General features: G+C 43.6%; 59 protein-coding genes, 1 other RNA gene and 2 other annotated features (2 of these 62 running past the window's edge). Of the genes, 51 read left to right on the top strand and 9 right to left on the bottom strand.

Annotated features, from left to right (window positions below; genetic code table 11):
* Positions 1 to 28, top strand: the end of a protein-coding gene (locus ACIGG7_RS06970) for a DUF421 domain-containing protein (protein WP_224940018.1). The gene continues 617 nt to the left of window position 1, outside the view; 28 of the gene's 645 nt are visible here — the last part of the coding sequence; the start codon falls outside the window, past its left edge; it ends in the stop codon at positions 26 to 28.
* A gap of 45 nt (positions 29 to 73) precedes the next feature.
* On the opposite strand, the gene spoVB is transcribed toward ACIGG7_RS06970, so the two are convergent.
* Positions 74 to 1,624: a stage V sporulation protein B gene (spoVB, locus tag ACIGG7_RS06965; protein ID WP_397549240.1), complete on the bottom strand. Its 1,551-nt coding sequence runs from the start codon at positions 1,622 to 1,624 to the stop codon at positions 74 to 76.
* Positions 1,625 to 1,749: 125 nt separating this feature from the next.
* On the opposite strand from spoVB, the gene ACIGG7_RS06960 reads away from it, so the two are divergent.
* The 8 genes from ACIGG7_RS06960 (at position 1,750) to dtd (ending at position 11,734) form a co-directional block, all read left to right on the top strand.
* A complete protein-coding gene (locus ACIGG7_RS06960) occupies positions 1,750 to 2,070 on the top strand; it encodes a post-transcriptional regulator (RefSeq protein ID WP_397549239.1) in 321 nt (106 codons plus the stop codon).
* A 129-nt stretch (positions 2,071 to 2,199) separates the two neighbouring features.
* Positions 2,200 to 4,464, top strand: coding sequence for a protein translocase subunit SecDF (secDF, locus tag ACIGG7_RS06955; protein WP_224940021.1), 2,265 nt, complete (start codon positions 2,200 to 2,202; stop codon positions 4,462 to 4,464).
* Between the two features lie 104 nt (positions 4,465 to 4,568).
* Complete coding sequence (locus ACIGG7_RS06950) at positions 4,569 to 5,495, top strand: cation diffusion facilitator family transporter (RefSeq protein ID WP_397549238.1); 927 nt, start codon at positions 4,569 to 4,571, stop codon at positions 5,493 to 5,495.
* A gap of 14 nt (positions 5,496 to 5,509) precedes the next feature.
* On the top strand, positions 5,510 to 5,845 hold the full coding sequence (locus ACIGG7_RS06945) for a LapA family protein (protein ID WP_224940023.1): 336 nt from the start codon (positions 5,510 to 5,512) through the stop codon (positions 5,843 to 5,845).
* A gap of 116 nt (positions 5,846 to 5,961) precedes the next feature.
* Positions 5,962 to 8,325, top strand: a complete 2,364-nt coding sequence (recJ, locus tag ACIGG7_RS06940) for a single-stranded-DNA-specific exonuclease RecJ (RefSeq protein WP_397549237.1) — start codon at positions 5,962 to 5,964, stop codon at positions 8,323 to 8,325.
* Complete coding sequence (locus ACIGG7_RS06935) at positions 8,316 to 8,828, top strand: adenine phosphoribosyltransferase (RefSeq protein ID WP_044339542.1); 513 nt, start codon at positions 8,316 to 8,318, stop codon at positions 8,826 to 8,828. Before recJ ends, ACIGG7_RS06935 begins: the two co-directional genes overlap by 10 nt.
* Positions 8,829 to 9,087: 259 nt before the next feature.
* On the top strand, positions 9,088 to 11,277 hold the full coding sequence (locus ACIGG7_RS06930; protein WP_224940025.1) for a RelA/SpoT family protein: 2,190 nt from the start codon (positions 9,088 to 9,090) through the stop codon (positions 11,275 to 11,277).
* Positions 11,278 to 11,290: 13 nt separating this feature from the next.
* Entirely contained in the window at positions 11,291 to 11,734 is a 444-nt protein-coding gene (gene dtd, locus ACIGG7_RS06925; RefSeq protein ID WP_224940026.1) for a D-aminoacyl-tRNA deacylase, read from the top strand.
* 59 nt (positions 11,735 to 11,793) lie between these two features.
* Here dtd and ACIGG7_RS06920 read toward each other — a convergent pair whose 3' ends face one another.
* Entirely contained in the window at positions 11,794 to 13,554 is a 1,761-nt protein-coding gene (locus ACIGG7_RS06920) for an N-acetylmuramoyl-L-alanine amidase family protein (protein ID WP_397549236.1), read from the bottom strand.
* A gap of 177 nt (positions 13,555 to 13,731) precedes the next feature.
* Between ACIGG7_RS06920 and ACIGG7_RS06915 the strand changes: the two genes are divergently transcribed.
* The 5 genes from ACIGG7_RS06915 to ACIGG7_RS06895 all read left to right on the top strand — a co-directional run bounded on the left by ACIGG7_RS06915 (position 13,732) and on the right by ACIGG7_RS06895 (position 18,568).
* Positions 13,732 to 13,908, top strand: coding sequence for an RNA polymerase subunit sigma-70 (locus ACIGG7_RS06915; protein ID WP_098353229.1), 177 nt, complete (start codon positions 13,732 to 13,734; stop codon positions 13,906 to 13,908).
* Positions 13,909 to 13,978: 70 nt separating this feature from the next.
* Positions 13,979 to 14,208 (top strand) — a binding site (T-box leader).
* Positions 14,209 to 14,273: 65 nt separating this feature from the next.
* Complete coding sequence (gene hisS, locus ACIGG7_RS06910) at positions 14,274 to 15,548, top strand: histidine--tRNA ligase (RefSeq protein WP_397549235.1); 1,275 nt, start codon at positions 14,274 to 14,276, stop codon at positions 15,546 to 15,548.
* A gap of 30 nt (positions 15,549 to 15,578) precedes the next feature.
* A complete protein-coding gene (gene aspS, locus ACIGG7_RS06905) occupies positions 15,579 to 17,345 on the top strand; it encodes an aspartate--tRNA ligase (protein WP_397549234.1) in 1,767 nt (588 codons plus the stop codon).
* 70 nt (positions 17,346 to 17,415) lie between these two features.
* Positions 17,416 to 17,605: non-coding RNA, 6S RNA (gene ssrS, locus ACIGG7_RS06900), on the top strand.
* Positions 17,606 to 17,803: 198 nt separating this feature from the next.
* Entirely contained in the window at positions 17,804 to 18,568 is a 765-nt protein-coding gene (locus ACIGG7_RS06895) for a tRNA threonylcarbamoyladenosine dehydratase (RefSeq protein WP_224940030.1), read from the top strand.
* A gap of 62 nt (positions 18,569 to 18,630) precedes the next feature.
* Here the strand turns inward: ACIGG7_RS06895 and ACIGG7_RS06890 are convergent, their stop codons facing one another.
* On the bottom strand, positions 18,631 to 18,993 hold the full coding sequence (locus tag ACIGG7_RS06890) for a hypothetical protein (protein WP_224940031.1): 363 nt from the start codon (positions 18,991 to 18,993) through the stop codon (positions 18,631 to 18,633).
* A gap of 140 nt (positions 18,994 to 19,133) precedes the next feature.
* Here ACIGG7_RS06890 and ACIGG7_RS06885 point away from each other — a divergent pair, with 140 nt between their 5' ends.
* Genes ACIGG7_RS06885 through ACIGG7_RS06865 form a run of 5 tightly spaced genes read left to right on the top strand, consistent with a single transcriptional unit; the run spans position 19,134 to position 22,872 of the window.
* Entirely contained in the window at positions 19,134 to 19,913 is a 780-nt protein-coding gene (locus ACIGG7_RS06885; RefSeq protein ID WP_397549233.1) for a hypothetical protein, read from the top strand.
* 2 nt (positions 19,914 to 19,915) lie between these two features.
* Positions 19,916 to 20,290, top strand: coding sequence for a GntR family transcriptional regulator (locus tag ACIGG7_RS06880; RefSeq protein WP_397549232.1), 375 nt, complete (start codon positions 19,916 to 19,918; stop codon positions 20,288 to 20,290).
* A 2-nt stretch (positions 20,291 to 20,292) separates the two neighbouring features.
* A complete protein-coding gene (locus ACIGG7_RS06875) occupies positions 20,293 to 21,006 on the top strand; it encodes an ABC transporter ATP-binding protein (protein ID WP_397549231.1) in 714 nt (237 codons plus the stop codon).
* Complete coding sequence (locus tag ACIGG7_RS06870; RefSeq protein WP_397549230.1) at positions 21,003 to 21,929, top strand: ABC transporter ATP-binding protein; 927 nt, start codon at positions 21,003 to 21,005, stop codon at positions 21,927 to 21,929. Before ACIGG7_RS06875 ends, ACIGG7_RS06870 begins: the two co-directional genes overlap by 4 nt.
* Complete coding sequence (locus ACIGG7_RS06865; RefSeq protein ID WP_397549229.1) at positions 21,922 to 22,872, top strand: ABC transporter permease; 951 nt, start codon at positions 21,922 to 21,924, stop codon at positions 22,870 to 22,872. The genes ACIGG7_RS06870 and ACIGG7_RS06865 overlap by 8 nt, the downstream gene beginning before the upstream one ends.
* 122 nt (positions 22,873 to 22,994) lie before the next feature.
* Here the strand turns inward: ACIGG7_RS06865 and ACIGG7_RS06860 are convergent, their stop codons facing one another.
* Both ACIGG7_RS06860 and ACIGG7_RS06855 read right to left on the bottom strand, forming a co-directional pair.
* The gene (locus ACIGG7_RS06860) at positions 22,995 to 23,714 is read right to left on the bottom strand and encodes a protein-glutamine gamma-glutamyltransferase (RefSeq protein WP_397549228.1); all 720 of its coding nucleotides are present in this window, start codon (positions 23,712 to 23,714) and stop codon (positions 22,995 to 22,997) included.
* Between the two features lie 362 nt (positions 23,715 to 24,076).
* Positions 24,077 to 25,351, bottom strand: coding sequence for a replication-associated recombination protein A (locus tag ACIGG7_RS06855; RefSeq protein WP_397549227.1), 1,275 nt, complete (start codon positions 25,349 to 25,351; stop codon positions 24,077 to 24,079).
* A gap of 198 nt (positions 25,352 to 25,549) precedes the next feature.
* On the opposite strand from ACIGG7_RS06855, the gene cymR reads away from it, so the two are divergent.
* The 22 genes from cymR (at position 25,550) to ACIGG7_RS06745 (ending at position 47,693) form a co-directional block, all read left to right on the top strand.
* Complete coding sequence (cymR, locus tag ACIGG7_RS06850) at positions 25,550 to 25,969, top strand: cysteine metabolism transcriptional regulator CymR (RefSeq protein WP_044339554.1); 420 nt, start codon at positions 25,550 to 25,552, stop codon at positions 25,967 to 25,969.
* A gap of 13 nt (positions 25,970 to 25,982) precedes the next feature.
* Complete coding sequence (locus ACIGG7_RS06845) at positions 25,983 to 27,125, top strand: cysteine desulfurase family protein (protein WP_224940039.1); 1,143 nt, start codon at positions 25,983 to 25,985, stop codon at positions 27,123 to 27,125.
* A gap of 49 nt (positions 27,126 to 27,174) precedes the next feature.
* On the top strand, positions 27,175 to 28,290 hold the full coding sequence (gene mnmA, locus ACIGG7_RS06840) for a tRNA 2-thiouridine(34) synthase MnmA (RefSeq protein ID WP_397549226.1): 1,116 nt from the start codon (positions 27,175 to 27,177) through the stop codon (positions 28,288 to 28,290).
* A gap of 163 nt (positions 28,291 to 28,453) precedes the next feature.
* The gene (locus ACIGG7_RS06835) at positions 28,454 to 29,125 is read left to right on the top strand and encodes a tetratricopeptide repeat protein (protein WP_397549225.1); all 672 of its coding nucleotides are present in this window, start codon (positions 28,454 to 28,456) and stop codon (positions 29,123 to 29,125) included.
* A 17-nt stretch (positions 29,126 to 29,142) separates the two neighbouring features.
* Positions 29,143 to 31,539, top strand: a complete 2,397-nt coding sequence (recD2, locus tag ACIGG7_RS06830) for an SF1B family DNA helicase RecD2 (protein WP_397549224.1) — start codon at positions 29,143 to 29,145, stop codon at positions 31,537 to 31,539.
* Positions 31,540 to 31,690: 151 nt separating this feature from the next.
* A complete protein-coding gene (locus tag ACIGG7_RS06825) occupies positions 31,691 to 32,287 on the top strand; it encodes a biotin transporter BioY (RefSeq protein ID WP_397549223.1) in 597 nt (198 codons plus the stop codon).
* A gap of 16 nt (positions 32,288 to 32,303) precedes the next feature.
* Positions 32,304 to 33,311, top strand: a complete 1,008-nt coding sequence (bioB, locus tag ACIGG7_RS06820) for a biotin synthase BioB (protein ID WP_397549222.1) — start codon at positions 32,304 to 32,306, stop codon at positions 33,309 to 33,311.
* A 194-nt stretch (positions 33,312 to 33,505) separates the two neighbouring features.
* Complete coding sequence (locus tag ACIGG7_RS06815; protein ID WP_034757353.1) at positions 33,506 to 33,691, top strand: hypothetical protein; 186 nt, start codon at positions 33,506 to 33,508, stop codon at positions 33,689 to 33,691.
* Positions 33,692 to 33,706: 15 nt separating this feature from the next.
* On the top strand, positions 33,707 to 33,838 hold the full coding sequence (locus ACIGG7_RS06810; protein WP_263628047.1) for a YrzQ family protein: 132 nt from the start codon (positions 33,707 to 33,709) through the stop codon (positions 33,836 to 33,838).
* Between the two features lie 361 nt (positions 33,839 to 34,199).
* Positions 34,200 to 35,300 (top strand): AI-2E family transporter, encoded by a 1,101-nt coding sequence (locus tag ACIGG7_RS06805; RefSeq protein WP_397549666.1) that lies wholly within the window; start codon positions 34,200 to 34,202, stop codon positions 35,298 to 35,300.
* Between the two features lie 51 nt (positions 35,301 to 35,351).
* Positions 35,352 to 35,566, top strand: a binding site (T-box leader).
* Between the two features lie 61 nt (positions 35,567 to 35,627).
* Positions 35,628 to 38,261 (top strand): alanine--tRNA ligase, encoded by a 2,634-nt coding sequence (gene alaS / locus ACIGG7_RS06800; RefSeq protein ID WP_397549221.1) that lies wholly within the window; start codon positions 35,628 to 35,630, stop codon positions 38,259 to 38,261.
* Between the two features lie 83 nt (positions 38,262 to 38,344).
* The gene (locus ACIGG7_RS06795) at positions 38,345 to 38,611 is read left to right on the top strand and encodes an IreB family regulatory phosphoprotein (protein ID WP_034757362.1); all 267 of its coding nucleotides are present in this window, start codon (positions 38,345 to 38,347) and stop codon (positions 38,609 to 38,611) included.
* A gap of 3 nt (positions 38,612 to 38,614) precedes the next feature.
* Entirely contained in the window at positions 38,615 to 39,031 is a 417-nt protein-coding gene (ruvX, locus tag ACIGG7_RS06790) for a Holliday junction resolvase RuvX (protein WP_224940047.1), read from the top strand.
* A gap of 14 nt (positions 39,032 to 39,045) precedes the next feature.
* Positions 39,046 to 39,336 (top strand): DUF1292 domain-containing protein, encoded by a 291-nt coding sequence (locus ACIGG7_RS06785; RefSeq protein ID WP_201713580.1) that lies wholly within the window; start codon positions 39,046 to 39,048, stop codon positions 39,334 to 39,336.
* Between the two features lie 161 nt (positions 39,337 to 39,497).
* Entirely contained in the window at positions 39,498 to 40,640 is a 1,143-nt protein-coding gene (gene mltG, locus ACIGG7_RS06780; RefSeq protein WP_224940048.1) for an endolytic transglycosylase MltG, read from the top strand.
* A 194-nt stretch (positions 40,641 to 40,834) separates the two neighbouring features.
* On the top strand, positions 40,835 to 41,479 hold the full coding sequence (locus ACIGG7_RS06775) for an O-methyltransferase (RefSeq protein WP_397549220.1): 645 nt from the start codon (positions 40,835 to 40,837) through the stop codon (positions 41,477 to 41,479).
* The gene (locus ACIGG7_RS06770; protein ID WP_397549665.1) at positions 41,479 to 42,408 is read left to right on the top strand and encodes a peptidase U32 family protein; all 930 of its coding nucleotides are present in this window, start codon (positions 41,479 to 41,481) and stop codon (positions 42,406 to 42,408) included. The genes ACIGG7_RS06775 and ACIGG7_RS06770 overlap by 1 nt, the downstream gene beginning before the upstream one ends.
* A gap of 35 nt (positions 42,409 to 42,443) precedes the next feature.
* The gene (locus ACIGG7_RS06765) at positions 42,444 to 43,721 is read left to right on the top strand and encodes a peptidase U32 family protein (RefSeq protein WP_397549664.1); all 1,278 of its coding nucleotides are present in this window, start codon (positions 42,444 to 42,446) and stop codon (positions 43,719 to 43,721) included.
* Positions 43,722 to 43,726: 5 nt separating this feature from the next.
* Positions 43,727 to 44,362 carry a uridine kinase gene (gene udk, locus ACIGG7_RS06760; RefSeq protein ID WP_224940050.1) on the top strand — a complete coding sequence of 212 codons (636 nt, stop codon included), beginning with the start codon at positions 43,727 to 43,729 and terminating at the stop codon, positions 44,360 to 44,362.
* A gap of 173 nt (positions 44,363 to 44,535) precedes the next feature.
* A complete protein-coding gene (gene greA, locus ACIGG7_RS06755; RefSeq protein WP_034760526.1) occupies positions 44,536 to 45,012 on the top strand; it encodes a transcription elongation factor GreA in 477 nt (158 codons plus the stop codon).
* A 101-nt stretch (positions 45,013 to 45,113) separates the two neighbouring features.
* Positions 45,114 to 46,871, top strand: coding sequence for a peptidoglycan D,D-transpeptidase FtsI family protein (locus ACIGG7_RS06750; RefSeq protein ID WP_397549219.1), 1,758 nt, complete (start codon positions 45,114 to 45,116; stop codon positions 46,869 to 46,871).
* A gap of 117 nt (positions 46,872 to 46,988) precedes the next feature.
* Positions 46,989 to 47,693, top strand: a complete 705-nt coding sequence (locus tag ACIGG7_RS06745; protein WP_397549218.1) for a YrrS family protein — start codon at positions 46,989 to 46,991, stop codon at positions 47,691 to 47,693.
* 248 nt (positions 47,694 to 47,941) lie between these two features.
* Here ACIGG7_RS06745 and ACIGG7_RS06740 read toward each other — a convergent pair whose 3' ends face one another.
* Positions 47,942 to 48,148 carry a DUF2536 family protein gene (locus tag ACIGG7_RS06740; RefSeq protein ID WP_224940053.1) on the bottom strand — a complete coding sequence of 69 codons (207 nt, stop codon included), beginning with the start codon at positions 48,146 to 48,148 and terminating at the stop codon, positions 47,942 to 47,944.
* A 189-nt stretch (positions 48,149 to 48,337) separates the two neighbouring features.
* Here ACIGG7_RS06740 and ACIGG7_RS06735 point away from each other — a divergent pair, with 189 nt between their 5' ends.
* The 6 genes from ACIGG7_RS06735 (at position 48,338) to ACIGG7_RS06710 (ending at position 52,737) form a co-directional block, all read left to right on the top strand.
* On the top strand, positions 48,338 to 48,976 hold the full coding sequence (locus ACIGG7_RS06735) for a class I SAM-dependent DNA methyltransferase (RefSeq protein WP_224940054.1): 639 nt from the start codon (positions 48,338 to 48,340) through the stop codon (positions 48,974 to 48,976).
* Positions 48,977 to 48,991: 15 nt separating this feature from the next.
* Positions 48,992 to 49,684 (top strand): 5'-methylthioadenosine/S-adenosylhomocysteine nucleosidase, encoded by a 693-nt coding sequence (mtnN, locus tag ACIGG7_RS06730; RefSeq protein ID WP_224940055.1) that lies wholly within the window; start codon positions 48,992 to 48,994, stop codon positions 49,682 to 49,684.
* A gap of 137 nt (positions 49,685 to 49,821) precedes the next feature.
* Entirely contained in the window at positions 49,822 to 50,745 is a 924-nt protein-coding gene (locus ACIGG7_RS06725; protein ID WP_397549217.1) for a PLP-dependent cysteine synthase family protein, read from the top strand.
* Positions 50,746 to 50,747: 2 nt separating this feature from the next.
* The gene (locus ACIGG7_RS06720) at positions 50,748 to 51,884 is read left to right on the top strand and encodes a bifunctional cystathionine gamma-lyase/homocysteine desulfhydrase (protein ID WP_397549216.1); all 1,137 of its coding nucleotides are present in this window, start codon (positions 50,748 to 50,750) and stop codon (positions 51,882 to 51,884) included.
* A 102-nt stretch (positions 51,885 to 51,986) separates the two neighbouring features.
* Positions 51,987 to 52,226: a YrhC family protein gene (locus ACIGG7_RS06715; protein ID WP_397549215.1), complete on the top strand. Its 240-nt coding sequence runs from the start codon at positions 51,987 to 51,989 to the stop codon at positions 52,224 to 52,226.
* A gap of 370 nt (positions 52,227 to 52,596) precedes the next feature.
* The gene (locus ACIGG7_RS06710) at positions 52,597 to 52,737 is read left to right on the top strand and encodes a YrzI family small protein (RefSeq protein ID WP_397549214.1); all 141 of its coding nucleotides are present in this window, start codon (positions 52,597 to 52,599) and stop codon (positions 52,735 to 52,737) included.
* Positions 52,738 to 53,205: 468 nt separating this feature from the next.
* Here the strand turns inward: ACIGG7_RS06710 and sigK are convergent, their stop codons facing one another.
* Complete coding sequence (gene sigK / locus ACIGG7_RS06705; RefSeq protein WP_224940060.1) at positions 53,206 to 53,922, bottom strand: RNA polymerase sporulation sigma factor SigK; 717 nt, start codon at positions 53,920 to 53,922, stop codon at positions 53,206 to 53,208.
* Positions 53,923 to 54,105: 183 nt separating this feature from the next.
* Here sigK and ACIGG7_RS06700 point away from each other — a divergent pair, with 183 nt between their 5' ends.
* Complete coding sequence (locus ACIGG7_RS06700; RefSeq protein ID WP_224940061.1) at positions 54,106 to 54,243, top strand: hypothetical protein; 138 nt, start codon at positions 54,106 to 54,108, stop codon at positions 54,241 to 54,243.
* Between the two features lie 326 nt (positions 54,244 to 54,569).
* Here the strand turns inward: ACIGG7_RS06700 and pssA are convergent, their stop codons facing one another.
* Both pssA and sda read right to left on the bottom strand, forming a co-directional pair.
* Positions 54,570 to 55,109, bottom strand: coding sequence for a CDP-diacylglycerol--serine O-phosphatidyltransferase (gene pssA / locus ACIGG7_RS06695; protein ID WP_224940062.1), 540 nt, complete (start codon positions 55,107 to 55,109; stop codon positions 54,570 to 54,572).
* Between the two features lie 309 nt (positions 55,110 to 55,418).
* Positions 55,419 to 55,559 carry a sporulation histidine kinase inhibitor Sda gene (sda, locus tag ACIGG7_RS06690; RefSeq protein WP_044339579.1) on the bottom strand — a complete coding sequence of 47 codons (141 nt, stop codon included), beginning with the start codon at positions 55,557 to 55,559 and terminating at the stop codon, positions 55,419 to 55,421.
* Between the two features lie 449 nt (positions 55,560 to 56,008).
* Here sda and ACIGG7_RS06685 point away from each other — a divergent pair, with 449 nt between their 5' ends.
* The 3 genes in view from ACIGG7_RS06685 to aroE are tightly spaced (at most 10 nt apart) and all read left to right on the top strand, a layout consistent with a single transcriptional unit that may run on beyond the window.
* Positions 56,009 to 56,530 (top strand): YqeG family HAD IIIA-type phosphatase, encoded by a 522-nt coding sequence (locus tag ACIGG7_RS06685; RefSeq protein WP_224940063.1) that lies wholly within the window; start codon positions 56,009 to 56,011, stop codon positions 56,528 to 56,530.
* On the top strand, positions 56,527 to 57,627 hold the full coding sequence (yqeH, locus tag ACIGG7_RS06680) for a ribosome biogenesis GTPase YqeH (protein ID WP_224940064.1): 1,101 nt from the start codon (positions 56,527 to 56,529) through the stop codon (positions 57,625 to 57,627). Before ACIGG7_RS06685 ends, yqeH begins: the two co-directional genes overlap by 4 nt.
* Positions 57,628 to 57,637: 10 nt before the next feature.
* Positions 57,638 to 57,671, top strand: the 5' portion of a protein-coding gene (gene aroE / locus ACIGG7_RS06675; protein ID WP_224940065.1) for a shikimate dehydrogenase. 812 nt of this gene lie beyond the right edge of the window; the window shows 34 of its 846 coding nt (coding positions 1-34); its start codon is at positions 57,638 to 57,640; its stop codon lies off the right edge, out of view.

The following is a 57,671-nucleotide window of genomic DNA, read 5'->3' as shown; positions in this document are numbered from 1 at the left end:
GTTTTATATCGATGAAAAAAACCATTAAAAAATACTCCTAACCAATGTTAAGGAGTATTTTTTAATGGAGAAACTAAAGAGTGATGAACCTCTTGATGAACGGGATCCTTGCAAGGTCGTTTTTCACAATGAGCTTCATCCCGATGGAGAGCATGGTGTACAGAATTGAAGAAGTCAGTACTCCAAATAGTAATCTGAATATGGCAGATTCATCGTCAAACAGGTAAAGGTAAGAATAGTGTCCCCATACTCCGGTTGCCAAAAGGACAATGATCGTCTTTAGGTAATCCCTCGCGTAAATCGTCATCGGGATATATTTTAAGATTGTCATGAAATGAAGCAGGGTCACGAGCATGAATCCCGTCACGATTCCGAGAGCCGCCCCGTTGATTCCGAATGCGGGCTGTGAAGCGAGAACAAAAATGACACCGGTTTTGACCACGGCACCGATGAGGCTGTTGATCATGGCGGCCCTCGCAAGGTTTAACGCCTGCAAAACAGCTTGTAAAGGTCCTTGATAATAATAGAATAAAAAGAATGGAGCCATGATCATCAGGAAGCCTGCACCGTTTTCATTCCCGTACATAACCTGCATGAGCGGCTTCGCATAGATGTAGAGGATAACGACTGAAATTCCCCCGGTGATCAAACAGAACCTCAGGGCCTGCTGTAGTCTGTGCTCGATTAAGATGAAGTTTTTTTGGGAATTGGCTTCACTTATCGCAGGTACAAGGGATTGTGATAAAGACAAGGTCACGAATGATGGAAGAAACAGGAGGGGAAGGGCATATCCTGTCAGGGAACCATACTGCTTCGTCGCCATACCTGCCGCCACTCCGGCAAGGGCTAGGCTGTTTGCAACCACGATCGGTTCAAAAAACCAGGCGATCGACCCGATCATCCTGCTCCCCGTGGCAGGCAAGGCAACACTCATAAGCTCATTGAACGTCTCCCGACCATTCCGGATGGAGGTAAAGAAGTTGCGCCTGATCTTGAACTTCTTTTTCACCTTAAAGCTCGCGAACAGATAAAGGAGGGAAGCAAGTTCCCCAAGTACTGAAGCAGCCATGGCAGCGGCGGCTGCATATTCGATTCCATAGGGTAGAAACGTTTTGGTCAATAAGGCAATCAGCGTTATCCGGACTACTTGCTCGATGACCTGGGAATAAGCGGACGGCTTCATGTTCTGCCTTCCCTGGAAGTACCCTCTGATGACGGATGATACAGCTACGATCGGAATGATCGGTGCAATGGCGACCAAAGGATAATAGATCCGGTCATCCGTGAACAATACGTCTGTTAAGTAGGGGGCAAGGAGAATGAGAGCCGGAGTGAAGATGAGGGATAACCCCAAAGTGAGAGATAATGAGACGACCAATATTTTTTTGACTTTCCGGATATCTCCCTTTGATTCCGCTTCGGCTACGTTTTTCGAGATGGCTACAGGAAGTCCGAGTTGAGTGATGGTGATGACGAGGATGAGGGTGGGAAAGGCCATCATAAAGAGGCCGACGCCTTCTTCCCCGATGAATCTGGCAACGACGATCCGATTGACGAACCCTAATATTCTAGTTATAAAGGCGGCCATCATTAAGATCATGGTACCTTTCAGAAATTTTGACATAAAATTCCCTGCCTTCTCAAAATTGGTATAATCGTTTACAATGATGTATATGCACAAAGGTGGACAAAGCATGACAAGTAGTGAATAATTCCGGCTAAATATAGCCCAGATGGGGTGAACGGGGAATGAAGAATAATCAGCATCCTTATGACCGTTTTTATGAATCATTAGTACCAGCGCTTGTAAGCAAGGTAGAAGAATTTGAAGTGCTTGGGTATGGAAAGGCCGACGCTGACCGCCTATGGGCCTACTTAACGAAGAAAAAATGGAAAAAGCCCGAGGTGGATGTAAAATTCTTTCAGTTGGTGAGTGATGTATTAACGGTCAAGCCTGGAGAGTATATGAGTTTTGAAACCATTGAAGCATACAGGTCTCCTAATTGGTTCGCAGAAGTGAATGAAGATGAATTGAATGAGCTTCTTCGCCCGAACAAGAACGGAAAATAACCCGAAAAGAAATTGACACCCTTTTCTTTCTCGTAGATAATGAGAAAGGTGAAGTTTTCAGGAATTATATTACTTTTTGAAGCACATAGTTCGTATGGTTTTTAAAACGGCAAGGAGGATCTATACATAATGGTAAAGCGTGGCCGAATAATCGCCTTCTTTATACTTGTGGTATTGCTTGCAGGTACTATGGGAGGAACAACGAAGAGTATTGTAGATAACATTAAATTGGGATTGGACCTGCAGGGTGGGTTTGAAGTTCTTTATGAAGTTCAGCCGATCAAAAAAGGTCAGGAAATTACGAAAGAGACCGTCGCCAATACAGCAGATGCACTGGACAAGCGTATTAACGTACTGGGAGTCAGTGAACCTAACATCCAAATTGAAGACGGGAACCGCATCCGTGTTCAACTTGCGGGTGTAGAGGATCAGAACGAAGCAAGGGAGATCCTTTCCACTCAAGCTAATCTGACGTTCCGTGACGTTAACGACAAAGTCCGTCTGGACGGATCAGATCTTGAATCAGATTCAGCCAAGCAAACATTTGATGATAAGAACAACCCGATCGTTTCGTTGAAACTGAAAGATCGTTCTAAATTCTATGAGTTAACAAAAGAAATTTCAGCCATGGCTCCTCAGAATCAGCTTGTCATCTGGCTGGATTTCGAGGAAGGAAAAGATTCTTACAAAGCTGAAGTAGGGAAGGAAGATCCGAAATTCATCTCCGATCCTGGGGTGAGCAAGCCAATCAACTCGGATGAAGTCATCATTGAAGGGAACTTCACGGTTGAACGCGCCCAGAATCTCGCTTCCCTCTTAAATGCAGGGGCACTACCTGTTAAACTGGATGAGAAATATTCCACATCTGTGGGAGCTCAATTCGGTCAGCAGGCACTGGATAAAACCGTTACTGCCGGGATTATCGGAATCGCCATCATTTTCTTATTCATGATAGCGTATTACCGCTTCCCGGGACTGATCGCGACAATCACCCTTTCAGTTTACATTTACTTGATACTGTTGATTTTTGATCTGATGAATGGGGTTCTTACCCTACCGGGAATTGCAGCCCTTATCCTCGGGGTGGGGATGGCCGTCGATGCCAATATCATCACGTATGAACGGATCAAAGAAGAAATGCGGGTCGGGAAGCCGATACGATCGGCATTCCAGGCAGGTAATAAATCTTCTTTCTTAACGATCCTGGATGCCAACGTAACCACCATCCTTGCAGCGGCCGTACTCTTCTTCTATGGGACAAGTTCGGTTAAAGGATTCGCAACGATGCTGATAGTCAGTATCCTGACAAGCTTCATTACGGCGGTATGGGGTTCACGACTGTTACTCGGCCTATGGGTAAACAGCCGTATCTTTAATAAAAAGCCGGGCTGGTTCGGGGTCAAAAAATCCGAAATCAAAGATCTGGCGGAGAACTACGATACACTGGATCTGCCTACCCGTTTTGACCGCTTTGATTTTGCCGCACAGCGTAAGAAATTCTTTACATTGTCGGCTATACTCATTACAGCCGGGATCATTATCCTTGCGATCTTCAGATTGAATCTCGGGATCGACTTTGTTCATGGTTCCCGTATGGAAATACTGGCCGATCAAAGTTTGAAGACGGAACAGGTTCAGGACGAACTCAAGGAAATGAAATTACCTTCTGATGATGTAGTGATATCAGGAGATAAAGATAATATTGCTGTCGTACGTTATACGGATGACCTGAACAAGAATGAAGTCGCTAAACTAAAAGATCATTTTAACAAGCTGTATGGTGCCGAGCCTAACGTCAGCACCGTATCGCCAGTAATAGGGAAAGAGCTTGCGAAGAACGCTATGATTGCTGTGGCGATTGCGTCCATCGGGATCATCATTTACGTGACCTTCCGCTTTGAGTGGAGAATGGCAGTGGGTGCAATCCTTGCCCTCCTGCATGATGCATTCTTCATCATCGCTTTCTTCAGTCTTACAAGGCTTGAAGTGGATATCACATTCATCGCAGCCGTCCTGACGATTGTCGGGTATTCAATCAATGATACGATCGTCACCTTCGACAGGCTCAGGGAAAACCTGCACAAGAAGCGTAGATTGAAGACGGATAAAGACATTGAAGATGTGGTAAACCAAAGTATCAGGCAAACGATGGGACGTTCCGTCAATACGGTTCTGACCGTTGTGTTCACGGTCCTTGCACTCATGATCTTCGGAAGTGAGTCCATCCGTAACTTCTCCATTGCATTATTGGTCGGATTGATATCTGGTACCTATTCTTCTGTGTTCATTGCCTCTCAGGTATGGCTTGTCATGAAGAAGAAAGAACTGAAGAAAAAAGGAACCATCAAAACCGTAAGAGAAAAGAAAACGTGGTCGGATGAACCACAGGTATAACATGGAGAATAGGTGCGGGGGATGTATCTTCCCGGACCTATTCTTTTTTGTTTTTTTACGGCATTGGGTTACAATAATAGGAGTTATAAGGGAGGTGCCGCGAAATGAATGATGATGATCGTTTTAAAAAAGCTGAATTTGCCGCCATGATCGGCGTGGTGGGGAATATTGTACTGGCGATTATTAAATGGGCAGCCGGTATTCTTGGAAATAGTAGAGCACTGATTGCCGATGCGGTTCACTCTGCTTCGGATGTAGCGGGATCCCTTGCCGTCTTCATCGGTTTACGGGCTGCGAAACAGCCTCCTGATCAAGATCACCCTTATGGTCACGGAAAGGCGGAATCGATTGCTGCCATCATCGTTGCGGTCCTGTTGTTCTTGGTGGGGATTGAAATTGGGAAATCATCGATCGAATCATTCTTTCATCCCCTTTCTCCTCCAACAGCCATCGCGATTTATGCTGTCATCATTTCCATCATTGTGAAAGAAGCGATGTTTCAATATAAATATCGTTTGGGTAAGAGAATAAAGAGTGATGCATTGATCGTAAATGCGTATGAACATCGCTCGGATGTCTTCTCTTCCATTGCGGCTCTAGTGGGGATTTCAGCTTCCATCCTTGGCGGCAAGTTCGATATCGGCTGGCTCGTATATGCGGACCCGGTCGCAGGGATATTCGTTTCCCTGCTTGTACTTAGGATGGCTTGGCATTTAGGGGCGGAATCCATACATACGACACTTGATCACGTCATGCATGAAGAAGATATCCTTCCATTTCGAAAAATCGTTGAGTCCGTCCCCGAGGTGAAAGAAATCAACGAGCTGCATGCAAGGGAACATGGACACTACGTCATCATTGATTTAAAGATCAGCGTTGATCCTTTCATGACGGTAGAAGAGGGTCACCGCGTCGGGAAGAGAGTGAAAGAGAAGCTCCTGGTGGAATCGAATGTGAATGATGTATTTATCCATATCAATCCATTCAATCCGACTTCTGAAGAAAGTGATGACCAAATAGACTTAAGTTAAGGGAGGGAAATCTCATGAAATTTCAATGGACTTTATTATTAGGTATTTTCTTTGCGTTGGTTGTTTCGGTTTTCGCTGTCATCAACGTCGATCCCGTCACTGTCAATTATTTATTCGGTGAATCCGACTGGCCTCTTATTTTAGTCATACTTGGATCTGTCTTCATGGGTGGCATCATCGTCGGATCCGTTGGACTGTTCCGATTATTCGTCGTCCAGCGAAAGGTAAAATCCCTGGAAAAAGAAAACCGGTTATTGAGGGAACAGGCTGAAGGAATGCATAAAGTAAAAACGGAAGATATCCCATTAAAGAAACGAGCCCCTGACTCAGTAGGGGAAGTAGGAGAATAATAGGCTTGGTGGCTTTTGTCACCAGGCTTTTTTTGTTTTCGGGAATACCAGCCTCGTATTTACATTGAAACAACCCCCTCACTTTTGTATAATGAGTAAGGCTGAGGGGTGAACGTATGTTAAACTCAAAAACACGTTGGATATTAACAGAATCAGACGAAAATAAAATAGCAGAACTTGCAAATGAACTAAAGGTACCCTCGCTTGTGGCGAAATTATTGATCAACCGGGACTTGGATAATGTTGAAGAAGCCCGGAATTTTTTATTTGATACAGGCGACTCCTTTCATGATCCATTTTTATTTGAAGATATGAAAAAAGCAACCGAACGAATTCATAAAGCTATCGAAAACGGTGAACGAATTCTTGTTTATGGTGATTATGATGCTGACGGGGTCAGCAGTACGTCGGTGATGATGACCGTACTCAAAGACCTTGGAGCGGAAGTGGAATTCTATATCCCGAACCGTTTTAGTGAAGGGTATGGCCCGAATGAAGGGGCTTTCCGCTGGGCGAAGGATGAGGATTTTTCACTCATCATTACAGTCGATACGGGAATATCGGCGGTAAACGAAGCGAAGTTGGCCAAAGAGCTTGATATGGACTTGATCATTACCGATCATCATGAACCTGGTCCGGAATTGCCTCAAACGTATGCCCTTCTTCATCCAAAAGTCGGGGAAACGGCTTATCCATTCGGGGAACTTGCCGGGGTAGGGGTCGCTTTCAAACTGGCTCATGCCCTTTATGGTGAACTGCCTACCCACTTACTGGATCTTGCAGCAATCGGTACCATTGCTGACCTGGTTCCCCTAAGAGGAGAGAACCGGCTTCTCGCTAAGCGTGGTCTGGCTCAGCTCCGTGTCACAAACCGATTGGGCATTAAAGCTCTATGCAAACTTGCCAATGCCCAGCAGCAGGAGATAACGGAAGAAACGGTCGGTTTCATGATTGCTCCCCGCATTAATGCCGTCGGTCGTTTAGGGGATGCAGATCCTGCCGTCGATCTCATGCTTACAGAAGATGCAGAGGAAGCAAAGGCGCTTGCAGAAGAAATAGACAGCTTAAATAAAGAAAGACAGGCGATTGTGTCGAAAATGACCGAGGAAGCAGTGGAGATGGTGGAGAAGGACTTTCCTCTTGAAACTAATTCTGTACTAATCATCGGAAAAGAAGGCTGGAACCCTGGAGTCGTCGGGATTGTTGCGTCACGTCTGGTGGATAAGTTTTATCGTCCAACCATCGTGCTCAGCTACGATTCAGAAAAAGGAACGGCGAAAGGATCGGCGCGAAGCATTGTCGGATTTGATTTATTCAAGAATCTTTCCACCTGCCGTGATATCCTTCCCCACTTTGGGGGGCATCCTATGGCTGCCGGGATGACCCTGCAATTAGACGATGTCGAACAGCTGAGGAGTCGGTTGAACGAGCTGGCCGAGGCAGAACTTACGAAAGAGGACTTCATCCCCGTCACCCAACTTGATGCACCTGTCACGGTGGATGAAATCTCAGTGGAATCGATTGAAAAGCTTCAGCTTCTGGCACCGTTTGGAATGAAGAATCCGAAGCCAAAGTGGATCATCGATAACGTAAGCATCGGACACTATAAAAAAATAGGATCCCAACAGAATCATTTGAAGCTTGTCCTAGAGGATAACGGTGTCCAATTGGATGGTGTAGGGTTCGGCCTTGGTGAACTCGCTGACCATATGACACCATTCTCGAACGCTTCTGTGATTGGTGAATTATCAATAAATGAATGGAATAACCGCAAAAAACCTCAGGTGTTTTTGCATGATGTGAAAATCGATCATTGGCAATTATTTGATGTGCGGGGGATTAAACAATTCCATAAATGGAATGAACTGATTCCTGCAGGAAACAAGAAATTAATCTGTTTTCATCCGTCCACTTTGACTAGACTGAATCTCCAAAAAGAAGAAGTGTTTCTATTAGAAGAAAGCTCAGATCTTGAGGGACTGTCAACTGACAAGGCGAGCCTCGTTCTCCTGGATCTGCCGTCCTCCAAGCCTCTGCTTGCTGAGCTTCTGAAGAAGGGGCGACCGGATCGGGTCTATGCTCACTTCTTCCAGGAAGAAGATCATTTCTTCAGCACAATGCCGACCCGTGACCATTTCAAATGGTACTACGGTTTCTTGACCAAGCGTGGATCATTCGATGTCAATAAGCACGGAGATGACCTTGCCAAATACAAAGGCTGGTCAAAAGAAACGATCGATTTCATGTCACAGGTGTTTTTTGATTTGAAGTTTGTTACAATAGACAATGGATTTATTTCTCTTAATCCTGCGAAAACCAAGAAAGATCTTTCTGAATCTCGAACATATCAGAAGAAACAACAACAATACGAGCTTGAAAACGAATTGTTATATTCTTCCTATCAAGAGTTGAAGACTTGGTTTAATGAAAGGATGGAAGAGTCTGTTACAATTGAGGAGGAAGTAAAAGCATGGACTTAAAACAATATGTTACAATCGTTGAGGACTGGCCGAAAGAAGGAATTAAGTTTAAAGACATCACAACATTGATGGATAATGGTGATGCTTATAGATACGCGACAGATCAAATCGTCGAATATGCAAAAGAAAAACAAATCGACCTGGTTGTAGGACCGGAAGCACGAGGTTTCATCATCGGCTGCCCAGTGGCCTATGCACTTGGTGTTGGCTTTGCCCCAGTTCGTAAACCTGGTAAATTACCACGTGAAACGATCCAGAAGGAATACGGACTTGAGTATGGTAAAGATGCTCTGACGATCCATAAAGATGCCATCAAGCCTGGTCAGCGTGTTCTGATTACGGACGACTTACTTGCAACAGGTGGTACCATCGAAGCAACGATCAAACTTGTTGAAGAGCTTGGTGGAATTGTTGCCGGTACTGCGTTCTTAATCGAGCTAACCTACCTTGACGGTCGTGACAAGCTTGATAACTACGACATTCTTACATTAATGCAATATTAATTTCGATTATCAAAATCTGATAAACGGACACACTTTGTGATATACTGAAATAAGGGACTGACATCTGGTTTACATGTCAGCCCTTATTTTTTTAATTTCTAATGATTTCTTACAGAAACGACATCATTCGACAAAATTAGATGGATTCTGATATTTTTTCTCTAAACACTTTACAGAACCTCTTTTTTTTTTGATAATAGTAACAACATTAAAATGGAGTCATACTGAACAATATTAAAATACAAAGGTGATTTTGATCATGGCGAAAGATCAAGTACTAACCCCTGAACAGGTTATTGATAAGACAAGAGAATACTTAAATGATGAGAACGTCAAGATGGTCCAGAGAGCATATGAATATGCAAGGGATGCCCATAGTGAGCAATACCGAAAGTCTGGTGAACCCTACATCATCCATCCCATCCAGGTGGCAGGGATACTGGCGGATTTAGAAATGGATCCGGCAACCGTCGCCGCAGGGTTTCTTCATGATGTGGTGGAGGATACGGGTATTTCTCTTGGTGAAATTGAAGAAGCGTTCAATGCAGAAGTGGCTATGCTCGTTGATGGGGTCACGAAGCTCGGAAAAATTAAATACAAATCACATGAAGAGCAGCAGGCTGAAAATCACCGGAAAATGTTTGTGGCCATGGCTCAGGATATTCGTGTCATCCTGATTAAATTGGCTGACCGCCTTCACAATATGCGGACATTGAAACATTTACCACAGGAAAAGCAACGGAGAATTGCGAATGAAACACTTGAAATCTTTGCTCCTTTAGCGCACCGTTTAGGGATTTCGAAGATTAAGTGGGAATTAGAAGATACTTCGTTGAGATATTTAAACCCTCAACAGTATTACCGAATTGTCAATCTTATGAAGAAAAAGCGTGCTGAGCGTGAAGAGTATTTAGAGGAAGTCGTCAATGAGGTAAAGGATAAGCTGGGCGATGTGAAAATTGTTGCGGAAATTTCGGGGCGTCCTAAGCATATTTACAGCATCTATCGAAAAATGGCTCTTCAAAACAAGCAGTTCAATGAAATTTATGACCTATTGGCCGTACGAGTCGTAGTCGATAGCATCAAGGACTGCTATGCTGTGTTAGGAATTGTCCACACGTGCTGGAAACCGATGCCGGGCAGATTCAAGGACTATATTGCCATGCCGAAGCCGAATATGTATCAATCTCTTCATACGACGGTCATCGGTCCTAAGGGAGATCCGCTTGAGGTTCAAATCAGGACCCTTGAAATGCACCAGATCGCCGAGTACGGGGTAGCCGCACACTGGGCATACAAAGAAGGGAAAGAAGCTAACGAACCTGTCTCATTTGAGAAAAAACTCTCTTGGTTCAGGGAGATATTGGAGTTCCAGAATGAATCAGCCAATGCAGAAGAATTCATGGAGTCTCTTAAAATCGACCTTTTTTCCGATATGGTCTTTGTATTTACACCGAAAGGCGACGTATTGGAATTGCCGTCAGGATCCGTTCCCATCGACTTTTCCTACCGCATACACTCTGAGATCGGAAACAAAACGATTGGAGCAAAAGTTAACGGAAAGATGGTCACCCTGGATTACAAGCTGAAAACGGGGGATATCATCGAGATTCTCACGTCCAAACATTCTTACGGGCCGAGTCAAGACTGGCTGAAACTTGCTCAGACTTCCCAGGCGAAAAATAAGATCAAACAGTTCTTCAAGAAGCAGCGTAGGGAAGAAAATATTGAAAAAGGCCGTGAGCTGGTCGAAAAAGAAATCAAGAATCAGGATTTTGATGTGAAAGAAATCCTTAACCCTGAAAATATAAAGCGTGTATCCGAAAAATTCAATTTCTCCAACGAGGATGATATGTATGCCGCTGTTGGATATAACGGGATCACAGCGGCTCAAATCGCCAACCGTTTAACGGATAAACACCGGAAGCAGCGTGAACAGGAAGACAGCCTGGAAGAAACGATGAAGGAATTGAATGCTCAACCTGTCAAACGTAAAAAAGATGCAGGCGTACAGGTAGAGGGCATCGATAATCTCCTCATCCGGCTTTCACGATGCTGTAGCCCTGTTCCGGGTGATGAAATCGTCGGCTTTATTACGAAAGGTCGCGGTGTTTCAGTGCATCGTGCCGATTGTACCAATGTCATGGCAGACGGGGTCGAGCAGCGACTTATTCCTGTATCGTGGGAAAGTGATGGCAATGATCGTAAGGAATACAATGTCGATATCGAAATTTCCGGTTATGATCGGAGAGGCCTTTTGAACGAAGTACTTCAGGCGGTGAATGAAACGAAGACGAATATATCGGCTGTCAGTGGCAAATCGGACCGGAACAAAGTAGCCACAATCAATATGTCGATTTCGATTCAAAACATCTCTCATCTGCACAAGGTGGTTGAAAGGATCAAACAGATATCAGATATTTATGCCGTAAGAAGAATCATGAACTAAAGGAGATCTCTTTATGAAAGTCGTACTTCAAAGAAGTAAAGAAGCCTCTGTCACTGTTGATGGAGAAGTAAAAGGGGAAATCCGTTCAGGAGCTGTCCTGCTTGTAGGGATCACCCATGAGGATACAGAAGAGGATGCCCGTTATGCTGCAGATAAGGTTGTCAATCTGCGCATCTTTGAGGATGAAGAGGGGAAGATGAATCATTCCCTTCTGGATACAGGGGGAGAGATTCTCTCTATTTCTCAATTCACCCTTTATGGTGACGTCCGAAAAGGAAGAAGACCGAATTTCATGAATGCGGCCAAACCTGTTCATGCTGAGTCCATCTATGATTCCTTTAATGCTATTCTGGAAAGTAAAGGGGTAAAGGTGGAAACAGGCGTTTTCGGAGCGATGATGGATGTGAATCTCACCAATGACGGTCCAGTGACTCTTATAATCGAAAGTAAATCTTAATAAAAAGGCTGATCCCATATGTTTTCGGGATCAGCCTTTTTATTGCTTGTTGCCTTGCATCACTCTGAGAAGTAATCGCCTAACCCATGGTAGATGGCCGTGGCGGCAAGATCTTGGAAATACTGAGTATTTACATTCGCTTCTTCAGTAGGGTTACTGAGGAAACCTAACTCTAATAGGACAGCGGGCCGATTGTTTTCACGGATGACGTGATAATCACCTATGCGGACACCGCGGTCCATGGTAGGTAATCGATCTGAAAGGCTTCCGTGGATATCATCTGCCAGATCCTTTTGCTGATTCTGATAATAGTATGTGGTATGACCTGCGATGGAAGAATCCATAATGCTGTCGAAATGAATACTGATAAAGGCATCGGCCTGATAATAATGAGATAATGATACCCTTGAAGGTAAAGATAAATATTCATCGGTTTTCCTGGTTAAAATGACTTTTGCCCCGGCACTTTTCAATTTTTCAGCAAGTAGTTCCCCGGTTTTCATGGTCAAGAGCTTCTCCAGTGTGCCACTGGCTCCTGTAGTCCCGCTATCTCTTCCTCCATGTCCTGGATCGATTACGATCACTTTGTCTTGAAGGCCGCCGCTTCGTTTACGCGGCGTGGTATTTTCCCCTGCAGCAGAACGGATCGACACGACCCAGCCGGCTACGAAACCAGAGCTGCCGTCAGGTAATCTTACCTCATACCAATCTCCGTCTTTACTTTTGACGGGGAATGAATCACCGCTTGTCGCACGTAGTAAGACATTTGCAGAGGTACTTGCATCGCTGCGAACATTGGTCCCGTTATATAAAATGGTGATATTTTCATCCGAGGTGTTATCCTCATGAGCAGCGGCTGTCACCGTTTTTTGTACATACCAGCCGGCAACCCATCCTTTATTTCCGTTGGAGAGCTTAATTTGATACCAGTTGTTTTTCTCTTTCAATAATGTGTATCGTTCCCCTTTGGATACTTTACCGACGATGCGGCCATTCAGGGACGTATCATCCCGAACGTTCAAGCCGTGAACCGTGATGATACCTGTCAGGTTTTCAGAGGTTGAGGTTTCTTCAGCCTTTTCACTTGAAGTACCACCGCCTGAAGAGAATTCTAAATAAGATTCACTGATCCAGGCTTTATCGTTCCCGAACTTTATTTCGTACCATCCGGATACGCTCCCTGTCACTTCTACAGCATCCCCTTTATTTAATACCCCGAGAACGCTACTTTGCAGAGATGGAGAATTCCGGACGTTCAAGGCGTCATCTGTGATGATTCCTTGTTTGTTCACACTTTTTTTAGACGGAGTGGAATTTGTTTCCGAAATAAAATCATGGTGAACCCATCCACGGGTGCTCCCGGATTCAATAAGAAGCCAATCTCCTTCTTTATCTGTCACGGTCACAGTATCCCCGTTTTGAAGTACCGTCACAATCCCGTCGGATGTGCTGGGCCCTTTTCTAACCCTGAGACCGTCGGTGTTTACCCGGCCATTAAAGGAGGAAGAGGAGTCTCCTGTCTCTGCGGTTTCTACTGAGACGAGCCAATCTGCGACCCAGCCTTCACCACTTTTTGTTTTTACTTTATACCAATCCTTTTGTGAGTCTACTATCTTGTACTCTTCCCCTCTATGTACTTTTGTGAGAACCGGGAAGCTGAGTCCAGGTCCGGTCCGGACGTTCAGGGTCGAAACGCTGATCGTCGCCTTTCCTGTTTCAGCACGCACATTTTCCACACCAGGCTGAAATGGGGACATCAAGAGCACAATCAATATTGATGCTAGTACTTTCTTAATCTTCTTCACCTCCATAATATTCATCAAACACCCTTTTTAATATCGGATCTTCCTCCCCAAGTGTTGAACAACACTGTATATTTCCTGAAAAAATCCTTAGTGTTCTAATACGATAAAAAAAATAAAATCCCTCTAATACGAAATAAAAATAGGTAATTGGAAATGATAAGGGTAGGAATGTTTTTGAAAGGATGATGGGACTTGAGGTCAAGTGAAAAAGGGTTTATGAATGCAAATGGGGATAACCAGTTATTTGGAGTGGACTTCCATCAGTTTTTGGAACGTGAAAAAGATGCTCTTAACGTTGAGTTGGCATCTGAATTCGGGTTATCGTTACGGGAAGTGAAGTTGTTAAAAAAGAAAATGGAGAGATCCTGACGAAATTTTCTTTAACCTCTTGACATGAACTTACGGCATCCGTATCATTATAGAAATAAAATAACATTTACAAAAACCGTTGATCGAGCATAGTAGCTAAACCCCACGTGTAAAGAGAGGAAATGTCTTGGCTGAGAGCATTTCTACAATGTGACTTAGTGAATGAACACTCAGGAGGTTTCTCTCTGAAAACGCACTGTTAGTAGGAGAAGAACGTACCAGGCGTTAACTGGCTAAGTGGAAGTCTTAATCGACTTCAATTAGGGTGGCACCACGGGAATAACAGCTCTCGTCCCTTGTATATGATACAAGGGATTGAGGGCTTTTTTTATTTACATAAAGTTCAGCTTAAGGAGGAAATCATCTTGTCCATTCAGATTCCAAGAGGTACACAGGACATCCTGCCTGGTGAAGTGGAAAAGTGGCAGTATGTTGAGGAAGTGGCGAAGACTCTTTGTCATAACTATCAATATAAAGAAATTCGCACCCCTATTTTCGAGGCGAGTGAATTATTCACACGGGGAGTGGGAGATACGACGGATATCGTCCAAAAAGAAATGTATATGTTTGAAGACCGCGGAGGGAGAAGCTTATCGCTCAGACCTGAAGGAACCGCTTCCGTCGTCCGATCCTTTGTAGGGAATAAAATGTTCGGTCATCCCAATCAGCCGACGAAACTCTTCTACTCTGGACCGATGTTCCGTTATGAGAGACCACAAGCCGGCAGGTATCGTCAATTCGTTCAGTTTGGTGTCGAGGCTCTCGGAAGTGAAGATCCGGCGATTGATGCAGAAGTCATATCACTCGCAATGGGAATTTACAAGAAATTGGGACTGACTCAATTAAAGCTTGTGATTAACAGCCTTGGAGATTCCGGCAGCAGAAATGCCCACAGAGAGGCATTGATCAATCATTTTAAACCGAGAATCGATGAATTCTGCGGCGATTGTCAGAATCGCTTAGAGAAGAATCCATTGCGTATCCTTGATTGCAAGAAAGACCGCGATCATGAATTGATGTCTACAGCACCTTCCATTCTTGATTACCTGAATGAAGAATCAAGAACATATTTTGAAAAGGTCCAACAACATTTATCCGGTATGGACGTGGATTTCGTAGTGGATCCTACACTCGTTCGCGGCCTTGATTATTATAATCACACTGCCTTTGAAATCATGAGTGATGCAGAGGGCTTTGGAGCCATCACGACTCTTTGTGGAGGGGGACGCTACAACGGCCTGGTCGAAATGATCGGCGGTCCTGAGACACCTGGAATCGGATTTGCCTTTAGTATCGAAAGACTTCTTTCTGCATTAGAGGCAGAAGGTGTCGAGCTCCCGATTGAGAAGGGAGTCGAGTGCTTCATTGTATCACTAGGGGAAGAGGCCAAGGATTATGCCGTCAAGCTTCTTCACGACTTAAGATCTAACGGTATTTCTTCAGAGAAGGATTATCTCGATCGTAAGGTGAAGGGTCAATTTAAAGCGGCTGATCGATATGAAGCGAAATACGTGGCTGTGATCGGGGATAACGAATTAAAGGAGAATAAAATTAACCTGAAAGATATGTCTACAGGTGAACAGGAAGAAATAAACCTGGACCGCTTCGTTGAAAATATCAAGAACAAGCTTGGAAAATAGACCTGTTGATTATACAAGGAGGAGAACAAGATGACGAAAAGAACGGCGTATTGTGGAGACATAACAGAATCATACATCGGTGAAAAAATCACGATTAAAGGCTGGGTACAGAAGAGGAGGGACCTTGGTGGATTGATCTTCATCGATCTGCGTGACAGGGAGGGAATCGTTCAAGTTGTGTTCAATCCTGACTTATCTGGAGAAGCGCTTGCCCTTGCTGAGAAGATTCGTAATGAATATGTCTTAAGCGTTACTGGTACGGTTGTGGCAAGAGGCGAAGGAACGGTAAATACTAACCTGAAGACCGGAAAAGTGGAAATTCACGTAGAAGAGGTTCAAATCATTAATGAAGCCAAAACACCGCCATTCATGATCGATGATCAAATGGAAGTGTCAGAGGATGTACGTTTGAAACATCGTTATGTGGATCTTCGTCGTCCGGCGATGATGGAAACCTTGAGAATGCGTCATAATGTCACCACATCGTTCCGAAACTTTTTGAACAACAACGGATTCCTGGACATTGAAACACCTATCTTAACAAAGAGTACGCCAGAAGGTGCACGTGATTATTTGGTACCGAGCCGTGTACATGAAGGGGAATTCTACGCACTGCCTCAGTCACCGCAGATTTTCAAACAGCTCTTGATGGTATCCGGCTTCGATCGTTACTATCAAATCGCCCGTTGTTTCCGCGATGAAGACCTTCGTGCTGATCGTCAACCTGAATTCACACAAATCGATATGGAAATGAGCTTCATGGACAAAGAGGAGATCATCTTACTAGTCGAAGACATGATGAAACAGCTGATGAGTGACGTGAAAGACGTGAATGTTTCATTGCCTATTCCAAGAATGACGTATGACGATGCCATGAGCCGTTACGGATCTGATAAACCGGACACACGTTTTGAAATGGAACTGATCGATGTATCTGAAATCGTGAAGGAATCAGGTTTCAAAGTCTTCTCAGGTGCTGTCGCAAACGGTGGACAGGTGAAATTGATCAATGTGAAAGGTGCGGCTTCACAGTATTCCCGTAAGGACATTGATGGGTTGACGGAATTTGTTTCCCGTTACGGAGCCAAAGGACTAGCCTGGCTGAAGGTGGAAGAGGAAGGCTTGAAAGGGCCGATATCTAAATTTGTGACAGAAGAAGATGCTTCCGCGATTTCAGCTTCAGCACATGCAGAGACAGGAGACCTGCTACTGTTTGTTGCGGATAAGAAATCAGTAGTGGCAGATGCCCTTGGTGCTCTCCGTTTGAAATTAGGAAAAGATTTAAAACTGATTGATGAAACAAAATTCAACTTCCTGTGGGTGACGGACTGGCCGCTCCTTGAGTTTGATGAAGGGGAGAACCGTTACTATGCTGCCCACCACCCATTCACGATGCCAGTAAGAGAAGATCTAGAGCTTTTCGAAACAGACCCGGCATCTGTTCGCGCCGAAGCATATGACCTTGTCTTGAACGGCTACGAACTTGGAGGGGGATCACTCAGGATTTACGAGCGCGACATTCAGGAGAAAATGTTCAAGGTACTTGGTTTCTCTAAAGAAGAAGCAGAAGAGCAATTCGGTTTCCTATTGGAAGCATTTGAATATGGAACACCTCCACACGGGGGGATTGCCCTTGGTCTTGACCGTTTAGTGATGCTTCTTGCAGGTCGCACGAATCTTCGTGATACGATTGCTTTCCCGAAAACGGCGAGTGCAAGCTGTGTACTGACAAATGCGCCAAGTGAAGTCAGCAACACACAATTAAAAGAGCTATCTTTGTCGCTCGATGTAGAATAATGTAACTAAATACCGGGGGTCATTCGTTGAAATCAACATGGTGATATGATATTATGTATACAATTACAAACGAGTCCTGATGTGTGCGACGTTTTTACCTAACAGTTTTGACCGAACACTTCAAACTTTGGGAGCTTGACATTTCTGCTAGGCGTTCATGCCCCGTGCCGGGGACTAACAAATAGTGGAATAAAGCACCCACCTGCCGAGAGCGGGTTCAAAACGAAGGAAATGATGGCGACGGCACGATTGGGACTCGTCCAATCATGAATGATAACAATGATCTTATAGAGTGAAAGCCAGGCTGGTACCAGCCTGGCTTTTTTAATGGGACTAAACATCCTCTTAATGGGGTAAACGAAAGAGAAGGACAACATTTCATATTGATTTTCGGTTCTGTATCCTTTATTCTAATTCAGTATAAACCTAGTTGAATACTTATAATGGAGTTGATTATTTTGCTACACCAGTTTTCACGTAATGAACTAGCGATCGGCAAGGAAGGCCTTCAAACCCTTAAAGACAGCACGGTGGCAGTACTCGGAATCGGGGGAGTGGGATCCTTTGCAGCTGAGGCGTTAGCCCGGTCAGGTGTAGGCCGTCTAGTGTTAGTGGATAAAGATGATGTGGACATCACGAATGTGAATCGTCAGGTGCATGCGCTGCTGTCGACAGTGGGCCAGCCAAAGGTCGATCTCATGCGGGACCGCATTAAAGATATTAATCCAGACTGTGAAGTCATCGCTTTGAAAATGTTCTACACAGAAGAAACATACGAAGAATTCTTCAATCAGGGATTGGATTATGTCATTGATGCTTCTGATACGATTTCCTATAAAATTCATTTGATGAAGGAATGCCTGAAACGGGATATTCCTCTAATAGCAAGCATGGGTGCGGCAAATAAAACCGATCCGACACGTTTTAAAATTGCCGACATCAGCAAGACCCATACAGATCCAATTGCAAAAGTAATCCGTACACGCTTGAAAAAAGAGGGCATTAAAAAAGGAGTGACGGTCGTTTTCTCTGATGAAAGTCCAATCGTCATTCGTGAAGATATTCGCAAGGAAGTAGGAAAAGACGATGCGAAGATTCGTAAAGCGCAGCTACCTCCATCTTCCAACGCCTTCGTTCCTTCAGTGGCAGGTTTGATCGCAGCAAGCCATGTGATGAATCAGCTATTGAAAGACATTGAAATAAAAAGGGTAAAAGATAAATAATGGCCTTCAAAAAGGACTGAATTCCAAGGTGGATTCAGTCCTTTTTTTGTCCAATCAATGCCTCATAGTGGATGATGAACCTCTTTAGCCTGCATCATTTTTAATTTCGTATAATTTTTCTTCAGTTCCTTCTGTTCCAACAATAATCGCTCTTTTTCATTGAGTAGCTGAAGGTTTTCTTTTGTGGAATCATCGTTTAATCCCTGTTTTAGAAAGGCGATACACATTTCCAATGAAAACTCATCCTGCTTTTTATGAATCTTTGAATAATATCGATGGGAGCATGTGCCTGGAGAACGATCGATCATTCGAGCAGCTTCTTCAAACGCTTTTCTTTTTGACTTGCCCTTATCCATGTAATTCTGGACGATTTCCTTTACTGTTTGTTCTTCTTCTGGAGTCCAGTGACGCCTTTTTTTATCCATCTTCCATCCCCCTTGTATATTAGCTTTACTCAACGTGCTAAAAAAACAATTCCATTAAAAGGGAAAAAGTGATTGACCTTTCTAGATGTCTTAGTGTACTATCTAACTAGAACACTAAAACACGTTACGGAGGAGTGAATATGACTGCATTTAAAGGTCTTCTATGGAAAGACTTTAAAACTTCAAGCACATGGTTTTATGGCTGGATTGCCATTCTTTTTCTGCTTTTCATCATAGGGGTGGTCATTGGTGAATATGTCAATGAGCCAGGTATTTCTCAACTTTTCCTCATTATGATCGGTGTTTTCCATATAGCCTTTCTTCCGGTAATGGTCTGTTCCATGCTCCGTTTGGAGGGGAAGACGCAGCTTTGGCTGCACAGTCCTCATGGGGGATACATGCTTTTATTACCTAAGGTGATTATTGCTTTTTTATACTCTACATTGTCTCTATTACTAGTAGATGGCTTAGGGGTCCTGATGATGCTTCTTTATCCAGAGTCCTCGCTATTTTCGTATTGGCCGGTAAAAGAGGGGATTCTCTTTAATCTTGGCGTGACCATTGTCGGTCTCTACTTTTCGGGATGGGGAATCTTCTTATGGACGCTATACCATTCCCTTTCAAAATATCCGTCTATAAAGAACATGCGCTGGATCATTATTGCAGGATTCATCATTTTGTATCAAAGTGTGGTTGCCTTTCTGATGAGCATCGATTGGGTGGAGAAACTTTTCTTTGAAACCCTAACTGTGAAGGTGAGTTCCGGATTATTTTTCTCAGTGGAAGCAAATGAGATGAATGCCGGTTTTAATCCTGAAACCATTCCATTACCGGTCCTTCCTTTCTTATTTGAAGGAGTGATCATGATCATTGTATTGATGATTTCCTGCAGACTATTGGATCGCAAGGTTGAGGTGTAGATATGTCAGAAGACTATACAGCCTCCAAACCGATATATATTCAGATTGCTGACCGCATCATCCGGGAAATCGTCAGGAAAGAATTATCTCCTGGGCAAAAGCTGCCTTCTGTCCGGGATATGGCCGTTCAATCCGGGGTGAACCCGAATACCATTCAACGAACGTACAGTGAATTAGAGAGGATGGACATTGTGGAGACGAAAAGAGGGCAGGGAACATTCGTGACGGAAAGGGAAGACGTTCTTTCCGAAATGAATGAAAAGGTTCAGCAGGAAGTGATCGAATCTTTCATTCAAAATATGAAGGAACTTGGTCTGACAAAAGAACAGATGATTCAGGGAGTGGAAAAATATCTAAGTGAGAAAGGAGGGGAATAGAGTTGGTTGTAAAATTTGATGGTGTCACTAAAAAGTACGGGAACGAAATAGCATTGAACGATACCTCATTTGAATTTCAAAAGGGAAAGATTTATGGTCTCCTTGGTCCAAACGGCAGTGGAAAATCCACGACATTAAAGATGATTGCCGGTCTTGTGCTCCCCAATAAGGGGACGGTTACCTTGAATGGCAAACCGGTCACCAGGAAAATTGCGAATGAAGTGGCCTATTTGACCGAGTTGGATATGTTTTATGAAGCTTTCACCGTTGAAGGGATGATCCGGTTCTATGCCTCTCAGTTCCCAGATTTTGATCCAGATAGAGCGGATGAACTGGTCACATTCATGGAACTCGACAGGGGGAAGAAGATCAAGCACTTGTCAAAAGGGAATCGGGGCAGGCTGAAGCTGGTACTGGCACTTTCCCGGAACACCGAGGTGCTGCTTCTTGATGAACCCTTCTCGGGACTGGATCCCATGGTGAGGGACACAATCGTGAAAGGTCTCCTATCCTATATTGATTTCGGAAATCAGACCGTGATCATTGCCACGCATGAAATCGATGAGATCGAAGCGATTCTCGATGAGGCATACATCATCTCCGACGGCGAAATCAAAGGACAATGCGATGTGGAAGAGCTGAGAGAATCAGAAGGTCTATCAGTTCTGCAATGGTTGAAGAAAACAACAAAATCAGAAGGGAAGTTGAAACGATGAAGCCGGTTGTGCAATTGCAAAGTGTTTCCAAAGTCATCAAAGGCAAGACCATCATTGATCAATTAACGTTTGACGTGTATGAAGGAGAAGTGTTCGGTTTCCTCGGGCCAAACGGAGCAGGTAAAACGACGACGATCCGTATGATCGTAGGGTTGATGAATATCTCAAAAGGAGATGTCCTCATCTCAGGCAAAAGCATCAAGAAAGACTTTGAAGGTGCCATCAAGGATGTGGGCGCCATCGTTGAAAACCCCGAACTTTACAAGTTCATGTCAGGGTATCAGAACTTAAAGCACTTTGCCCGCATGCAAAAGGGGATTACCGATGAACGGATGAAAGAAGTCATTGAACTGGTCGGACTGACTGATCGCATCAATGACAAGGTGAAAACGTACTCCCTTGGAATGAGACAGCGTTTGGGTCTCGCCCAGTGCCTTCTCCATAAGCCGAAGCTCCTCATCCTTGATGAACCGACAAATGGTCTCGATCCTGCGGGGATCCGTGAGATTCGTGCCTATATCAGAAAGCTTGCCGAGGAAGAAGGTATGGCGGTCATTGTATCGAGTCACTTATTATCCGAAATGGAGATGATGTGTGACCGAATCGGGATCATCCAATCCGGAAAGCTAGTCGATGTGCAACAAGTTAGGGACTTTGTAGAAGGTTCCGAACAGGTATATCACTTCGAAATCGATGAAGTGGATAAAATGAAGGCCGTTCTTAATGCATTCGAATCCGGAATCAAATTCGAAGCTCAAGGAAAACAGGTGCAAGTGGCCCTGACAAAAGAACAAGTACCTGAAGTCATACGGTCAATGGTAGAAGCCGGTGTGCAAATATACAGCGTAATGCCTGTAGCCAAAACACTGGAAGATAGATTCCTGGAAATTACAAATGACAAAGGAGAGGTAGTTCATGCTTAGTCTTATTAGAAATGAATGGATCAAAATCTTCAAGCGGGTCGGGACGTATGTCATGCTTGGCTTGTTGATTCTGATTATTGGTGTGACAGGTGCCTTCACCAAGTATAGTGACATGAAAGCGAAAGAAATGGATAATTGGAAACAGGAACTTTCAGCGCAGGTGGAATCGGATAAGCAGATGTTGGGTGAAAATCCCGAATTGAATAAATTTATAAAAAAAGACACCGAACGAAGAATCGCGATTAACGAATATCGAATAGAAAACGATATCGAACCAAAAGTACAGGAAACAACTTGGACATTCGTTGAGACGAATGCCAATATCGTTCTCGTTGTAGGGCTCTTCGCCATCATCGTGGCAGCGGGCATCGTCGCGAGTGAATTCAGCTGGGGCACCATCAAGCTGTTGCTCATCCGTCCTATTTCGCGAACCAAAATCCTGCTCTCCAAATACGTTACTGTCATATTATACGGCATGAGCATGCTGTTATTATTATTCGTTGTTTCCCTACTTCTGGGCCTTATCTTGTTCGGCGGAACAGATCAGTCCACTCATCTGGCTTTCGTGGACGGGAAGGTTGTCGAGCAGAATATTGTGGGTTACCTGATCAAAACGTATTTATTACAAACTATCAACATTGTCATGATGGCTACGATGGCCTTCATGATTTCTGCAGTGTTCAGAAGCAGCTCCCTTGCTATCGGAATTTCTTTATTCCTCTTATTCGTAGGGGGGAATGCAACGAGCCTTCTTGCCTTGAAATTCGACTGGGCGAAGTACAGTCTGTTCGCTAACACAGACCTGACTCAATATACTGGCTTCACCCCTCCATTGGTGGACGGGATGACGATGGGCTTTTCGATTACAATGCTCGTTATCTATTTCATCATTTTCCAAGCGCTGGCATTCCTGGTATTCAATAAGAGGGATGTAGCGGCGTAGAAATAAGTCACGGCGGCTCTAACTGGACCGACAAGCATAACTTACTTTGCCTTTTTGTGACCCCGACTTACAAATAAGAAAGAACACCAAAAAGTGACGGACTCATCATAGTCCGTCACTTTTTATGTGTATCGATACAAATCAGAAAATTTCAGGCGTGTGACCTGCTCAAGTAAGTAAGCGGATTTCGTTGCCTCCTTTTTCCGGAGAGTGTTCAATGCTTCAATCATTTCATCGTGAGTCATGAGTCCCACACCGTGACCGAAATACTGATCTTCTGTAATAAAGACTGAGTTCTCACCCATCCAGATCGGATCTTCGAAGTCGGGATTAAAGAAGTAATAAACATCTCCAGGGATATAATCAAGCCCTTCATACGTGACCATTGGAAGGTCGTCATCATAGTTGTGCCCCCACACAAGAAGTGATGAATATAGCCGGTTGAAATAAGGGGTCCTGATCGTATCGAGAATGGATTTATAGTAAAGCACAACAATGCTTGTGACACATTCAAAGCTGTAGGCAGAACTGTTCGTGAAAATATCCTCGATGGCATCTGATGGAAGCTTCGAGTCATTGAGCTGATAGCCGTAAGGGGTCTTGGTCCAGTAGATCGGGTTGAACTTGGAATGTTCGAAAGCTGAAAAAGTGGCGTCTCCATCATTCATCGCTTTCGCATTGGCGATTATTCTTTCTCTTACTTTCAACTCGTATTTGAGTTCTGAAAGGTTTGTATATCGGTAGTCGGTTGGGCTTTCTTTTAACGTAGTGAAAATGTTTTTTTCAACAGGAGTCAGGTTCGGTAAATCCTTAGGTGATGTTTCATTTTCAATGATGATCAATCCATACACCTCCGGGCTTTTTTACTAATGTATGATGAGGAGATGGAATATGGTATCAACATTATAAAAAATGTGGGCACAGGTATTGTGATCTGAAGGTTCACCATTTGGCCCATTAAACTCTGATTCTGGCCCAATAGAGGTAGAAAGTGGCCCAATAAACTGCTTAAGTGGCCCAATAAAGTCCCAAAGTGGCCCGATAACCCATTAAGTGGACCCGCATCAGCAGAAAGTATTGCACTCTATCAGAATGACAACTTCATTAGGTTGATCGATCAACGTTTTTTTCAACATAACAGGTCAAAAAAACACCTACTCGAGTCATAAGTAGGTGTTTTTCACACAATCCGTCTTCGCAACAGTTATTTCATCTGCTTATTAATCTTCTCATACACCTGGGCGATCGCCTGTTCAAATTTCCCGGTCGATTTTGGACTGTAATATTTGGCTTTGCCCAATTTTTCAGGCAGATACGTCTGAGGCACCCATCCTGATTCATAATCGTGTGGATATTTGTATTCAAGGCCTCTGCCTAGTTCCTTTGCACCTTGATAATGGGCGTCTTTCAAATGGTCAGGCACATCGCCGCTCTTCCCTTTTCGGATATCTGCAAGGGCCAGGTCGATGGCCATAATGGCCGAGTTCGATTTAGGTGAGAGGCAAAGTTCAATGATCGCATTGGCTAACGGAATTCTCGCTTCAGGGAAACCAATTTTCTCGGCGGTTTCGACTGCCGCGAGTGTTCTTGGACCCGCCTGGGGATTTGCAAGGCCGACATCTTCATAGGCAATCACGAGTAGCCTGCGTGCGATGCTTGGAAGGTCTCCGGCTTCAACGAGTCTTCCAAGATAGTGAAGTGCTGCATTCACATCGCTTCCGCGAATCGATTTCTGAAAGGCACTCACAACATCATAATGAGCATCGCCGTCTTTATCATGTGAAAAGCTTTTCTTCTGAAGGCATTCTTCCGCAATCGTGACATCGATATGGATCACACCGTCGTCATCCGGTGAAGTGGACAGCACAGCCAATTCCAAGGCATTCAATGAACTTCTTACATCTCCGAAGCTGCTGCTTGCAAAATGTTCGATGGCTTCGTCCGATACATCCAGTGAATATCCTCCCAATCCACGTTCGTCGTCCTGAATCGCACGGGTCAATGCGATTTTCATTTCCTCGATCGACAGAGGCTTCAATTCGAATATCTGGCATCTGCTTCGTATCGCAGGGTTTATGGCATGATAAGGATTGCTCGTTGTAGCGCCGATCAATGTAATCATCCCATTCTCTAAATAAGGAAGCAGGAAATCCTGCTTTCCTTTATCCAAGCGATGGACTTCATCCAATAGAAGGATCACTTTACCTGACATTTTTGCTTCCTCTGCCACGATCTGAATATCCTTTTTATTATTCGTGACGGCGTTCAGGGTTTTGAACCGGTACTTGGTGCTTCCGGCAATGGCGCTTGCAATGGATGTTTTTCCAATGCCTGGTGGTCCGTACAGGATCATGGATGAAAGCTGTTTCGCCTTTACCATCCTGTCGATGATTTTCCCTCCTCCGACTAAATGCTGCTGCCCGATAATTTCTTCAATGGTACGTGGTCTCATCTTGAAGGCAAGTGGTTTTATCGACATGAAACATCTCTCCAAACTGACGTTCTAATTACCATCACTTTATCACAGGAGATGGCATGAAGGGAAATAATGTGGATAAGAGAAGATGATGCCGTCCCTTTCACAGTGGAAGGGCGGATATGCTATAATAACAAAGTCAATGCATAAGAAATATTCGTCTGAACGTGACGTTATTAAATATAGTAGAGGTGCTGGAACATGAAGATATCAACTAAAGGCCGATATGGTCTAACGATTATGATAGAACTTGCAAAACGACATGGTGAGGGACCTACCTCACTGAAAACCATCGCACAGCAGCATGAACTGTCTGAACATTATCTTGAGCAGCTTGTCGCTCCACTGAGAAACGGCGGTCTTGTTAGAAGCATTCGCGGAGCATACGGAGGGTATGTATTGGGTCATGAGCCATCAGAAATCACAGCGGGGGATATTATCCGAATCCTGGAAGGGCCGATCAGTCCTGTAGAAGGTATCGAAGATGAAGAACCTGCTAAACGCGAATTGTGGATCCGTATTCGGGACGCAGTCAAGGAAGTACTCGATAATACAACGATAGAAGATTTGGCAAGTCATTCTGATGACGGGGAATCTGATGCGTACATGTTCTATATCTAGGAGGTAACAATCAATGGAAAGAGTGTATCTGGATCATGCTGCAACGTCGCCCATGCATCCTGAAGTAATTGATGAAATGACAGCGGTGATGAAGGAGTCCTTTGGGAACCCATCAAGCATTCATTCATTTGGGCGTGCATCACGACATCTGGTGGATCATGCCCGGACCGTCATTGCATCAAGCATTCATGCAGACTACAATGATATCATTTTTACAAGTGGCGGAACGGAAGCAGACAATTTAGCGATCATCGGAACCGCCGAGGCTAATAAGGATAAAGGAAAGCACATCATTACAACACAAACCGAGCATCATGCGGTTTTGCATGCTTGTACATTTCTTGAATCCAAAGGGTTTGAGGTCACCTACTTGCCTGTGGATCGTTCAGGAAGGATCTCAATGGAGGACCTGCAAAATGAACTCCGTGGTGATACCATCCTTGTGACCATCATGTTTGGGAATAACGAAGTAGGAACACTTCAGCCCATCAAAGAGATTGGGGATTTGTTAAAGAATCATCAGGCATATTTTCATTCAGATGCTGTACAGGCTTTCGGATTGACTGCCATGGATGTGCAGGAGCTGGGGGTCGATCTGCTTTCCGTTTCAGGGCATAAGATCAATGGTCCTAAAGGAATCGGTTTTCTTTATTCCCATAAACGTGTGGACCTTCAGCCGGGGTTATACGGCGGTGAGCAGGAACGAAAGCGCCGTGCGGGAACAGAAAACGTCCCGGCAATTGCAGGGCTTGGGAAGGCAGTGGAACTTGCCCAGCACTCTGTTGAAGAAAAGCATAGCATGCTCTCTGATCTGAAGAAATTATTAAAAGAAACCTTAGCTGGTGAGGGGATTGAATTCGAAGAGAACGGATCCCTTGAGCATGGATTACCCCATGTGCTAAACTTAAGCTTTCCTGGCACGGATGTAGAGTCCATGCTGGTGAATTTAGATATGTCAGGCATTGCTGTTTCGAGCGGTTCCGCTTGTACGGCTGGATCTATAGAGCCTTCACATGTGCTTGTGGCCATGTATGGGAAGCAGTCCGAGAAATCAAGGAATTCCATCCGCTTCAGCTTTGGTCTAGGGAATACGGAGGAGCAGATTGTCAGGACTGCCCATGAAGTCGCAAAGATTGTGAAGAGATTAACCACATAAGATGGTCGTCCGATTAGGGCGCATGAACGGAAAAAAGGAGGTGGCGTTAGTGAAGAAAGAACCAAAGGATACGAGAGTGGTCGTTGGGATGTCCGGGGGCGTGGACTCTTCAGTGGCCGCGTTGTTATTAAAGCAACAGGGCTATGAAGTCATCGGGATTTTCATGAAGAACTGGGATGATACCGATGAGAACGGAGTGTGTACGGCAACCGAAGATTACAACGATGTTATTCGTGTCTGTAACCAAATTGGGATTCCTTACTACGCTGTGAATTTTGAGAAACAATACTGGGATAAAGTGTTTACGTACTTCCTGGATGAATATAAAGCAGGAAGAACACCGAACCCGGATGTGATGTGCAATAAAGAGATCAAGTTCAAGGCGTTTCTTGAGCATGCATTAAAGTTAGGTGCAGATTACCTGGCAACGGGTCACTATGCCCAGGTTGAGTATCGTGATGGCGAGTACAAAATGCTGCGCGGTGTTGATAACAATAAGGATCAAACGTATTTCCTCAATCAGCTGGGACAGGAGCAGCTTGAGAAAGTAATGTTCCCACTTGGTGGAATCGATAAGAAAAAGGTCCGTGAAATTGCCAAGGAAGCAGGACTTGCCACGGCAACGAAGAAAGACAGTACGGGGATATGCTTCATTGGAGAGCGGAACTTCAAAGATTTCTTAAGTAACTACCTCCCGGCGCAGCCAGGTAAGATGGAAACGCTTGATGGGGAAGTGATGGGCAAACATGATGGATTGATGTATTATACCATCGGACAGCGTCACGGACTCGGTATCGGTGGAGCGGGTGAACCCTGGTTTGCCATCGGTAAGGACCTTGAAAGAAACGTCCTGTACGTAGGTCAAAGCTTCGAGCATCCTGCCTTATATTCAGATTCCATCCTTGCGACGGATGTTCATTGGACATCGAATGGGGTTAAACCTTCTGAATTCACGTGTACGGCTAAATTCCGTTATCGCCAGGATGATAACAAAGTCACGGTGGTACCGATGGAAGACGGAAAGGTGAAGGTCATCTTTGATGAGCCCATCCGTGCCGTAACTCCAGGACAGGCAGTTGTTTTCTACAATGGAGATGAATGTCTGGGTGGAGGAACGATTGATACGATCTTCAAGGATGAGAAAAAGCTGACATACGTCGGATAATATCAATTCAAAAAGGACTGAGAAAAGGAGATGTACGATCTCTGATCTCTCAGTCCTTTTTTTCATCATGGATGAATTCCATTGTAGGGTGTCCCTTATGTTATACTAGTATCGATAAGCAGGAATACATACATAAATAATAGACTATATAGAGGTGTTGACATTGGATAAAAATTTAAAAGGTATTGAGTTATTGCAAGAAGGGAAAGTGGAAGAGGCTGTAAAGCTTTTTACAGAAGCCATTGAAGAAAGTCCAAAGGATCCGGTAGGGTATATTAACTTCGGGAATGTATTGATGTCGGTGGGCGACAACGAAAAGGCGAAAAAGTTCTTTGAACGGGCGATCTCCATTGACGACAATGCAGGGGCTGCCTATTACTCCCTTGGGAACCTATACTTTAATGAAAATCACTTTGATGAAGCGAAGGATCAATTTGAAAAGGCAATCTCAAAAGGAATGGAGAATGCAGACGTTTTCTTTATGCTTGGAATCAGTCTGTTCCAGTTAGAGCAGCCGAGACTGGCTCTTCCGTACTTACAACGAAGTGTTGAAATGAATGAAGAAGACGTAGAGGCGCGCTTCCAATTGGGACTTTGTCTTGCCAAAGTGGAAGCATATGAAGAAGCGATCGCTCAATTAACCCGAGTGGTAGAAGCAGATCCCGAGCACGCCGATGCTTACTATAACTTAGGTGTTGCCTATGCAGGCCATAAAGATGATGCAGATACGGCATTGAAGTATTTCAATAAAGCTGTTGAAGTTCAACCGGATCATATGTTGGCGGGATATGGTATCAAAATGATCGAAAAGCTTAAAAATGAACAGAGTGAATAGTTAGGGGGTTCAATACCTTGAGCCAGCAAGACTCTTTAAAGCTGTTTGGCGAAGAAGAAATCTTTGTTAAAGGAAGGCACCTTGTCACTATTTTTCATAACGAGGAAAATCTCTATACCGTAGTCAGAATCCGGGTGGACGAAACGAATGATTCTTATGAGGATAAAGAAGCGGTCGTAACCGGAAATTTCCCTAAAATCCATGAAGACGAGACCTATGTATTTTACGGACGTTTCCAGGAGCACCCGAGATTTGGCATGCAGTTTCATGCGAAACATTTCAAGAAGGAAATCCCCCAAACCACACAAGGTGTCGTCCATTATTTATCAAGTGACCTATTTAAAGGGATCGGCAAGAAAACAGCTGAGAAGATTGTGGAGCACATCGGGGAAAATGCCATCAGTAAAATACTCGAAAACCCGAACCTCCTGGATGAAATACCGAAACTTCCAAAAGAAAAAGCGAAGAGCATTTATGATACGCTTACCGAGCATCAGGGTCTTGAAAGGGTCATGATCATGCTGAATGACCTCGGATTCGGCCCACAGATCTCCATGAAGGTCTACCAGGCTTATAAAGAACAGGCCCTTGAAATCATTCAAAAAAATCCTTATAAGCTTGTGGAGGATATCGAAGGAATCGGGTTTACCCGGGCAGACGAATTGGGATCGAAGATTGGCCTTACGGGCAGCCATCCGGACCGTATCAAAGCAGGCTGCTTATATACATTGGAGCAAACGTGCGTCAAGCAGGGCCATGTGTATTTGGAAGCGGAAGAACTGATCGTAACGGTGAAGGAGCTGCTTGAAAAAAGTCAGCCGGAAACCATCGACTATACGGATATCTCGAGTCAGCTAGTGTCCCTTGAGGAAGAAAGCAAGGTCATAGGGGAAGGGACGAAGGTCTATGTCCCATCTCTCTATTTTTCTGAAAAAGGGATCGTAACAAATATTGAAAAAATCTTGTCTCAAACACAGTATAAAGATCAATTCCCCCAATCGGAATTTCTGTTGTCACTCGGTGCCCTCGAGGACCGGCTGGGCGTGCAATATGCACCTTCACAGAAGGAAGCCATCGAAACGGCCTTGATGTCCCCGATGCTTCTGTTGACAGGAGGGCCAGGTACCGGTAAGACGACCGTCATCAAGGGTATCGTCGAACTGTTCGCTGATCTGCACGGCTGCTCGCTGGATCCGAAGGACTATAAAGATGAGCCGTTCCCCGTTTTGCTGACGGCCCCTACAGGACGTGCAGCGAAACGGATGACTGAATCGACAGGTCTTCCTGCTATGACGATCCACAGACTTCTTGGGTGGAATGGTCAGGAAGGATTCCAGAACGATGAAGAAAGGGCCATCGAAGGTAAACTGCTGATCGTTGATGAAGTGTCCATGGTCGATACCTGGCTTGCCCATCAACTGTTGAAGGCTCTCCCTGAGGATATTCAAGTGATATTTGTCGGGGATGAAGATCAATTGCCTTCTGTCGGTCCAGGTCAGGTTCTGAAGGATTTATTGAATTCGGAAGTAGTCCCGACAGTCAGATTGACGGATATTTACAGGCAGGAGGAGGGTTCTTCAATTATCGAACTCGCTCACTGCATGAAAAGGGGACAAGTACCTGCTGATCTGACAAAACAGCAAAAGGATCGTTCGTTCTTCCCCTGCAGAACCAATCAAATTTCAGAAGTCGTTCAAAAAGTGGTGGAGAATGCCAAGAAAAAAGGCTATACACCAAAAGATATTCAGGTGCTTGCCCCTATGTACCGGGGACCGGCTGGTATCGATCGCTTGAATGAACTTCTGCAGGAAATATTCAACAGTAACGATGGGACAAGGAAGGAACTTGCCTTCGGGGATGTGAAATACCGCATTGGGGATAAGGTTCTTCAGCTTGTCAATCAGCCTGAAAACAATGTCTTCAATGGAGATATCGGTGAAATCGTTTCAATTTTCTATGCGAAGGAAAACACCGAGAAACAGGATATGATCATTGTGTCATACGAAGGAAATGAGGTCACCTATACACGACAGGACCTCATGCAAATCACCCATGCGTATTGCTGCTCGATCCATAAGTCCCAGGGAAGTGAGTTTCCCATTGTGATTCTGCCCGTGGTGAAAAGCTATTACCGAATGTTACGAAGGAACCTCCTGTATACGGCCATAACCAGAAGCAAGCAGTTTCTCATCCTTTGCGGGGAACTGGATGCATTCAGGCTGGGTGTGGAGAGAGAAGATGATTTTTTCAGAAAGACGACCTTGAGTGAGAAACTGAGAAGCCTGCAGGGTCATGAAGCGAATGAAGAGCATGAATCCTCTTCTAAAGATATCCCCATCGAGGAATTCCTGATGAATGAGGATCCGATGATTGGTATGGAAGGCATTACTCCGTACGATTTTATGAAAGCATAGGTTGACGAATGACCATTTCTACTTTTGGAATGGTTCATTCATCAACCTTTTTTGTGTGCTTTTTGTTAACTGTTTATAAAATTAAGTTGACATATATTCAGTGAAGGCGATATCCTTATCTTGTAGATAAACGACAGATGGGGGAAGACAGATGAACAGAAAATTGAGAACGATCGATCTTACACTTGCAGGGATGTTTGTCGCTCTGATGGCAATCGGGGCAAATATTACAACATTCGTACCATTCATGGTAGTGGGGGGAGTTCCCATTACGTTACAGACCTTTTTTGCCATTTTAGCAGGTGCGATACTCGGAAGCAGGATCGGTGCGATTTCCATGACGGTCTATGCCTTAGTTGGGTTGGTTGGAGTACCCGTATTTGCACGTTTTGGAGCGGGATTGTCAACAATTATAAGCCCGAACTTCGGATTTATCGTTTCATTTATTTTTACAGCCTATATCACCGGTAAATTGGTAGAAAAACATAAGAGCGTGAAGGTTTACATCTTCGCTGCACTGGTCGGCATGATCGTAAACTATGTGGTCGGCACGAACTGGATGTATGCTGCTTACAAGTTTTGGGCTGCGGCTCCAGAAGGATTCACTTATAAGATGGCATGGGCATGGATGGTCGTTCCATTGCCGAAAGACATCATCTTAGCTGTCTGTGCAGGAGTGATGGCTCATCGTTTAGAGAAGTCGGTGCTTTCCAAAAGCACATTCAGAAACTTGAATCGAGCAGCATAATGGGGGAGGAAACGATATGAAAACGTGGAAGGAACTTGCCGAAGAGGTCATCGGGGGAGCTGAACTAACCAATGAAGAAGCATTATCGATTTTGCGAAGCCCGGATGATGAGCTCTTGGAATTACTACATGGCGCTTATCTGATTCGAAAACATTATTACGGAAACAAAGTGAAATTAAATATGATCATCAATACAAAATCAGGTCTCTGCCCTGAGAATTGCGGGTACTGCTCACAGTCGAGCGTGTCTGATGCGCCGATCGAGAAGTACCGCATGGTAGATAAAGAAACGATATTAAAGGGAGCCGAAAATGCACACAAACTGAATGTCGGCACCTATTGCATCGTTGCCAGTGGACGTGGCCCGAGCAATCGGGAAGTGGATCACGTGGTTTCAGCGGTGAAAGAAATCAAAGAACAATATAATTTAAAGGTTTGTGCATGTCTCGGATTATTAAAGGGTGATCAAGCAAATCGCTTAAAAGAGGCAGGGGTGGACCGATACAACCATAACATCAATACTTCCAGTAACCATCATGAAAATATCACCACTTCCCATACATATGAAGACAGAATCAATACAGTTGAACAGGCAAAAGCACAGGGGATATCACCGTGCTCGGGGATCATCGTCGGTATGAAAGAAACACTTCAAGATGTAGTAGATATGGCTAACAGCTTGAAAGTACTCGATGCGGACTCCATCCCGGTTAATTTTCTTCATGCCATCGACGGTACCCCTCTTGAAGGAACAGATGAACTTGACCCTCGATATTGCTTGAAGGTCCTTTGTTTAATGCGCTTCATCAATCCGACAAAAGAAATCAGGATTTCAGGTGGGCGTGAAGTGAACCTGCGCAGTCTCCAGCCATTAGGTCTTTATCCGGCAAACTCAATTTTTGTCGGTGATTACTTGACGACAGCAGGTCAGGAAGGAACAGCGGATCATCAAATGCTTGAAGATTTAGGATTTGAAATCGATTATCTGAATGAAGAAAGCGGAGAATCCGTTACGATCTCATAAAAAAATTCATTGGATGCTATGGAAAAGGTTACTCCTCATGAAATCAGGAAATTATCTCACACTATATAAGAACGTTGTTGTTTCAGCAACGTTTGTGCGTCTAACTCATTAAATAAGTATAAAATCGGCTCTGGTTGGTCATGATGGTAGGGAATAATCACCATATTCTGGTGTGACCCGAGGTGAACAAACCGATGAAATGTCCAAATTGTCAGAGCAAAGATATTGGAAAGATCGGCATCAACCAATATTACTGTTGGGGGTGCTATATCGAGCTTTCCTTGTCTAAGGGTGTCATTCATACTCACCAGGTAGAAGAGGATGGATCGCTGAGCTCCTTAGATGACTTATTTGATGAGGAAGAACGCCGACTAAGCTAGGAAGAGGTGTCTTTCTTGAATAAAACATTTGCATCCATCGTTGGTTTTGGAGCAGGGATCGCTGCTTCCATCTATTCTCAAAGATCCAATATGATGAGTCAGAGACAAATGAAACGAATCCGTAAACAAGTAAAGAAACTTTTTTAACAGCTGAAAGAGACTGGCTCATTGAGGGTCAGTCTCTTTTTATGCGTGACTTGATAGAATTGGTTGTAAATGGAAAATGACGCATAAAATGAAAAAAATGACGCAATCATGATTGATTTTGACGCAAATAATAAAATAATGACGCAATCACTGCCTGTTTTAACGCAATAAATTCCAGAACGACGAACTGGCCATCCCTTTAGCCTTATTAGAGGGGAGGATCCATCTCTTTTACCATATGATTCACCCTTTTTAAGTGAAATCCATCTATAAAATCAATTCATTCAGGGTAACTAAACCCCATGAATAAAACTACCTCATAATTCCGAACAATATATAAGAAGGGACGGAGGTGATCACGATAGAAAAGCATACCTATGTAAAATGGTTATACAGGCTTTCGATAGCCCTCATTCTTGCACTATTTCTTTATATTCTTTTTTTATTAAAGCCTGTTTGGCATCCCGTATTAGAGGTCTTATTTTTCTCCCTGCTCCCTTTCGTCATAGGCGGGTTCATTGCGTACCTTCTTCATCCGGTCGTGGAGAAGCTGCATGAAGCCGGTATTCATAGGGGGATCGCGATCTTGCTCATCTATCTCCTCTTCTTTGGGGGAATAGGATATGCTGTCTATAAAGGGACCCCTGCTGTCATCCATCAACTGAGAGATTTATCGGAGAATGCCCCCATTTTCACTAAACAGTATCAGGGGTGGCTTCATGTGATTCAAAGTGAGACCTCGACATGGCCGGACGGAATCCAATCGCAGCTGGAAGAGAGAATCGACGGGCTTGAAGCATGGGTGACGGGACTGGTGGCTTTGGTACTCGCGACACTCATGAAGTTCATGAACAGCATGCTTATCGTTGCCATCATCCCCTTCGTATCTTTTTATTTATTGAAAGACATTACAAAGGTAAAAGCCTTTCTGTGGAAGCTCACTCCAAAGAAATGGAGGCAAAGTGCCATTTCATTTTCCAGAGATGTGGATGAATCTTTAGGTGGTTATATTCGAGGGCAACTACTCGTTTGTTTGATCATTGGGAGCATTTCAGCCGTCACGTTGTGGTTGATCGGGATGAAATATCCTCTGATCCTTGGTTTGATCATTGGGGTCACAAATGTGATACCGTATTTTGGTCCTATCATTGGGGCAGTTCCTGCAGCCCTTGTCGCCAGTACCATTTCGGTTAATATGGTGATCTACGTTGTCATTCTGGTCGTGATCCTTCAGTTTCTGGAGGGGAATATCTTATCGCCACTCATCGTCGGGAAGAGTCTTCATATGCACCCCCTCTTCATCATGGGGGCACTGATCATCGGCGGCGAAGTGGGTGGGGTGATCGGAATGATCGTGGCAGTGCCCTTTCTTGCCGTCATAAAGGTGGCAATTTTACACGGACGCACCCATTTTCTTTATATGAAAAACGAAGAAGAGCTGAAAAATGGGAATGATCATTGACAAATACAATGAATATTTCTATAATCCAACATATACAAGTATTCGCATAACATGAAATCCATGAAGGACCCAGTACGTTATAGTCCATCTGACAGAGAGAAATCCCCTTTGGCTGCAAGGGATTTCAGATGAAGGATAACCGAATGCTAATCCTGAGTGCAGGTAAAGCCTGCCGTCCAGCCGCGTTAAGGTGTATTGAGGGATGAATGAACGAATGTTTATTCATAACCAGGGTGGTACCGCGAGAAACAGCTCTCGTCCCTGTTTTAGGGATGAGGGCTTTTTTGTATTCTTTTTTACCCATACATATAAAGGAGGAAGCTTGATATGAACAAGTTAACAGGCGCAGAAATTCGTCAGAAGTTTTTAGATTTCTTTCAGGAAAAAGGGCATGGTGTTGAACCGAGTGCATCATTGGTTCCACATGAAGATCCGTCTCTATTATGGATCAATAGTGGGGTAGCGACATTAAAGAAATACTTTGATGGACGTGTGATCCCTCAAAATCCAAGAATCGTGAATGCGCAGAAATCGATCCGTACCAATGACATCGAGAACGTAGGGAAAACGGCTCGTCATCATACGTTCTTCGAAATGCTCGGGAATTTCTCGATCGGCGACTATTTTAAAGTAGAAGCAATCGAATGGGCATGGGAGTTCCTGACGGATGAAAAATGGGTTGGTTTTGATCCTGAAAAGCTTTCCGTTACAATTCACCCTGAAGATCATGAAGCATTTGATATCTGGAACAAAAAAGTAGGTGTACCTGCTGAACGGATCATCCGAATCGAAGGGAACTTCTGGGATATCGGGGAAGGTCCAAGTGGTCCGAATACAGAAATCTTCTATGATCGTGGACCTGAATACGGTGACAACCCCGAAGATCCTGAATTATATCCTGGTGGGGAAAACGACCGTTATCTTGAGGTATGGAATCTTGTGTTCTCACAGTTTAACCATAACCCTGATGGAACGTATACTCCGCTTCCTAAGAAGAACATCGATACAGGTATGGGTCTAGAGCGTATGGCATGTGTAGTTCAGGAAGTGGCTACGAACTTTGATACAGATTTATTTATGCCGATCATCGAGGCAACGGAAGAAATTTCAGGGAAGTCTTATGGCAAAGACAATGACACCGATGTAGCGTTCAAAGTCATTGCCGACCATATCAGAACGGTTTCATTTGCTATCGGTGACGGTGCCCTTCCATCCAATGAAGGCCGCGGGTATGTATTACGCAGACTGCTTCGACGTGCGGTCCGTTTTGCTAAACAAATCGAAATCAACCGCCCGTTCATGTATGAATTGGTTCCGGTTGTTTCTGAGATCATGGTGGATTTCTATCCGGAAGTGAAGCAAAAAGCTGAATTCATCCAAAAAGTTGTGAAAAATGAAGAAGACCGCTTCCACGAAACGCTGAATGAAGGTTTATCCATTCTTTCATCCATCATTAAAGCTCAAAAATCAGCAGGAAGCAAGGTTATCCCTGGTGAAGATGTTTTCCGTCTTTATGATACGTATGGATTCCCTGTTGAATTAACGGAAGAATACGCTGAAGAAGAAGGTTTGACGGTTGACCACGAAGGCTTTGAAAGAGAGATGGAAGGTCAGCGTGAAAGAGCGAGAGCTGCTCGTCAGGATGTAGGAAGCATGCAGGTGCAGGGTGGAATCCTGAGTGATATTACGGTGGAAAGCCGGTTTGTGGGGTATGACACACTTGAGAGCAAATCGACAGTCCTTGAATTATTGGTGGATAATGAGCGCCAGCCAAAAGTCGATAAAGGTCAGGAATGTCAGTTCATCCTTGATGAGACTCCATTCTACGCTGAAAGCGGCGGACAAATCGGAGATAAAGGGTATATTGAAGCTGAAGGCGTGAAAGTTTCTGTAACGAATGTGAAGAAAGCCCCTAATGGACAAAATCTTCATACGGCAGTCGTAGAAGAGGGGACACTCCAGCAAGGTGCGGAGGTATTGACCAAGGTTTCCCGAGAATCGAGAAGCAAGGTCGAGAAAAACCACACAGCTACTCACATCCTTCATCAAGCACTGAAAGATGTCCTTGGAGAACATGTCAACCAAGCAGGTTCATTAGTAGAACCGGATCGTCTTCGTTTTGACTTCTCTCATTTCGGGTCTGTTTCACAGGAAGAGATTGAACGTATCGAAACCATCGTCAACGAGAAGGTGTGGAAAGCGATTTCGGTCAACACAGCCCTTAAATCTCTATCCGAGGCAAAAGCGATGGGAGCCATGGCTCTGTTCGGTGAAAAATATGGTTCAGAAGTGCGTGTAGTCTCAATCGGAGATTATAGCTTGGAGCTTTGTGGAGGTTGTCACGTTTCCAATACGTCAGAGATCGGATTATTCAAGGTCCTATCTGAAAGCGGGATCGGTGCCGGTACCAGAAGGATTGAAGCTGTAACAGCCGAAAATGCATACAAAGTATTGAATGATCAAGTTTCTCAACTGAAGGATGTTGCGGCTAAACTGAAAGCGAATCCTAAGGAAGTTGTTAATCGTGTGGATTCTTTATTAAGTGAGATGAAGGAGCTTCAACGAGAGAATGAATCATTATCCGCAAAGTTGTCTAACATAGAAGCAGGAAGCTTAACGGACCAAGTGAAGGTCATTGATGGTGTGAATGTCCTTTCGGCAAAAGTGGCTGCCGGTGACAGCAACGGGCTTCGTTCGATGATGGACGACCTTAAACAGAAGCTTGGATCCGGGGTGATCGTACTGGCAACAACTGGTGACGACAAAGTGACCATCATTGCAGGAGTTACGGCTGATTTAGTCGAAAAAGGATATCATGCAGGAAAATTGGTTAAAGAAGTCGCTTCACGCTGTGGTGGAGGCGGTGGAGGCCGTCCGGACATGGCCCAGGCTGGAGGGAAAAACCCTGAAAAAGTGGAGGAAGCCCTGCAATTTGTAGAAGAATGGGTCAAATCCGTTTAACTCCGTGTGAAAGTGGTGTACAATGTAGGTAACGATTAACAATTCGGTTGTCAAAAAGACAAGCCTAAAGAGAGGTGCTAAAAATGAGTTCTTTTGACAAAACGATGCGGTTTGATTTCTCAGAGGAGCCGTTCGAACATGATGTGAAGGAAGTGCTCTTGCAGGTTCATGATGCTTTGCAGGAAAAAGGGTACAATCCAATCAATCAAATCGTAGGATACTTATTATCTGGAGATCCGGCTTACATTCCCAGACATCAAGATGCCAGAAATATCATCCGCCGCTTGGAACGTGATGAGATCATCGAAGAATTAGTCAAATCGTATTTGAAACAGCACAAAGAGGGATAATACATGCGTGTAATGGGTTTAGACGTTGGTTCTAAAACAGTCGGAGTCGCGATCAGCGATGAGCTTGGCTGGACAGCTCAAGGAATTGAAACCATTAAGATTGACGAAGACCAGGGCGTGTTCCGGGTGGATCGAATAAAGGAACTTGCCGATGAATACCAGGTGGACACCGTTGTCGTTGGATTGCCTAAAAACATGAATAACACAATCGGCCCACGTGGGGAAGCGTCTAAAGCTTATGGAGAGTTGATTCATCAGGAGTTGTCCCTTCCCATTAAATATTGGGATGAAAGACTAAGCACGATGGCTGCTGAGAGAGTGCTTTTAGAAGCCGATGTAAGCAGAAAGAAACGTAAGAAAGTAATCGACAAAATGGCTGCGATGATGATCCTTCAAGGATACCTTGACAGCCAAAAATGATGAGGTGAATGTTCATGGAACACGGAGAAAAACAAATTACAGTAGTTGACGAACAAGGAAATGAGCAGTTATGCGAGGTTCTTTTCACGTTTGAATCAGATAAATTCGGAAAGTCTTATGTTCTTTACTATCCACTTGGAGCAGATGAGAATGACGAAGAAGAAATTGAAATTCATGCTTCTGCATTCATGCCTGGTGACGAAGGACAGGAAGGCGAATTAAAGCCGATTGAAACAGAAGAAGAGTGGGACATGATTGAAGAAATGTTAAACACTTTCCTGGACGAAGAAGAAGACGCAGAATAAGTCGTCGTTATAAGGATACGAAACAGGGACCGCAAAAAGGGACAAAAAATTCACCCTTTTTGCAGGTCCCTGTTTCACTTTGTGCGAAATATTGTATAATAGTGGAGATGATGTCGAATTTCGCATAACGGATAGCCCGCTTTTTTGCTCGAAAGGGGGAAATGAACGCTTTGGAAGAAAAGAAAAAGGTAAAAGAAACACTTATGAAGAAACTGCTTGAGAGACAAGAGGAGGCAAAGGTCATTAGAAAAATAGTAGGACTTGTCATTCTTTGTCTAGTCATTGTTATAGGGGGAACGGCGATTGGTGGATACCTTTATGTAAATTCTGCCCTTAAGCCCGTAGACCCGGATAATACAAAACCAGTAAAAGTGGACATACCTATAGGCTCCGGTGTGACCAGCATCGGGAAAATCCTTGAGGAAAAAGGGATCGTAAAGAATTCTACGGTCTTTAAATATTATGTGAAATTCAACAATGAAGCAGGGTTTCAGGCAGGATCTTATGATCTGACACCTTCCATGACTCTGAATGAAATTGTGAATAGCTTAAAGACTGGTAAGGTCATGAGAAAAGCAGAGTTTAAGATTACCATTCCAGAGGGACTTCAATTAGATCAGATAGCAGAGATCATTGCTGAAAAGTCTCCATATAAAAAAGAAGAAATAGAAAAGAAACTAAATGATAAGAAATGGCTCGAGCAATTAAAAGAGGAATATCCGGAACTGATTACAGATGAAATACTGAACAAAGATATTAAGCGGCCGTTGGAAGGATATCTTTATCCTGCGACGTATCCTTTTTATGAGAAAAAGCCTTCTTTAGATGCCATCCTGAAGAAGATGATTGCTCAAACGAATGAAGTACTGGCTCAATATCAGGAAGCCATGGCAGCAAACGATTATACTCCTCACAAGCTTCTCACCCTTTCTTCCCTCATTGAAGAAGAAGCGACGGAGAAAGCAGACAGAGGGAAGATTTCAAGCGTATTTTATAATCGGATGGAGGAAGGAATGCCACTTCAGACAGATCCAACGGTATTATATGCCCTAGGGAAACATAAGGAAAAAACCGTGTACAAAGATCTTGAAGTCGAATCACCGTATAACACGTACCAAGTGAAGGGATTGCCGCCTGGTCCGATTGCAAATGCGGGGATTTCATCGATTGAAGCAGCTCTGAAGCCAGAGGATACAGAGTATTATTATTTCCTGGCAGCTTCCAATGGGTCGGTGTATTATTCTGAAACACTGGATGAGCATAACGAGAAAAAAGCAAAATATATCACCAACAAAGAGGAATAGCCCCATGAGAAGAGGAAAGAAACATTCGCTTTCCTCTTCTCTGTGTGGTAAAATAGTACAAGTTATTTTTATATACGGGCGTTATCTTGATAGGCGTGAAAAGTAGAAAGCTGATCGTAGCTTTCTTCTTTTCATGTTGTCTAAGAAAGAAGCGCTACCGATATCATTTATGATCATGATCGTGAGGCTTATATATGAATGAACGAGTGATTGGCTATATAGAATCAATTGTGAAAGAACGTCCTGCCTTAATTTCTGAGATGGAACAATATGCAGGAGTTCATGGCGTTCCCATCATGGAGCTGGTCGGAATCGAAGCGCTCTTGGGAATGTTACGGATCCAACAGCCAAAGCGGATCCTTGAAATCGGAACTGCTATAGGATATTCAGCCCTTCGGATGGCTGAAGCCCTCCCTGAGACGACAGTTGTCACTCTTGAACGGGATAAAGAAAGGTTCGAGGCTGCGCAACATTTTCTCTCCAGATCCAAAGATGGCAATAGAATTGTCACGATTTTCGGTGATGCACTAGAGCTCTCTGAAGAAGTGAAAAAGCATGGTCCGTTTGATGCCATCTTTATAGATGCTGCAAAGGGTCAGTACCTAAAGTTCTTTGACCTATATTCAGCCATGCTTACAGAGAACGGAGTCGTCTACTCGGATAACGTCTTATTCAAAGGTCTGGTTGCCGAGGAACAGGTTGAGCAGAAAAGAATACGGAACATGGTGAAGAAGCTGCAGAATTATAATACCTGGCTGATGAATCATGAACAATTCGATACATCTATTTTACCTGTCGGTGACGGTATCGCCATCAGTAAGAAAAGAGGTGATCAATGATGAAAAAGCCGGAATTACTCGTAACCCCTACAAGTGTATCCGATATTGAACCGTTGGCGGCTGCAGGTGCCGATGCCTTCATGATCGGTGAACAGAAGTATGGATTAAGACTTGCCGGAGAGTTTTCACTGGAAGCCGTTTGTGAAGCGATAACATTGGCTCACAAACACAACAAGAAAGTGTATGTGGCGATGAATGCCCTATTTCATAATGATAAAATCTCAGAACTGGATCATTATATCGCTGCTCTTGATGAAGCAGGGGCTGACGCCATCGTGTTCGGTGATCCTGCTGTACTGATGGCTGCACGAGAAGTAGCTCCTCAGATGAAGCTTCATTGGAATACGGAAACGACGGCCACAAACTGGTACACCTGCAATTACTGGGGACGAAAAGGCGCTAAACGTGCTGTCTTGGCACGTGAATTGAGTATGGAGACTATCGTTGAGATGAAAGAGAATGCAGAGGTCGAAATCGAGGTACAGGTCCACGGTATGACCTGTATGTTCCAATCAAAACGTTCACTGCTCGGTAACTATTTTGAATATCGAGGAAAAGCGATGGAAATCGAGAATCGAAAAGAGCAGCGCAATATGTTCTTACACGATGAAGAGCGCCATAATAAATACCCAATCTTCGAGGACGAAAACGGCACGCATATCATGAGCCCGAACGATATGTGCATTATTGATGAACTTGGTGAAATGATGGAAGCAGGTGTCGATTCCTTCAAAATTGATGGGGTGATGAAATCCTCTCAATATATTCTTGAGATAACAAAACTATATCGTAAGGCAATAGATTTGTGTGCGGATGATGAAGATCAATATGATGATCAGAAAGACGGGTTTTTAGAAGAAGCGAAAAGACTGCAACCTGAAAATCGTCCGTTGGATACAGGATTTTTCTTTAAAGAAACCGTGTATTAAGTACACGATGATGATGTCAGAACGGAGGCGTAATGATGACCACGGTTGTAAAAAAGCCCATATCGAAACAGGTGGACGGAAAGCGTGTCATTGTGAAGAAACCTGAACTACTGGCTCCTGCCGGAAATCTGGAGAAATTGAAGATTGCTGTCCATTATGGGGCAGATGCAGTCTATATCGGTGGACAGGAATATGGTCTGCGTTCAAATGCCGGTAATTTCACCCTTGATGATATGAAAGAAGGCGTGGAGTTTGCAAAGAAATATGGTGCAAAGATTTATGTGACAACAAATATCTATGCCCATAATGAAAACATGGATGGACTGGAAGAATATCTCCGTGGATTAGAGGAAGCTGGAGTGGCTGGAATCATTGTAGCTGATCCTCTGATCATTGAGACTTGCAGAAGAGTGGCTCCGAAAGTGGAGGTGCACTTAAGCACGCAGCAGTCCCTTTCTAACTGGAAAGCTGTTCAGTTTTGGAAAGAAGAAGGGCTTGATCGCGTAGTACTTGCCCGTGAAGCCAGTGGAAGAGAAATCCAGGAAATGAAAGAAAAGGTGGATATTGAGATTGAAACCTTCATTCATGGAGCCATGTGTATTGCTTATTCAGGACGCTGCACGCTAAGTAACCACATGACGGCCAGGGATTCTAACCGCGGAGGCTGCTGTCAGTCATGCCGCTGGGATTATGATTTATATGAATTGAACGGCAGAGAAGAGAATCCTCTTTATAATGAAAATGATGCTCCTTTTGCCATGAGCCCGAAAGATTTGAAGCTCGTTGAATCCATTCCGGGAATGATCGAATTGGGAATTGACAGTTTGAAGATTGAGGGACGCATGAAGTCCATTCACTATGTGGCCACTGTCGTAAGTGTGTACCGCAAAGTGATTGATGAATATTGTAAAGATCCAGACAACTTCGTCATTCAACAAGAATGGCTCGAGGAGCTGGAGAAATGTGCGAATCGTGACACTGCCCCGGCATTTTTTGAAGGCGTACCTGGATTCAAGGAGCAGATGTTCGGGGTCCATAACAAGAAGAACACAAATTATGAATTTGTCGGTCTTGTGTTGGACTACGATGAAGAAACTCAAGTCGTCACACTGCAGCAACGGAACCATTTTAAGACCGGACAGGAAGTAGAATTTTTCGGTCCTGAAATCTCCAACTTTACTCAGGTAATAGAGAAATTATGGGATGAGCGGGGTAATGAAATCGAAGTAGCCCGTCACCCGTTACAAATTGTGAAATTCAAGGTTCATCAGAGAGTATATCCTGATAACATGATGCGAAAGGAGAACATCTAATACTTATGAAGCAGAAACCCGTTGTGATCGGTGTAGCAGGAGGATCAGGCTCTGGTAAAACAAGTGTCACCAAAGCCATTTATGAGCAATTTCAAGGTCATTCGATTTTAATGCTGCAACAGGATTATTATTATAAAGATCAGTCCAATCTACCATTCGAGGAACGTTTGAAAACGAATTACGATCATCCGCTAGCCTTTGATAATGATCTGTTGATTCAGCATTTGCACGGCCTTTTAGATCATCAGTCCGTTAATAAACCGGTCTATGATTATAAAATGCATACCCGTTCGGAGGAGACGATTCTTGTTGAACCGAAGGATGTCATTATTTTAGAAGGAATTTTAGTATTAGAAGATGAAAGATTGCGTAACTTAATGGATATCAAGTTATATGTAGATACGGACGCTGATCTTCGCATCATCAGAAGAATGCTTCGTGATATTAAAGAGCGCGGCCGTTCCATCGATTCCGTCATCGATCAATACATTACAGTCGTTCGTCCGATGCACAATCAATTCATTGAACCGACAAAGCGATATGCCGATGTGATCATCCCTGAAGGCGGCCATAATCACGTGGCGATCGATTTAATGGTAACAAAAATTCAAACAATTCTTGAACAAAAGTCATTTTTGTAATACGATAGCATAGATAAAGACATATAGGCTAGATTTTACATTTTCCCACATTGTAAAGAAGCAGGGAATGGAGTGAGAAGAGATTCTCCCTCCATTCCCTCCCTTTACATACGTAGCACATTTACATATAGAGTACGGGAAAGCTCTTAGAGAGAAAAGGAGTGAAGAGGGTCATGAGTACAGAAAAAGTATTTCCTATGACAGCAGAAGGTAAAGAAAAGTTAGAAAAAGAACTAGAGAATTTGAAAACGGTTAAACGTAAAGAAGTGGTTGAGCGCATCAAGATCGCTCGCAGCTTTGGAGATTTATCCGAGAACTCCGAGTACGACGCAGCGAAAGATGAACAAGCATTCGTCGAAGGTCGTATTTCTACATTAGAAAACATGATTCGCAACGCGAAAATCATTCAAGAAGATGACATGAATTCAGATACAGTACAATTAGGTAAAAAAGTGACATTCGTCGAATTACCAGACGGTGATAAAGAAACCTACACCATCGTTGGTAGTGCAGAAGCTGATCCATTCGAAGGAAAGATTTCGAATGATTCACCAATCGCGAAAAGCCTTCTTGGTCATAAAGTAGGCGCAGAAGTGAATGTTCAGACTCCAGGCGGGGAAATGAGCGTTAAGATTGTAGAAGTAAGCTGATTTTGTTTAGAAGGGACTCACAATGTGAGTCCCTTCTTTTTTTATGCCTCAAGAAGATTATTTCATATGATTCTCGTCAACAATGTGGACGAGGTGACAAAATGAAACGGAAACGAATCAGGCTGTTTAGTATCGTCCTATTACTTGCTTTCTGTGCTCTATCTGGGAGATTGATGCAGCTGCAATTATTTCAAACCGAATCTTATTCTGATCATAAAATCAATCTCCTTGAAGAAAGTGTCACACAACGGACGCAGCAATTGGTGATCGATGAAGGCAGGGGAGAATTCCTAGACCGAAACGGCGTCCCCCTTACGTTTACTGAAAAAAACGTCCTGGTTCTATTTCCTTTCCTTGACCAAATGGAATGGCCAGTGGAGAAAGTAGCAGATATCCTTCATGTCCCTGCATCAACGATTCAATCAAAAGTGAAGGAAGCGAATGGCCCTATCATTTTCGGCGGGAAAGAGCCCTTTAGGCTTTCGGAAGAGCAGATGAAAGAAATTAATTCACTTGAAATACAGGGGGTATTTGCTCTAACGAAAAAGTTTAAAAGCAGTGATGTTCCTGCTTCGCAGCTGATTGGGGTAACGGGTGAAAACACAAATGAATTTCACGAAAGGTACCCAGACAGAGTGAAGGGTGCCAATCAGAAAATCGGGGTCTCAGGGCTTCAAGAGAATTTTGATGAGTGGCTCGTGGCGGAGGAGGAAGCAAAGCTGATTTATCATGTCGATGCAAGAGGGGGACCATTATTCGGAGTAGATGTTAAGTACCTGGCACCGGCCAATCCATTCTACCCTTTGAATGTTAAAACGACCATTGATGCCGATATGCAGCTTGCCTTGGAAGAAGTGGCAGATACGTATCACATTCAGAAGGGGGGACTGCTTCTTCTTGATATTGAAAAAAGTGAAATACTCGCCAGTGTTTCAAGACCTGCCATGAAAAGCCGTGATCCTTTTAGTGGGGGGGCGACGAATTACATGCTGAAAGCACTGATCCCTGGATCTGTGTTCAAGACCGTCGTGGCGGCTGCAGCCATGGATGAAGGATTAGTTGATGAGACACGGCTTTTTCCGTGTGATGAAGATATCCGTGGTGGAGCAGCGGAAAAGCCTCACGGGAACATCAATATTAAGAGCAGCATCGCAGTTAGCTGTAACCGGACGTTTGCGGACCTTGCGAAAGAGCTGACGGAAAAGGATGATCATCTCCTGGATGAATACGCAGAGAAGATCGGGCTAATCGGTGATATCTCTTGGAAAGGGGACGTTTTTCATTACGAAGATTTTCCACAGCTGCAGGTGAGTGATGGAAGGATTTTTGTATCCAATGATGAAAGAAAAGATTCGAACTATGTTTCACAGACAGGAATAGGACAACGGGAAGTCCGGGTCACACCGCTCGGTATCGCGAATATGATGGCTACCATTGCCAGGGGTGGAGAGAAGTTTCAAGTGAGTGCCGTATCGTCCGTACAGTATCAAAATGGGTCCAATATGTTTTCCTTCCCTAAACAGAAGATCGAGGGCGAGACCATAACCCCTTATACGGCCATGAAGCTTCAACAATATTTAAGGGGCGTGGTGAACTCGTCGGAAGGAACGGCAACCTATTTGCAAACGGCCGCCTACACCATCGCTGGAAAGACCGGAACCGCACAGACCGGAAATTACCGGGGAGAAAAAGTGAAGGCAAATGAATTATATAATAAATGGTTCGCCGGCTACTTCCCTTTCGAACATCCCAAATACGTCCTTGTTGCCGTCAACATGGACGTGACCATTAACGAAGGGGGAATCTACCCCATCTTCAAAGATGGCGTCGATGCCATCTATCGACTTGAAAATCAATGATAGGCAATACCTACTTCCTGTGACCATTTTCCCTTTGTAGGCAGGCTGGATAATGTTTCGCTTTATTCTTTTCCTCTTATCATGTTAAAATGTTTAGGATAATAGGGAGGGAACACAATGGCGAAATACCAATCTCGATTAGATAAACGATCCAAGAGAAATACAAATAAAATTCTAAACATCATGATTGCAGTTGTACTTCTATTGATTGTCGTTGTCGGAGGCACCATTGTATTTGGTGGAGGAGACGAAAAAGCAACAACAGACGCTCCTAAGAATTCAGAGACAAAAGATGCTACTAGCGATAAAAGCGCAAAAGAAGATAAAGATAGCGATAAATCTGTTTCAATGGAAGAAAACAGTGATTCAGAGGATAAAGCTGACGAAGAAAATGATAAAGAAGATGAGCAAAAGCAAGACGAATCTTCTGATGACAGTAAAGAAAATGTCGCATTAGATGGAGAAGATGACAGCAAGATGCAAGTAGAGGAAAGTGACGAACCTAATGTGGCGAAAACGATGGTGCATCCTGACTGGAAGCCTATTGGGACTGAGCAGACAGGTGAACACGTCTCTTCTTATGATCAAGGCACTGTCGACTGGCAGGAAAAAATTACGGCTGTTTCATATGCAACCGGCATTCAGGAATCCAATATGACCGTTTGGTGGGTCGAAGGGAATGGTGGTCCTCAGAAGTCCATGGCCACCGTGACAGCAAAGGATACAAAGACACCTTATCGTGTATATCTGCAGTGGGTAGACGGCAAAGGTTGGCAGCCGACGAAAGTTCAGGAATTAAAGGAAAATGATAAAGCTTCTTAATGTGAAGTTTGGAGAAGAGGGTCCTAAGGGCTCTCTTTTTTTGTGTAGTGGTTAGATTGATGTTTTGTTTTTAAAAAATTAATGTAAAATGGCTGGATTAAGTTCCATTTCGGCTGGATTTACCTCGTCCTAACTGAATGTTGGTCAAAAATAACCGGCATCATCCTACTGATACATAGGAAATCCGTTGCTATCTATGAAAACATAAAAATAAGGCCCTGCCGATAAGGAAGGGCCTTTACCCATGGTTACTTCTTCACTTTAAAATGAACCGCCGCACTGTACAATCTTCTGCCATTCTCATCGATGGAAACGGCATGATCCACATGGTGAACGGAGAGCATGATGGCTTTGTTATGCTGAATTTGCTCGTCTACCTTCTTCTCCAGCGTCCGCATACTGTCCGCTTCGAAAAATTCTACTTTATCTTCAATTAAATCAAATGAAATATTCATGGGGGAAACCTCCTTCATAACGTTGATCCAGATGGGTTGACCATCTTTATTTTAGTGCCCATCTCCCTTTTTTACAAATAATATTTGTTGAATTAGTCAGGAGAATATGATAATTTAATAACAGTTTTAATATTAATTCATAGTATGTTTATAGGAATTATAAACTTAATGCAACTGAGGTGCTGAACCATGGGTAGAGAGTTTTTGGATCTGTTCGAAGACTGGGCGGATTCTTATGATGATACAGTGACTGGGAAAGACGTGGAATATCAAGCGGTTTTCGAACATTATGAATCGATTCTTGAGGAAGTCGCATCCCATTCGAAGGGAAGAGTCGTGGAGTTTGGACCCGGTACAGGAAATCTTACCAAGAAATTATTGGAAGCAGGACTTGAGGTCATCCCCTTCGAACCTTCCCCGGAAATGAGAGCGATTGGAATGCAAAAGCTTGGGGAACAGGTTACCTTCAGAGACGGAGACTTTCTGGATTTTTCTATAGAAGGAGGAGCCGATTCCATTGTAAGTTCATATGCGTTTCATCACTTAACCGATGAAGAAAAGGGAAAAGCTTTCGGCATCTATGGAAAGCTTCTAGTACAAGGTGGTAAAATAGTATTTGCTGATACGATGTTTGAAACGGAGCAGCATTATCAAGCCGCCATATCCCTGGCAATGAAGAAAGAGTATGATAACCTTGCTGAAGATTTAAAACGTGAATATTACACCACTCTGGATGTATTGAGAGAGTTATTACATGAGAATGGGTTTTCGGTCCGTTTTAAGCAAGTGAATACGTTTGTGTGGATCATGGAGGCGACTAAACAGTAGAAAGAGGTTTAAATAATGAAAATCGCCATCATTGGAGCAATGGAAGAAGAAGTAGCCCTATTAAGAGAGAATATTTCAAATCCTGCAGTGGAAACGATCGCAGGATGTGAATATACAAGTGGTACTATGCATGACAAAGAAGTGATTTTACTTCGTTCAGGTATCGGAAAAGTGAATGCAGCGATGTCAACGGCTGTTCTATTGCAGCACTTCAAGCCGGACTGCATCATCAACACAGGGTCAGCAGGAGGATTCGATCCTTCTCTAAATGTTGGGGATGTTGTCATTTCAACTGAAGTAAGACATCATGATGTGGATGTAACAGCATTCGGATATGAATATGGTCAGGTACCACAGCTGCCGGCAGCCTTTACTGCAGACGAGAAATTGAAGCAAACCGCTATCAATAGTGTAAAGGAACTCGGAGACGCACAGGTGGTATCCGGATTGATCGCTACTGGCGATTCGTTCATGAATGATCCGAAGCGTGTGGATGCGATTCGTGATAAATTCACTGGCTTACAGGCAGTGGAGATGGAAGCGGCCGCCATTGCACAAGTGGCACATCAATTCCAGGTTCCATTTGTTATCATTCGATCACTATCCGACATTGCAGGCAAGGAATCAGATGTTTCCTTTGATCAATATTTAGAAAAAGCGGCACTGCATTCTGCGAAAATGGTCATGAGCATTGTAAAATCTGTTTAATACATTGAAAATACAGCTGACCCAGGCACCTTCACCACTCATCAATTGAGATAGGACATGTTCAACAAGCAGTCCATTCATCATTTATGAGAATGGTGGGTACGTGGGTCAGTTTTGTTTAAAGGGGGATTATAGGTATGGACGTGTATAAAGGGGTACATGAACTGATAGGAAACACACCCATTGTGGAACTCACACACTTCCCTTTGAAGAATGGCGTCCGCCTTTTTGCTAAACTGGAGTTTTTTAACCCTGGAGGAAGCGTGAAGGACCGCCTGGGGCTGGAGCTGTTAGAAGACGCGATTGAAACTGGAAAAATACAGCCCGGGGGAACCTTCATTGAACCGACGGCAGGCAATACGGGGATTGGTTTGGCTTTAGCCGCCGTGAATTCAGGGTACAAAGTGGTATTCTGTATACCGGAGAAATTCAGCATGGAAAAACAGGAGCTGATGAAGGCGCTTGGAGCAGAAATCGTTCATACGCCTACGGAAAAGGGAATGAAGGGAGCCATTGAAAAAGCGGCAGAATTGGTCAATGAAACGCCAAATTCCTATTCCCCCCAGCAATTTGGAAATGAAGCCAATCCGAATACGTATTACAAAACGCTGGGTCCGGAGCTGTGGAGGCAGATGGATGGTCAAATCCATACCTTCGTCGCTGGTGCTGGCACAGGCGGTACCTTTATGGGGACGGCACGCTTTCTTAAAGAAATGAGTGATACGATTAAAACAGTGATTGTCGAACCAGAAGGATCCATCCTCAATGGAGGAGAATCAGGACCTCATAAAACGGAAGGCATTGGCATGGAGTTCCTGCCTGAATATATGGATACAGATTACTTCAACAGTATCCACACCATCACAGACGATGATGCTTTCAAAAGGGTGCAGGAACTTGCATCATTGGAAGGGCTTTTGGTAGGGAGTTCTTCTGGAGCCGCCCTCCATGCAGCCTTACTCGAGGCAGAAAAAGCTGAACCGGGAAGTCATATCGTCACGATTTTTCCGGATTCAAGCGAACGATATTTAAGTAAGAAAATTTATCAAGGAGGAATCTAATCATGAAAAAGAAAACACAATTAATTCACGGTGGTATCCCGACAGATCCTCAAACAGGTGCTGTCTCCACTCCGATATATCAGGTTAGCACGTATAAGCAGGATGAAGTAGGAAAGCATAAAGGCTTTGAATACTCACGTTCAGGAAATCCGACCCGCCACGCTCTGGAAGAGCTGATCAAGGATTTGGAAGGCGGAGAAAAAGGGTTTGCTTTTGGATCGGGAATGGCGGCCATCACGGCGGTCATGATGATGTTCAACAGCGGCGATCATATTGTGATGACAGATGACGTTTATGGCGGTACCTACCGCGTCATGACCAAGGTGTTAAACCGCATTGGCATTGAATCTACATTCGTAGACACAAGTGATGTCAGCAATATCGAGAAGGCCATTCAACCGAATACAAAGGCTGTATACATTGAAACACCAACCAATCCATTACTGAAAATCACCGATATCGAGGCGGCAGCTTCTTTAGCCAAGAAACACAATTTGCTGACAATCGTAGATAATACGTTCAGCACCCCGTATTGGCAGAATCCGATCAGCCTTGGTGCAGACGTCGTCCTTCATAGTGCGACGAAATATATCGGAGGACACAGTGATGTAGTCGCAGGTCTGGTTGTGGTGAATTCAGAAGAACTTGCAGAAGAGTTATTCTTCGTTCAGAATTCCACAGGTGGGGTTCTTGGACCGCAGGATTCGTGGTTGCTCATTCGAGGAATTAAAACACTGGGACTTAGAATGGAAGAGCATGAAGAAAACACAAGAAAAATTGTCGAGTTCCTTACTTCTCATCCGAAAGTATCGAAGGTATACTACCCAGGTCTAGAAACTCACCCCAATCACTCCATCGCCAAGAAGCAGGCAACAGGATTTGGTGGCATGGTTTCCTTTGATGTAGGCAGTGAGGAAAATGCAGACCGCCTTTTAACGAATACAAAATTCTTCACATTGGCTGAAAGTCTGGGGGCGGTAGAAAGCTTGATTTCTGTTCCAGCCCGCATGACCCATGCATCCATCCCGAGTGAGCGTCGGAACGAACTCGGAATCACAGACGGCCTCGTTCGGATCTCTGTAGGACTTGAAGATGTGGAAGATCTGATTGAAGATATAGAAACTGCCCTTTCCAAGTAGGGATACGTGTGGCAGAGCTGGTATCAATTACATGCCCGCCTGCTTCCATTCATATGTTACGATAGAATAAGAGTTTACTAGTTCTAAAGTAGGTGAATGCATATGAAAAATACAAGCAAAAAGACTATTCAGCATAACGTCATCGACTTCAAACGATTTGGTTTTACGTTACTTGCACTGAGTGTCTTCATGTATTTAGGCGTCATCATTCCAACAGTAACGGTTACACCCGGCAAAATGATCCCTCTCATGACAGGGACCGTTGTTTTACTCGGGCTGTCACTATTCTTTTTCATTAAAGCGATCAAGTATAAGAAAGATCTGCAGTCAGCAGATGAATAAATAACAAAAACGGGTCCTCGTGGAGGACCCGTTTTTTTGTATGAGTAAATGTGGAAAATTGTAGAAAATAAATGCAAGAAAAGAGTTTACATTACTATGGAAATTGGATATACTAACCAATGTAAGAAAAAAACACTAATGGGAGGTCGAAGGAAATGTTCGTGCTTATTGGAAATAAACACACAACTTCATATCGTTTTCATCATTCGACCACTTGTGGGATGTTTTTTGCTTAATTTTAATTTCATTAAATGATAGCCACAGGGAGAATGTAGATTCCTGTGGCTTTTTTGTGCCACAAGGATCGGTCTCTTTGTGGCTTTTTATTTTGCCCTGCACTTTTGCAGGCACGTTGAAAGGGGTGATATGTATGACACTGAATCTTTTATTTATAACTGTAACCTTTAATAAGAAACAAGCAACGTTTGAAGAAGCTTCTCACAACGAAACGGTTTTAAAAAACTTTGAAGAAACGAAAGCGAAGCAACACTTTATGTCTCAATTGTTTTAATTCTTAAGATCAAAATATGGAGAGGAGAATAAAGATGATTTATTTACAGGAGAAAATGTTGAATGCGCTATGGGTAGAGAAGGATACTGCCTAACGAAAGAGGGTGGTGGAGAGATGTTTTTGAATATTGTCATTTGGTCCGCTTTCTTCCATAAAAAGAAGAAGCGCAGAATGAATGTGTAGATGGAGGAGGATACTCGTTAGTGGGTATTCTCCTCTTTTTATACAGACTGGTCACACATCTGTCAATCTTTAGTAAAGAGTTGTTCACGAATGGAAGGGGAGAATTGGTTAATTCGTGATACATTAATAGTAAGAAGTGCATATTACTGAGGGAGAGGGATGACGATGTTCTCAATGATCATGGGTCTTATTATGACATCTGTGATTGGTTTGATCATTTCTGCAGAAGTCAGTGTAGAGTAGTGAAAATGAAAAGAAAAGCGGTCCTTGGACCGCTTTTCTTTATTAGGATTTATTCCGTTTTTCTTTTTCCTCACGATAGAATTCGTGAAACATCTTCATGAGCGCCCGTTTTTCGATCCGTGAGACATAGCTTCTTGAGATCCCTAGTTCCTTTGCTATTTCTCTTTGGGTCTTTTCTTCTTTTAAGTCCAATCCGAATCGTCCGACAATGACTTCCTTTTCCCTTTCATCCAGAACACAGATATATTTTCTGACCTTTTCGAGTTCCATGCTTAATTGAATGGTATCAATGACATCATCGCTTTCCGACTTTAAAATATCGATCAAGCTGATTTCGTTTCCTTCCTTATCCTGGCCGATGGGGTCATGAAGGGAAACATCTTTCTTGGTTTTCTTGAGGGCGCGCAGGTGCATAAGGATTTCATTCTCGATACAACGTGCTGCATAGGTGGCTAGCTTTGTGCCTTTTCCTTCTGAATAGCTTTCAATGGCTTTGATCAATCCGATGGTCCCGATGGAAATCAAATCCTCTGGATCTTCGCCTGTGTTTTCAAATTTCTTGACGATGTGGGCAACCAACCTGAGATTATGTTCGATGAGCATGTTGCGTGCGTGTTCGTCCCCATCTGCCATCAGCCTTAAATATTTCCGTTCATCTGCAGCGGAAAGTGGTTGAGGAAAGGCGTTATTTTTAACGTAAGAAACGAGGAAAATTAACTCCTTGAAGAAATAACCCAGTGCTGTTAGAACTCCAGACATACTTCCACCTCCATTAGGACTTAAGCCTATAATCATTCTTATGATAAAGATGGATTGTCCTTGCATGTCCACGTAAAGTAATCGGGAAAATTGCGCTATTTCCGTAATAAAGAGGAAAACTGCCTATACGCACATTCCCTAGATACATATACTGATAGTAAAAGTGAGTGAGGAGGTATGGCCATGCCTTATGGATATCCGTGTTACGGACCAGTCTATCCAGGTTATTATGGCGGTGGAGGATTCTACTTTGCCCTCGTCGTCGTATTACTCATCCTACTTTTCCTATTCGGTGGCTGGTGGTACTACACCAACTGTTAAACGAAAAGCGGAGGCGGCTTGATCTGGCCCGACAAGCATAAGATGAATCGACCGGAAAGGCGTTCTTTGCCTTTTTGGTCGATTTAGCTTATGACCTCGAGGGCCAAGCCGCTGGAGCTGGACAAAGAAAAGCGGAGGGGCTTTGCCCAGAGGCGACAAGCATAAGGCGAACCTGTCGGAAAGGGGCTCTTTGCCTTTTTGGCAGGTTTGACTTATGACTTCGAGCCTCTAAGCCCCGGAGCTGGATAAGAAGAAAAGCGGAGGCGGCTTGATCTGGCCCGATCCAAAACAAACAAAAGAACCCGGTGCCCCGGGTTCTTTGTACATTACATCTTCTTTAGTGTAAACGGGCTGATCATCAAGATTGATAGTATGATCACGATGCATAACAGCAGCACGTTTGAAATATGTGGGATCGCGAAGTAGCACATTGTCAATAAACAGCCGGCAGCGGTAATCGGCAAACCGGTAAAGTAGCCGTCATTTTCTGTGATATTGAAACGTGCCAGTCGATAAGCACCACAGGCCAAATATAAAATAGTGAAAAACATGCCTGGTAAGTCAAACTGGTTGAGAGCAGCCGTATACATAAGTAAAGCCGGGGCCACCCCGAAGGAAATGATGTCGCTCATGGAATCCAGCTGCTTGCCTAATTCTGACTCGATGTTCAACCTTCTAGCCACCATTCCATCGAATCGGTCAGTTAATGCAGCGATGAAGATGAGAATCAGACTTAAATGTAATTGGTTATGAAGAATCGAAATAATGGCAATACCACCTAATGATAAATTGGATAGGGTAATTAGGTTGGCTGTTTGGGCTTTAAGCTTTTTGAACGTTTGATCGATGACACCGGAGAGAAACAATCAACACTCACTCCTTCTAATTAAGTTTGTTCACTGTTGAACATGATATATGGCTAAGAATGCTTGAACAAATAATCCTTACCTTATACGTTGAAAAAAAGATTCTTTTAAATATAGTATATAATAATATTTTATTATATACTTATTAAACTGCTAAAGTTAATCATTTTTTTGAAATGATGTAGAATTGATCGGTGTACTGACCATAAGGAGTTCCCGGAAATGAGTCGGCAGGGAAAATACCGGGGAATCTAATGAATAAAAAAAGGACGGATTCTAAACAAATCCGTCCCGTTTCATGTTCGTATTCTACGAAGTAGCTTTTATTTTATTAGTAAGAGATCGACGGTGAATTTCCATTTCGATGAGGCGAATGAATTCTGTATTGAGTTTCAACTCCAGCGCTTTGAAATAAGAATCAATCAACAGTTCGTCCGATAATTTCCTCATTAATGCCACCTCCAATAGCCATTATCTTTTTGTATCTCAAAAATTTATTGTAAGTACGTTTTTAAGTAGTAATTAAACTTTACCAAATTTATTTTTTCAGAACAAGCGTTCCGTTATCCACAGTTCATGGTGGATAAGTTGTGACTAACTTGTATATAACTGGTAAATAAGCGATGTTTGTGTTCTGTATAATGTGAATAAGGTTATCCACAACCTTGAGCGGAACTGGAAATTTGTCGAAAAATATTTATTTATTTTAAGAATATGCTTGAAATTCCAGGAATATATATGATTTATTTTGAATCTGTATGTAAAATTGGTTATCATTAATCTGTTATAGGTTAAAGGTATATGGAAGAAACACTTTCTTTTTACCAATTGGACGTTCTAACAAGAAAATATCGAACACAATTATCATATAATCGATTAAGAAATTTGAGGTGTAGCGAGTGATCAAGCAATTTTTACCCAATGAACAGGTTCAGGATATTTTTAGTATCAGCCCGGGTCATCTTAAGGAAAAGGGGATCAAGGCCATCATCACCGACCTGGATAATACGTTGGTGGAATGGGATAGACCCAACGCCACCCCGAAATTAATTCAGTGGTTTAAAGAGATGCAGGAGCAGGGGATTCTTGTGACCATTGTATCGAATAATAATAAAAACAGGGTCGGAGCATTTGCTGAACCCTTGGGAGTTCCATTTATATTCCAGGCACGTAAGCCTATGGGGCGTGCTTTCAAGAAAGCCATTAAGGAAATGGGTGTCAAGAAGGAAGAAGCGGTTGTTATCGGGGACCAGCTGTTAACGGACGTACTGGGTGGAAATCGAAGTGGATTTCATACCATACTGGTTGTTCCGGTGGCCCAATCAGATGGCTTCTTTACAAAGTTCAATCGTCAAGTGGAACGCAGAATCATGAAGTTTTTCAAGCGTAAAGGCATGCTTGAGTGGGAGGATAAAAAGTGAGTCAAGTTGTATGTATAGGTTGTGGCGTTGAAATCCAGACGGAAAATAAAGAAGGAATGGGATATGCCCCTCCTTCGGCTCTTCAAAAAGAAGAGATCATTTGTCAACGCTGTTTCAGATTAAAGCATTATAATGAGGTCCAGGATGTTCCGTTGACTGATGACGACTTCTTGAAAATATTAAATGAGCTTGGGGAATCAGAAGGGCTGATCGTCAAAGTCGTAGATATTTTCGACTTTAATGGAAGCTGGCTTCCAGGACTCCACCGGTTCGTCGGATCCAACCCGATCCTTCTGATCGGAAACAAGGTTGATTTGCTTCCTAAGTCAGTGAAACACTCCAAATTGATTCATTGGATGAAGCATGAAGCAAGTCAATTGGGATTGAAACCGATCGATGTTCAATTGGTGAGTGCTCATAAGGGGCAGGGAATTGCCGAAGCGATTGAAGCAATCGAAGAATATCGTAATGGTAAAGATGTCTATGTGGTGGGATGTACGAACGTAGGAAAATCAACCTTCATCAACCGCATCATCAAACATGTTTCAGGAGAGCAGGATGTTATCACCACATCCCACTTCCCGGGAACGACTCTTGATATGATTCAAATTCCATTGGATGATGAAGAATATTTAATTGATACTCCTGGAATTATCAATCATCATCAGATGGCCCATTTTGTTGATAAGCAGGATTTGAAAATCATAACGCCTAAAAAAGAGATTAAGCCTAGGACGTTCCAGTTGAACCCCGAACAAACTTTGTTCTTTGGAGGACTGGCCCGTTTTGATTTCATGGCCGGTGAGCGTCAGCCGTTTACTTGCTATTTCTCAAATGAACTTTCCATCCATCGTACGAAGGTTGAAAAGGCGGATGAGCTCTATAAAAACCATGCCGGTGAACTGTTACAGCCGCCACGAAAGGACGACATGGACGAGTTCCCTCCACTTGTAAGGCATGAGTTCAGAATCAAGGAAGCTAAAACGGATATCGTTTTCTCCGGTTTAGGGTGGATTACCGTAAACGATGCAGGTGCCACCATTGCAGCACACGTTCCTAAAGGCGTCAGCGTCTTCTTGAGAAAATCACTGATCTAGGAGGGATTCTATGGCTCTATTTGGTGTCATCGGGGATCCGATTG

The organism is Rossellomorea sp. NPDC077527 (assembly GCF_044542955.1).
GTDB lineage: Bacteria > Bacillota > Bacilli > Bacillales > Bacillaceae_B > Rossellomorea > Rossellomorea aquimaris_E.
Note: the sequence above shows the minus strand (reverse complement) of the source record. Positions and strands in the feature narration are given on the sequence as shown.

Bases quoted from the DNA above. Each gene is read 5' to 3' on its own strand.
- ACIGG7_RS06775 (WP_397549220.1), top strand. From the start codon at position 40,835: ATGAATGAACGAGTGATTGGCTATATAGAATCAATTGTGAAAGAACGT.
- ACIGG7_RS06865 (WP_397549229.1), top strand. From the start codon at position 21,922: ATGCTTAGTCTTATTAGAAATGAATGGATCAAAATCTTCAAGCGGGTC.
- aspS (WP_397549234.1), top strand. From the start codon at position 15,579: ATGACGAAAAGAACGGCGTATTGTGGAGACATAACAGAATCATACATC.
- recJ (WP_397549237.1), top strand. From the start codon at position 5,962: ATGTTAAACTCAAAAACACGTTGGATATTAACAGAATCAGACGAAAAT.
- ACIGG7_RS06960 (WP_397549239.1), top strand. From the start codon at position 1,750: ATGAAGAATAATCAGCATCCTTATGACCGTTTTTATGAATCATTAGTA.
- sda (WP_044339579.1), bottom strand. From the start codon at position 55,559: ATGAGGAAATTATCGGACGAACTGTTGATTGATTCTTATTTCAAAGCG.
- secDF (WP_224940021.1), top strand. From the start codon at position 2,200: ATGGTAAAGCGTGGCCGAATAATCGCCTTCTTTATACTTGTGGTATTG.
- dtd (WP_224940026.1), top strand. From the start codon at position 11,291: ATGAAAGTCGTACTTCAAAGAAGTAAAGAAGCCTCTGTCACTGTTGAT.
- ACIGG7_RS06935 (WP_044339542.1), top strand. From the start codon at position 8,316: ATGGACTTAAAACAATATGTTACAATCGTTGAGGACTGGCCGAAAGAA.
- alaS (WP_397549221.1), top strand. From the start codon at position 35,628: ATGAACAAGTTAACAGGCGCAGAAATTCGTCAGAAGTTTTTAGATTTC.
- ACIGG7_RS06890 (WP_224940031.1), bottom strand. From the start codon at position 18,993: ATGGATAAAAAAAGGCGTCACTGGACTCCAGAAGAAGAACAAACAGTA.
- mltG (WP_224940048.1), top strand. From the start codon at position 39,498: ATGAACGCTTTGGAAGAAAAGAAAAAGGTAAAAGAAACACTTATGAAG.
- ACIGG7_RS06725 (WP_397549217.1), top strand. From the start codon at position 49,822: ATGGACGTGTATAAAGGGGTACATGAACTGATAGGAAACACACCCATT.
- ACIGG7_RS06880 (WP_397549232.1), top strand. From the start codon at position 19,916: ATGTCAGAAGACTATACAGCCTCCAAACCGATATATATTCAGATTGCT.
- ACIGG7_RS06945 (WP_224940023.1), top strand. From the start codon at position 5,510: ATGAAATTTCAATGGACTTTATTATTAGGTATTTTCTTTGCGTTGGTT.
- cymR (WP_044339554.1), top strand. From the start codon at position 25,550: ATGAAGATATCAACTAAAGGCCGATATGGTCTAACGATTATGATAGAA.
- sigK (WP_224940060.1), bottom strand. From the start codon at position 53,922: ATGTCTGGAGTTCTAACAGCACTGGGTTATTTCTTCAAGGAGTTAATT.
- ACIGG7_RS06795 (WP_034757362.1), top strand. From the start codon at position 38,345: ATGAGTTCTTTTGACAAAACGATGCGGTTTGATTTCTCAGAGGAGCCG.
- ACIGG7_RS06845 (WP_224940039.1), top strand. From the start codon at position 25,983: ATGGAAAGAGTGTATCTGGATCATGCTGCAACGTCGCCCATGCATCCT.
- mtnN (WP_224940055.1), top strand. From the start codon at position 48,992: ATGAAAATCGCCATCATTGGAGCAATGGAAGAAGAAGTAGCCCTATTA.
- ACIGG7_RS06750 (WP_397549219.1), top strand. From the start codon at position 45,114: ATGAAACGGAAACGAATCAGGCTGTTTAGTATCGTCCTATTACTTGCT.
- ACIGG7_RS06785 (WP_201713580.1), top strand. From the start codon at position 39,046: ATGGAACACGGAGAAAAACAAATTACAGTAGTTGACGAACAAGGAAAT.
- ACIGG7_RS06740 (WP_224940053.1), bottom strand. From the start codon at position 48,148: ATGAATATTTCATTTGATTTAATTGAAGATAAAGTAGAATTTTTCGAA.
- ACIGG7_RS06700 (WP_224940061.1), top strand. From the start codon at position 54,106: ATGCCTTATGGATATCCGTGTTACGGACCAGTCTATCCAGGTTATTAT.
- ACIGG7_RS06715 (WP_397549215.1), top strand. From the start codon at position 51,987: ATGAAAAATACAAGCAAAAAGACTATTCAGCATAACGTCATCGACTTC.
- ACIGG7_RS06885 (WP_397549233.1), top strand. From the start codon at position 19,134: ATGACTGCATTTAAAGGTCTTCTATGGAAAGACTTTAAAACTTCAAGC.
- ACIGG7_RS06765 (WP_397549664.1), top strand. From the start codon at position 42,444: ATGACCACGGTTGTAAAAAAGCCCATATCGAAACAGGTGGACGGAAAG.
- ACIGG7_RS06770 (WP_397549665.1), top strand. From the start codon at position 41,479: ATGAAAAAGCCGGAATTACTCGTAACCCCTACAAGTGTATCCGATATT.
- bioB (WP_397549222.1), top strand. From the start codon at position 32,304: ATGAAAACGTGGAAGGAACTTGCCGAAGAGGTCATCGGGGGAGCTGAA.
- spoVB (WP_397549240.1), bottom strand. From the start codon at position 1,624: ATGTCAAAATTTCTGAAAGGTACCATGATCTTAATGATGGCCGCCTTT.
- ACIGG7_RS06815 (WP_034757353.1), top strand. From the start codon at position 33,506: ATGAAATGTCCAAATTGTCAGAGCAAAGATATTGGAAAGATCGGCATC.
- ACIGG7_RS06735 (WP_224940054.1), top strand. From the start codon at position 48,338: ATGGGTAGAGAGTTTTTGGATCTGTTCGAAGACTGGGCGGATTCTTAT.
- ACIGG7_RS06870 (WP_397549230.1), top strand. From the start codon at position 21,003: ATGAAGCCGGTTGTGCAATTGCAAAGTGTTTCCAAAGTCATCAAAGGC.
- udk (WP_224940050.1), top strand. From the start codon at position 43,727: ATGAAGCAGAAACCCGTTGTGATCGGTGTAGCAGGAGGATCAGGCTCT.
- ACIGG7_RS06720 (WP_397549216.1), top strand. From the start codon at position 50,748: ATGAAAAAGAAAACACAATTAATTCACGGTGGTATCCCGACAGATCCT.
- ACIGG7_RS06710 (WP_397549214.1), top strand. From the start codon at position 52,597: ATGACACTGAATCTTTTATTTATAACTGTAACCTTTAATAAGAAACAA.
- ACIGG7_RS06855 (WP_397549227.1), bottom strand. From the start codon at position 25,351: ATGTCGATAAAACCACTTGCCTTCAAGATGAGACCACGTACCATTGAA.
- ACIGG7_RS06920 (WP_397549236.1), bottom strand. From the start codon at position 13,554: ATGAATATTATGGAGGTGAAGAAGATTAAGAAAGTACTAGCATCAATA.
- ACIGG7_RS06950 (WP_397549238.1), top strand. From the start codon at position 4,569: ATGAATGATGATGATCGTTTTAAAAAAGCTGAATTTGCCGCCATGATC.
- ACIGG7_RS06825 (WP_397549223.1), top strand. From the start codon at position 31,691: ATGAACAGAAAATTGAGAACGATCGATCTTACACTTGCAGGGATGTTT.
- ACIGG7_RS06745 (WP_397549218.1), top strand. From the start codon at position 46,989: ATGGCGAAATACCAATCTCGATTAGATAAACGATCCAAGAGAAATACA.
- greA (WP_034760526.1), top strand. From the start codon at position 44,536: ATGAGTACAGAAAAAGTATTTCCTATGACAGCAGAAGGTAAAGAAAAG.
- ACIGG7_RS06930 (WP_224940025.1), top strand. From the start codon at position 9,088: ATGGCGAAAGATCAAGTACTAACCCCTGAACAGGTTATTGATAAGACA.
- ruvX (WP_224940047.1), top strand. From the start codon at position 38,615: ATGCGTGTAATGGGTTTAGACGTTGGTTCTAAAACAGTCGGAGTCGCG.